The sequence below is a fragment of the Waterburya agarophytonicola KI4 genome (assembly GCF_020640915.1).
GTDB classification, from domain to species: domain Bacteria; phylum Cyanobacteriota; class Cyanobacteriia; order Cyanobacteriales; family Xenococcaceae; genus Waterburya; species Waterburya agarophytonicola.
On the sequence record NZ_JADWDC010000037.1, the window covers coordinates 1 to 45,553 of the forward strand.

39 protein-coding genes, 1 other RNA gene and 1 riboswitch are annotated in these 45,553 nt (G+C 38.3%); of the genes, 23 read left to right on the plus strand and 17 right to left on the minus strand.

Features of this window, described 5'->3' with window-relative positions; all coding sequences use genetic code 11:
- Positions 1-203 precede the first annotated feature (203 nt).
- The 4 genes from I4641_RS14445 to I4641_RS14460 form a co-directional block, all read right to left on the minus strand.
- Positions 204-452 carry a hypothetical protein gene (locus I4641_RS14445; protein ID WP_229641246.1) on the minus strand — a complete coding sequence of 83 codons (249 nt, stop codon included), beginning with the start codon at positions 450-452 and terminating at the stop codon, positions 204-206.
- Between the two features lie 568 nt (positions 453-1,020).
- Positions 1,021-2,256, minus strand: a complete 1,236-nt coding sequence (locus I4641_RS14450) for a hypothetical protein (protein ID WP_229641247.1) — start codon at positions 2,254-2,256, stop codon at positions 1,021-1,023.
- Positions 2,257-2,485: 229 nt separating this feature from the next.
- Positions 2,486-4,216 carry an ABC transporter ATP-binding protein gene (locus tag I4641_RS14455; RefSeq protein WP_229641248.1) on the minus strand — a complete coding sequence of 577 codons (1,731 nt, stop codon included), beginning with the start codon at positions 4,214-4,216 and terminating at the stop codon, positions 2,486-2,488.
- A 326-nt stretch (positions 4,217-4,542) separates the two neighbouring features.
- A complete protein-coding gene (locus I4641_RS14460) occupies positions 4,543-6,522 on the minus strand; it encodes an NAD(P)/FAD-dependent oxidoreductase (RefSeq protein WP_229641249.1) in 1,980 nt (659 codons plus the stop codon).
- Between the two features lie 177 nt (positions 6,523-6,699).
- On the opposite strand from I4641_RS14460, the gene I4641_RS14465 reads away from it, so the two are divergent.
- The 11 genes from I4641_RS14465 (at position 6,700) to I4641_RS14515 (ending at position 18,794) form a co-directional block, all read left to right on the plus strand.
- On the plus strand, positions 6,700-6,945 hold the full coding sequence (locus I4641_RS14465; RefSeq protein WP_229641250.1) for a hypothetical protein: 246 nt from the start codon (positions 6,700-6,702) through the stop codon (positions 6,943-6,945).
- A 56-nt stretch (positions 6,946-7,001) separates the two neighbouring features.
- Positions 7,002-7,706 (plus strand): response regulator, encoded by a 705-nt coding sequence (locus I4641_RS14470; protein WP_229641251.1) that lies wholly within the window; start codon positions 7,002-7,004, stop codon positions 7,704-7,706.
- Between the two features lie 5 nt (positions 7,707-7,711).
- Positions 7,712-8,815, plus strand: coding sequence for a sensor histidine kinase (locus I4641_RS14475; protein WP_229641252.1), 1,104 nt, complete (start codon positions 7,712-7,714; stop codon positions 8,813-8,815).
- Between the two features lie 149 nt (positions 8,816-8,964).
- Entirely contained in the window at positions 8,965-9,783 is an 819-nt protein-coding gene (locus I4641_RS14480; RefSeq protein ID WP_229641253.1) for a 2OG-Fe(II) oxygenase, read from the plus strand.
- 253 nt (positions 9,784-10,036) lie between these two features.
- Positions 10,037-11,305 (plus strand): glycosyltransferase, encoded by a 1,269-nt coding sequence (locus tag I4641_RS14485; protein WP_229641254.1) that lies wholly within the window; start codon positions 10,037-10,039, stop codon positions 11,303-11,305.
- Between the two features lie 82 nt (positions 11,306-11,387).
- Complete coding sequence (locus I4641_RS14490) at positions 11,388-11,966, plus strand: Crp/Fnr family transcriptional regulator (protein WP_229641255.1); 579 nt, start codon at positions 11,388-11,390, stop codon at positions 11,964-11,966.
- A 184-nt stretch (positions 11,967-12,150) separates the two neighbouring features.
- The gene (locus I4641_RS14495) at positions 12,151-13,941 is read left to right on the plus strand and encodes an SLC13 family permease (RefSeq protein WP_229641256.1); all 1,791 of its coding nucleotides are present in this window, start codon (positions 12,151-12,153) and stop codon (positions 13,939-13,941) included.
- A 57-nt stretch (positions 13,942-13,998) separates the two neighbouring features.
- On the plus strand, positions 13,999-14,811 hold the full coding sequence (locus I4641_RS14500; protein WP_229641257.1) for a GGDEF domain-containing protein: 813 nt from the start codon (positions 13,999-14,001) through the stop codon (positions 14,809-14,811).
- A gap of 178 nt (positions 14,812-14,989) precedes the next feature.
- Positions 14,990-15,895 (plus strand): 30S ribosomal protein S6--L-glutamate ligase, encoded by a 906-nt coding sequence (gene rimK, locus I4641_RS14505; RefSeq protein WP_229641258.1) that lies wholly within the window; start codon positions 14,990-14,992, stop codon positions 15,893-15,895.
- Positions 15,896-16,021: 126 nt separating this feature from the next.
- Positions 16,022-16,161, plus strand: a riboswitch (cyclic di-AMP (ydaO/yuaA leader).
- A gap of 99 nt (positions 16,162-16,260) precedes the next feature.
- Positions 16,261-16,494, plus strand: coding sequence for a hypothetical protein (locus I4641_RS14510; protein WP_229641259.1), 234 nt, complete (start codon positions 16,261-16,263; stop codon positions 16,492-16,494).
- A gap of 248 nt (positions 16,495-16,742) precedes the next feature.
- Positions 16,743-18,794, plus strand: coding sequence for a cation:proton antiporter domain-containing protein (locus I4641_RS14515; protein WP_229641260.1), 2,052 nt, complete (start codon positions 16,743-16,745; stop codon positions 18,792-18,794).
- Between the two features lie 18 nt (positions 18,795-18,812).
- Here I4641_RS14515 and I4641_RS14520 read toward each other — a convergent pair whose 3' ends face one another.
- Together I4641_RS14520 and I4641_RS14525 are read right to left on the minus strand one after the other, a co-directional pair.
- A complete protein-coding gene (locus I4641_RS14520; protein WP_229641261.1) occupies positions 18,813-20,144 on the minus strand; it encodes a deoxyguanosinetriphosphate triphosphohydrolase family protein in 1,332 nt (443 codons plus the stop codon).
- Between the two features lie 84 nt (positions 20,145-20,228).
- Entirely contained in the window at positions 20,229-20,444 is a 216-nt protein-coding gene (locus I4641_RS14525; RefSeq protein ID WP_229641262.1) for a hypothetical protein, read from the minus strand.
- A 301-nt stretch (positions 20,445-20,745) separates the two neighbouring features.
- Between I4641_RS14525 and I4641_RS14530 the strand changes: the two genes are divergently transcribed.
- Entirely contained in the window at positions 20,746-22,596 is a 1,851-nt protein-coding gene (locus I4641_RS14530; RefSeq protein WP_229641263.1) for a bifunctional serine/threonine-protein kinase/formylglycine-generating enzyme family protein, read from the plus strand.
- A gap of 566 nt (positions 22,597-23,162) precedes the next feature.
- Here the strand turns inward: I4641_RS14530 and I4641_RS14535 are convergent.
- From I4641_RS14535 to lspA, 4 genes are all read right to left on the minus strand, one after another.
- Positions 23,163-24,437, minus strand: coding sequence for a M16 family metallopeptidase (locus I4641_RS14535; RefSeq protein WP_229641264.1), 1,275 nt, complete (start codon positions 24,435-24,437; stop codon positions 23,163-23,165).
- A 117-nt stretch (positions 24,438-24,554) separates the two neighbouring features.
- Positions 24,555-24,738: non-coding RNA, 6S RNA (gene ssrS / locus I4641_RS14540), on the minus strand.
- A gap of 146 nt (positions 24,739-24,884) precedes the next feature.
- Positions 24,885-25,964: a class II fructose-bisphosphate aldolase gene (gene fba / locus I4641_RS14545; RefSeq protein ID WP_229641265.1), complete on the minus strand. Its 1,080-nt coding sequence runs from the start codon at positions 25,962-25,964 to the stop codon at positions 24,885-24,887.
- Between the two features lie 154 nt (positions 25,965-26,118).
- Positions 26,119-26,571, minus strand: coding sequence for a signal peptidase II (lspA, locus tag I4641_RS14550; protein ID WP_369426798.1), 453 nt, complete (start codon positions 26,569-26,571; stop codon positions 26,119-26,121).
- Positions 26,572-26,674: 103 nt separating this feature from the next.
- Between lspA and typA the strand changes: the two genes are divergently transcribed.
- Complete coding sequence (typA, locus tag I4641_RS14555; protein ID WP_229641267.1) at positions 26,675-28,465, plus strand: translational GTPase TypA; 1,791 nt, start codon at positions 26,675-26,677, stop codon at positions 28,463-28,465.
- A gap of 110 nt (positions 28,466-28,575) precedes the next feature.
- Here the strand turns inward: typA and I4641_RS14560 are convergent, their stop codons facing one another.
- A complete protein-coding gene (locus tag I4641_RS14560; RefSeq protein ID WP_229641268.1) occupies positions 28,576-29,163 on the minus strand; it encodes a hypothetical protein in 588 nt (195 codons plus the stop codon).
- Between the two features lie 373 nt (positions 29,164-29,536).
- Between I4641_RS14560 and I4641_RS14565 the strand changes: the two genes are divergently transcribed.
- A complete protein-coding gene (locus I4641_RS14565; RefSeq protein ID WP_229641269.1) occupies positions 29,537-29,842 on the plus strand; it encodes a hypothetical protein in 306 nt (101 codons plus the stop codon).
- A 109-nt stretch (positions 29,843-29,951) separates the two neighbouring features.
- On the opposite strand, the gene I4641_RS14570 is transcribed toward I4641_RS14565, so the two are convergent.
- Positions 29,952-30,428, minus strand: coding sequence for a DUF4079 domain-containing protein (locus I4641_RS14570; RefSeq protein WP_229641270.1), 477 nt, complete (start codon positions 30,426-30,428; stop codon positions 29,952-29,954).
- A gap of 73 nt (positions 30,429-30,501) precedes the next feature.
- On the opposite strand from I4641_RS14570, the gene I4641_RS14575 reads away from it, so the two are divergent.
- Positions 30,502-31,395, plus strand: coding sequence for a S66 peptidase family protein (locus I4641_RS14575; protein WP_229641271.1), 894 nt, complete (start codon positions 30,502-30,504; stop codon positions 31,393-31,395).
- Between the two features lie 215 nt (positions 31,396-31,610).
- Here I4641_RS14575 and I4641_RS14580 read toward each other — a convergent pair whose 3' ends face one another.
- Positions 31,611-32,807 carry an aminotransferase class V-fold PLP-dependent enzyme gene (locus I4641_RS14580; RefSeq protein ID WP_229641272.1) on the minus strand — a complete coding sequence of 399 codons (1,197 nt, stop codon included), beginning with the start codon at positions 32,805-32,807 and terminating at the stop codon, positions 31,611-31,613.
- A 175-nt stretch (positions 32,808-32,982) separates the two neighbouring features.
- Between I4641_RS14580 and I4641_RS14585 the strand changes: the two genes are divergently transcribed.
- The 3 genes from I4641_RS14585 to bioF all read left to right on the plus strand — a co-directional run bounded on the left by I4641_RS14585 (position 32,983) and on the right by bioF (position 36,202).
- Positions 32,983-34,548 carry a TM0106 family RecB-like putative nuclease gene (locus I4641_RS14585; protein ID WP_229641273.1) on the plus strand — a complete coding sequence of 522 codons (1,566 nt, stop codon included), beginning with the start codon at positions 32,983-32,985 and terminating at the stop codon, positions 34,546-34,548.
- Positions 34,549-34,812: 264 nt separating this feature from the next.
- Positions 34,813-35,034 carry a hypothetical protein gene (locus I4641_RS14590; protein ID WP_229641274.1) on the plus strand — a complete coding sequence of 74 codons (222 nt, stop codon included), beginning with the start codon at positions 34,813-34,815 and terminating at the stop codon, positions 35,032-35,034.
- Between the two features lie 28 nt (positions 35,035-35,062).
- A complete protein-coding gene (gene bioF, locus I4641_RS14595; protein ID WP_229641275.1) occupies positions 35,063-36,202 on the plus strand; it encodes an 8-amino-7-oxononanoate synthase in 1,140 nt (379 codons plus the stop codon).
- Here bioF and I4641_RS14600 read toward each other — a convergent pair.
- Both I4641_RS14600 and I4641_RS14605 read right to left on the minus strand, forming a co-directional pair.
- The gene (locus I4641_RS14600) at positions 36,185-36,631 is read right to left on the minus strand and encodes a DUF309 domain-containing protein (RefSeq protein WP_229641276.1); all 447 of its coding nucleotides are present in this window, start codon (positions 36,629-36,631) and stop codon (positions 36,185-36,187) included. The two genes, bioF and I4641_RS14600, sit on opposite strands and share 18 nt — an antisense overlap.
- Positions 36,632-36,651: 20 nt before the next feature.
- The gene (locus tag I4641_RS14605; protein WP_229641277.1) at positions 36,652-37,020 is read right to left on the minus strand and encodes a ferredoxin-thioredoxin reductase catalytic domain-containing protein; all 369 of its coding nucleotides are present in this window, start codon (positions 37,018-37,020) and stop codon (positions 36,652-36,654) included.
- Positions 37,021-37,426: 406 nt separating this feature from the next.
- On the opposite strand from I4641_RS14605, the gene I4641_RS14610 reads away from it, so the two are divergent.
- Positions 37,427-39,673, plus strand: a complete 2,247-nt coding sequence (locus I4641_RS14610; protein ID WP_229641278.1) for a response regulator — start codon at positions 37,427-37,429, stop codon at positions 39,671-39,673.
- A 216-nt stretch (positions 39,674-39,889) separates the two neighbouring features.
- Here I4641_RS14610 and rpmB read toward each other — a convergent pair whose 3' ends face one another.
- On the minus strand, positions 39,890-40,126 hold the full coding sequence (rpmB, locus tag I4641_RS14615; RefSeq protein ID WP_229641279.1) for a 50S ribosomal protein L28: 237 nt from the start codon (positions 40,124-40,126) through the stop codon (positions 39,890-39,892).
- 227 nt (positions 40,127-40,353) lie between these two features.
- Here rpmB and ndhC point away from each other — a divergent pair, with 227 nt between their 5' ends.
- Genes ndhC through I4641_RS14630 form a run of 3 tightly spaced genes read left to right on the plus strand, consistent with a single transcriptional unit; the run spans position 40,354 to position 41,967 of the window.
- Positions 40,354-40,716 carry a photosynthetic/respiratory NAD(P)H-quinone oxidoreductase subunit C gene (gene ndhC / locus I4641_RS14620; protein WP_229641280.1) on the plus strand — a complete coding sequence of 121 codons (363 nt, stop codon included), beginning with the start codon at positions 40,354-40,356 and terminating at the stop codon, positions 40,714-40,716.
- Positions 40,713-41,447 carry a photosynthetic/respiratory NAD(P)H-quinone oxidoreductase subunit K gene (gene ndhK / locus I4641_RS14625; protein WP_229641281.1) on the plus strand — a complete coding sequence of 245 codons (735 nt, stop codon included), beginning with the start codon at positions 40,713-40,715 and terminating at the stop codon, positions 41,445-41,447. The genes ndhC and ndhK overlap by 4 nt, the downstream gene beginning before the upstream one ends.
- Positions 41,434-41,967, plus strand: a complete 534-nt coding sequence (locus I4641_RS14630; RefSeq protein ID WP_229641282.1) for an NAD(P)H-quinone oxidoreductase subunit J — start codon at positions 41,434-41,436, stop codon at positions 41,965-41,967. Before ndhK ends, I4641_RS14630 begins: the two co-directional genes overlap by 14 nt.
- Before the next feature lie 138 nt (positions 41,968-42,105).
- On the opposite strand, the gene I4641_RS14635 is transcribed toward I4641_RS14630, so the two are convergent.
- Positions 42,106-43,080, minus strand: a complete 975-nt coding sequence (locus I4641_RS14635; RefSeq protein WP_229641283.1) for a DMT family transporter — start codon at positions 43,078-43,080, stop codon at positions 42,106-42,108.
- A gap of 141 nt (positions 43,081-43,221) precedes the next feature.
- Here I4641_RS14635 and I4641_RS14640 point away from each other — a divergent pair, with 141 nt between their 5' ends.
- Complete coding sequence (locus I4641_RS14640; RefSeq protein ID WP_229641284.1) at positions 43,222-45,483, plus strand: two-partner secretion domain-containing protein; 2,262 nt, start codon at positions 43,222-43,224, stop codon at positions 45,481-45,483.
- Positions 45,484-45,553: the final 70 nt, after the last annotated feature.

Sequence of the window (45,553 nt, forward strand, 5' to 3'; positions counted from 1 at the left end):
ATCATTAGCTATGATTCATATTTGGATTAATAAATTATTAGTGGGATAGGTTCAAAGCAACTCCTTTGCCATAATAAGCTAGATGAACAAACTCTGGATTTAGTTCAATCGCGCGATCAAATGCTTCTACAGATCGATCATATTGTTTCAATCGCCAAAGTATATTTTCTCTTTCCAGCCAGCCTTCAGTAGTAGTATTGCCTTCAGATATTTTCGCTCCTAAAGACGAGATATTTATTTTCTTGCTTGCCAATTAATACCCCCGAACCTTTGCCCTTATTATTGTTAGAAATTTTGACTGATATAGATTTGGCGTATGCTTTTAAACCTGGATCTAGTTGAGCAACTGTTGTAATAGTTTTATTATCTTCTGAATCTAAATTGGGTTGCGCTTGTACTATCTGTGGTTTCTCGGTTAATAATGCTTGAGCGACAAAAGGAAGTTGATGCAAGCATACAACGCGGGCTTCCCTAGACTCGCAACTAGGTATTTCTGCGTTGCACTTATCTAGACCTCGAACAAGTTCAAGGTCCCTGACAGTAAGCAGTCAGCAGACAGTTTCCATTCCCCAGCGTCCCTGGGTACAGTTTTCAAAATGATCCTTCTTACGGCAAACATTTTACGCAGCTACCGAGTTCCTAATTGGAACTATTTCTTAGCTGCAACCATATATGTTTGATTTTCAAGGTGCTTGCTAGCTTTAGTTTTTTGATTATCCGATCTTCGGTAACTAGCGACCCATTGATACGCTCGAAAGTATTATACAATGCCTGAACCCCTTGACATTTGAAGATTATATGAATACTGAAAATTCGCTAACAATTTTCATATAGAGAAATCTACGCTCTCGATCAAGCAAAATAATTGAGCATATTTTGACTTGTGAATGAATCAGACCAAAAATTTAATAACGGAAAAATATGACTTTGGAGATCAACTTTTAAAGCCAAAACTTTTTTTCTAATTGACTCGTCTTGCATCGTTTTGGTACTGCTAGAGATATCTCTGTGTTCTTTAATCTATTTTTGCTTTAAGAGATTTTTACCCGTACTTAATAAATTGCCATCAAAAAAAGTGCGATCAAATCGTTTAATTAAACCTTTGAGATCTTTTTCATGATATCTTCTGATAACAAAATTTATACCATCAACTAAATCTTGACGACCTAATTTAGTTAGAGGTTCGATTAATTCTAAATAAGTACTCTCGCCATAAGCATCGCTGAGATAGCAATTACTAATTAATAGTTCTTTAGAAACATCTTGTTCGGTAAAAGTAGCAGTATTTTTTAATAAATCTAATGCAACCAAGGCAGTCATAGTCTTAACACACTTATCGCACTTGCCACAATTATAATTACCTTGGCTATAGCTAGACTTTTCATTACATACTCTAAGATGTTTTAAAGCTACATCCCATTCTCCCACTAATTTAGTTTTTTCTAGTCTAGATAATGCTGCATTTTCATGACGAATTTGTAATCCTGTATTGCTATATAAAGGATCGATTAAGGGATGAGAACCCCAAGGATCTAAATTAGCATAATCGTAGGTGGAAGCAATGGAAACAGTGGTAAATCTAGGAGCAAAAGTATGGGCGATCGCAGCTAAAAAAGAACCAATATATTCTAACCGCCAAAACTTAAACTCAGGATCTAAATCTCGAAAACTAGCATAGACATTGGTAGAGACTTGAATCAAGCCAATTCCCGCATCTTTTGCCATTGCGGAAACTGCATTAATTACATTTTGAAAACTAGGATCGGTATTACTTTCACCCTCCAAAATTCCGTAAACCAAAATACCATCTTGTATATGACGGGGATGATCTTGGGGAAAACGAAGATGATTGTCCCGTAACATTGCTAAAGCATCAATTCCTCCCGAAAATAATGCTCCTGCTTTGGGGGGTTTGTCAGGAAATAAAACCTTTGTTTGGACGGGTGCTTCAATAGTAATTACTTGACGATCTCCTCCATGCCAATTAATTAAACATTTCATGGCATTAATTAAGCCGTCTTTAACTTCCGAACAAATGGGTTCGGATAAAGCAATTCGTTGCTCTCCATAGCGCATTGCAGGAAGAGTACAGGCTAATAAGAAAGTATTGGGATTGAGATAAAAATCATCTGCGAATTCAGTAGTAGTTTCAAAATAAATATCTTGATTGGGGCGATCACAATTTTCCCAAATCATTTCAGCAATTATTTTAACTTTATCTCCTTGAGTTTCTTTTCTAATATTTTCAATTTTCATAATTTATTTTCTAGATATTCGTTCGTATTAATTTATCTGTAAAAACCCATACGAGTAATTACTTATATTACAGCAAATATTAACACGAAAAAATGGGATAAGTTAGTCTAGAACTTATTTTTTGATTACTGAAAATCAATTTCAATAATTACTATCGAGAATTACTATCAGTAATTAATTATTAAAAAGATAGTCATCCCAATTCAAACCTAAAACTTTTGTTACCAAGTTAATTTGCTTGAAACTGCCTGGCATAAAAACTGGCATATATGCCATGTTTATTTAATAGTTCTTGATGATTGCCAGATTCGACTATTTGACCTTTCTCTAATACCAAAATACGGTCGGCTCGACGAACTGTAGCTAAACGATGAGCAATGACAAATACAGTACGCTCTTGCATAATTCTTTCTAAAGCTTCTTGTACCAAATCTTCTGATTCGGAGTCTAAGGCTGAAGTTGCTTCGTCCAAAATTAGAATGGGAGGATTTAATAAGATAGCGCGAGCAATAGTAATTCTTTGTCTTTGTCCCCCCGATAGATTTACGCCTCTTTCTCCTACATAAGTAAAATAACCTTGAGATAATTCGCTAATAAACTGATGAGCATTAGCAATTTTAGCTGCTTTCTCTATACCTTGTAGATCCAAATCGGTCTTGCCAAAGGCAATATTTTGGGCAATCGTGCCAGAGAATAAAGTTGTTTCTTGAGGTACAATTCCTATTTGCTGTCTCAAGCTTTTGAGGGTAACATTCTTAATATTTACTCCATCAATTAAAATATCTCCTTGATCAACATTGTAGAAACGAGGTAAAAGATTAACTAAAGTTGATTTGCCCGCACCAGAAGATCCTACTAAAGCAATGGTTTCTCCAGGGCTAGCAGTTAGACTCAGATTATTAATTACTGGAGTCTGGGGAACATAAGCAAAACTGACAGAATTATATTCAACTTTACCCGTAACAACCTGTAAAGCGATCGCATTTTTTGGCTCAGTTACACTCGGCTCGATTGCTAACAATTCAAAAATTTTGTCAGCAGATGCTTGTCCTTCTTTGAAGCTATTGTAGTTATTAGTAGTGTGAGTAATCGGATCGATTAATAAAGCGACTCCAGCCAAATAACTGACAAATTCTTTTCCTGTCAGATTGTTCTGAGAAATTTGCCAACCACCCAAGAAAAAAATAGCAACCACACTCATCAAAGTCAGGAAACCAACTACAACAATTTGGAATGCTTTGGCTTTTTCTGCTTGATATTTCGCTTGACAATTACCTTCCGCTTCTTGGGCAAAACGAGACAATTCATAATCTTCTGCTGCAAAAGCTTGGACTAAACGAATCCCGCCTAAAACTTCAGTTAATAATGCCGATAAATTAGAAATTCTGTTTTGACTGCGCCGAAAATACTGTAGAAGCCTTTCGCCAAATGCGCCAATTATTATTGCCATTAAAGGTGCTAAAACCAAGGTTGCCATCGTCAATTGCCAGTTGAGCCACAGCATATATCCCAACACCACAATTAACTGTAAAATACAAGGAACAAAATCATGAAAAAACTGATTGACTACTTCCCCAATGCGATCGATATCTTCTGTTAGGCGATAAGTGAGATCTCCTGTTTTAGCTACTTCAAAATAATTGAGACTCAGCTTTTGTAAATGACTATAAACAACTTTGCGCAAGTTTAAAGCAATAGTCAAAGCAGCCTTTGCCATCAAAGAATCTTGTCCGTACTGCACAATACCTTTGACAATAAAAACAACTGCGGTTAATCCTGCCAATCTAGCAATACTATTGGTATCTCCTCGACCAATATATTCAGTCATTTCTCCTGCCAACCATGCCTGAATTGGCCAGAGAGTGGTAAACAAAAGAGTACAAATAAAAGCCAGGGTTATCGTCGTACTTTGGGGAAGAATAAAAGGAATAAGCTGTAAATAGCTAGAGCGATTCTTCAAAATTCATCTTGGGGGATAGATATTCGTCCTCAGTCTACACTAGAGTTTATCTATTTTGATTGCCTTATTTCCTTGAGTCAATTTAGTTATTAATTAATATATCTAAAAATATATCTAAAAAAAATTGACAAAAAAAAAGTGCGTCATGTACGAGCGCACCCTTCAAGATTGGTAAATAATAATGAATATCTAGTCTTAAATTTATTATTCCACAATTTACTAAATATTTCGATTTGTTCATAAAAGCTTGTCCTAAAATCGTTTATCTTCATCTCTGCTTTAAAAAACTCTGGATTTTAGGGCGATGTTAGTTTTAAATTGGGGATTCACCTTAATTGATAATTTAAACTTAATAACTTCAGCCACAAGCCTGAATTGTGTTTTTCTAACCAAGGCTGCAACAATTTCAGCCAGCCAGGAAACCAACGACTCAAAAGTAAATTTCGCAAAGCATCTTTATTGAAAGAGGAATACGAACCCAGCCAACGAATCATATCTTTGCTTCCTGCCATCTGCCAGATCCACACTAAGAGTGCGGGGTTTTTGCGGGCTGCAATTAGGGCTAGTCTAGTAAAAGTAAGCCAGTCGGTACGATCTTTGATGAAAGTATCTGCTACTTCAGGAGGTTCGTCTGCCAGTAGTCCAAAAAAAGTATTTAACATGGAGTTAATTCGCTGGGGAGGTAAGGTTTTCCCCGTTGGTACCATCATGCCCTTGGAAAATAACCAAGTTACTGAAATATTGCTTTGATAGGCTCTAATTTGGTTCAAGTGCTTAGCAGCAAGTAAGTCATGCTGTAATGCCGTATTTAGAAGATTAGTCAATCTTTCCAAATTACGAACTAACGAACCAAAACCAGTAAAGATCAAAGGAGATTGTAAAGAAGCCGCATCACCAATTGCCAGCAAGCGATCGAAGGCTACAGTGCGATCGCTGTCACTAGTACTAAAATGTCCGGGGATATAGCCAAAAGTAGGCTTTTTCCAAACTAGTTTCTCCATGTCGCAACGGCGATACTCAGGAAGGATAGTAAAGAAATCTTCATACATTTCTAGTAAAGATCCTGGGTTTTCTGGATCTACCTGATGATAATGGAAGAGATAAAAAGTTAATTCTCCATTTCCCCCAGGAAATAATTCCCAAATAAGTTGTCTTCCCCTAGATATATCTCCGTGAGAATTTAAAACATCGCCATAATCTCGATCCCATACTTCATCGGCAAATCCGCTTTCAATTACCGCCCCCACCGTAGGACATACACTATCAAAAGTACGCCCCCCGTTTAGTTGCCAAGCAATGGGGGAAGCTGTACCCATTGCATCGATTAATAGTCTTCCTGTGGCTTGTTTGCTGCTTTGGGTGGGTAGATGAGTTAATTTGACTGTAACTTCTTGAGGGTTAATATCAGCACGAACAAATTCTGTTTCATCCCAAATATCTCCTCCTGCTTGGCATAGTTTATCGCCACAAAAACGGAGCAGTTTTTCGGCATCGATCGCCACATTTAAAACTGTAGGGGTGTGCAATACTTTAGCTTTAAGATGAGGTGGGTTATAAGCATCAAAAAACTTACTAAAACCATCTATATATTCTGCTGCAATGACTGATTCAAATTCATCGGGAGTAAACAAACCCAGATTTATCAAGCTTTGAAATTCGTCGCGGGATATATTCCACTCTCGATTCATTCTACCGAAGGGTAATCTTTCAATTAAGAGTACTCGATAGCCTTTTTGCGCCATTACCGCAGCATGAATGACTCCTAAGGCACCACCCACATAGATAAGATCGTAATCATATTCTACTTCTCGATCTACGGTGCGATCGCTTTTGAAAATTACTTGCTGTGGTTTCTGAGGATTATTTACACCATCGCGCCAACGTTTTTCCCACCAATAAACTCGATTGAGATCGTACTCTCCCTTGGGCATTTTCTGAAAATATTTTACTGTTTTGGGATAAGCTTGCGCCAAAGCTTCAAAAATATTCTGTTGCGATAAATCTATTTCTGGAGGAATGGGATATTTTTGGGGGAATGCTTGACGTATTTCTGTCAATAAATGTTGCTCAATTTGCTTAGCTTGAGCGATCGCTTTTTTTCCCCACTGAAAGATTTTGAGATAAGTTGTGCGTTGTAGTTGCCAGACGAAGATTGATAATTCGCTATCGGTGACATCAAACTGGAGAAGAATGCCATCTTGAGTAGTAGTTTTTTTTCCCTGGTGGGGTTGCCAGGTATTTTGTAACCAATTCCGAACTCCTTCAATGTCAGGAGTAGGTATTTCTGTGTATAGTAATTCTTGCATCTAAAAATATTATTAATTTATATTATTAATTTATCGTTAAGAAGTCTCAAAACCAAAGTTAAATCAATCCCTCGTGGGTTAGACTTACGGGGTTATTTATTTTTGCAACTAAACTCAGACAAAAATAAACATTGATACATAGCTAGTAACTAGTCTCAACACAACATAACCCTATCTATGGATTATCCCATCCCAGCTAGCACAGAGGAAATATTGGCACTAAGAAATAATTCCGTCAATGAAGAAGTTATTGCCACAGCGATCGCGGGTGTCGTAAATATAGCCCGTCAACAAGGTCAATCTTTGGAAGATTTGACTAGGGGTGTTTTGCAAGACGATTGTCTTTTAGACCTCGATCGCCGAAAATGGTTATCCGAATTGGTAGCTCAAGCTTGGGTGATGTTACCCTCCTTAAAGGATTAGAGCTGAAAATTAGTTTTATGTCTAGGTCTGTCCGTTACTCTACAATAATTATTACAATGAAAATTTTAATTGTTGAAGATGAACTAGAAATAGCCGAAATCATCCAAGAATGTCTAGAGGCAGAAGGATTTGACTGTTCTGTCTGCCATGACGGTAATTCTGCTCTCAGACTATATAGCGAACAACAGCCAGACTTAGTGATTCTTGATATCCGACTGCCAGGAATAGATGGATTAGAAGTATGCAATCAAATCCGCTCCAAGCCAGTGACGAACGATCCTTACATTTTGATGCTGACTTCTCGGGGAGAAGAAATAGATCGCATTATTGGTTTATCTACAGGAGCAGATGATTATTATATTAAACCTTTTAGTCCCAGAGAATTAGTCGCTAGGGTACGAGCTTTGCTACGTCGCCGTTTGAGAGATTCTAGTGATTACTCCAAATTAATTAGGACAAATTCTTTTACCATTGATTTAGAACAACACTGTATCAGTCGTCATATTGATACTGATATAGCTGAACAGCTAGACTTATCTTCTTCAGAGTTTAAGCTCATGGTTTTATTTCTCAAACACCCTAGCAGGGTATGGGAACGAGGACAACTAATTGAAAAACTATGGGGGGATGATTTCTTTGGTGAAGAACGAGTAATTGATACTCACATTGCTAGATTACGCAAAAAAGTTGAACCAGAAGCAGGTAAGCCCAGATTTATTCAAACCGTTGTTGGTGTTGGCTACAAATTTGAAGATTTTTAACAGCAATGGTCAAACTAAACTTACAAGCCCGACTCTTTTTTTCCCATATTTTAGTCACGATTGTTGGAGTAACGGCTTCTTCTGTCGTTGGTAATTTCTTTTCCCCTCGCTTTTTTCAAATCCATGTCAGAGCTTTAGAAGGAAAAGGCTTGAATATTCGTACCGCCCATGCTCAACTATTAGCAGTGTTTGAAACGGCTTGGGCAAGAGGTAATTTCTGGTCTTTTTTAATCGGTACATTAGCAGCAGCAATGCTTAGTTATTGGCTGGCGAAAAGAATAGTTCAACCGTTAAATGAAATGGAAACTATTGTCGAGCAATTTGCTAATGGGAAACTAGATGAAAGAATGTCTCATCTGGAAATACCAGAATTAGATCGTCTGGCAATGGGATTTAATCGCATGGCAACTAGCCTTGAGGAAGTAGAAGAAAGACGAAGGGAAATTATCGACGATCTTACCCATGAGTTGCGAACGCCATTAACGATTATTCGGGGACGACTAGAAGAAATAGCGGATGGTATTATTGTTGCTAACGATCGCGTATATTCACGTTTGATCCGTGAAACCAAGCGTTTACAACGTTTACTCAACGATCTACAGGAATTATCCCAGGCAGAATCAGGCAACCTCTCTTTAAATTTAAAACCAACTAATTTACGCCAGATTCTTGAACCACTAACAGAAAGGTTTAGCGAGCAATTACTTGATAGCGATCGCGCTTTAATTTTAGACTGTCCGAACAATTTGCCCTATATCATCGCTGACAGCGATCGCCTGGAGCAAGTTTTAGTTAATTTACTCAGCAATGCTATTCGTCATACTCCTGAAGGTTTGATTACTATTAAAGCTTGGAGTGTAAACAATCGAGTTTGGATATCCGTTAGCGATACAGGTTCGGGGATTGCCGAAGAAGAATTGGGTCATGTATTTCGGCGGTTTTGGCGATCGCAATCATCCCGAACCCAAAGATATGGCGGGACTGGGATCGGGTTGGCAATTTGTAAGCGTTTGGTAGAACTACATCAAGGAGAAATATTTGTTGACAGTCAGCCCAATGTAGGCAGTACTTTCAAGTTTTTCTTACCCATCTTAAGATGGATCGAATAGATGGTCTAGCAAATTCTCAGCGAGCAGAACCAATCTAATCTAGATTTTCACTACTTTGTCAAAATTGACATCAACTTGGCATAACAATGCAACGCTAATTTGGTAAGTTACCAAAAATTAAATGCTAAATTTTCACTGGATGTGTAATTATGACTGCTGCGTTGACCGATCTTGATCTAAACAATAACTATGAAAACAACTGTCTAGATTTAGGTGCTTTTTCCCAGGCACTGAATAAATTACAAAATAGATCGGCATCATTGCGTCAGTCTTATAAATCAGCAAAACCTTATCCCCACGTTGTCATAGACAATCTTTTTGCCCCCGAACTTTTAGATCGTTTAGTTGCGGATTTTCCTAAGCAAGAAAATAGAAACTGGCTCGTTTGGGATACCAAGCACGAACTAAAGACTACATCGAAAGGTATAAATGGATTGTCTTTATTTACTCAGATGTTTTGCCTCTGGCTCAATTCTCAAGACGTAATTAGCACCATAGAGTCAATCGTCGATATTGATAACCTAGTTGGAGATCCCCTGTTTCATGGTGCGGGTTTACACGAAATGTATCGGGATGGCTGGTTGGAGATGCACGCGGACTATACCAAACACTTTAGTTTGCCTTTGATGCGACGAATTAATATCTTGATCTATCTCAATCGAGATTGGGATACTAGTTGGGGTGGCGAGTTAAAGCTGCAAAATCCTGAAAATAAGCAAGATAGCATAAGTTATCCGCCCAACTTCAACCGCACTATCATTTTCCCGACTACCGCTAAAACTTTACATGGTGTACCCAATCATCTTGCTTGCCCTCTAAATTGTAGTCGTAAGTTACTGTCAATTTACTATTGGACTCCAGTTCCTATGCCCTTGTGGTCAAAAATGGGAACTCCTTTACTTTGGGCATCAGATTCTAAGAAAAACTTGAAAAATTGGTTTGTCAATAAAATAGTCAGTAATTCTTGATTAGAGAATGAAGAGTTGTGTCAAGATTAACATCTGTCTGACATAGCAATGAAAGAACCGCTTGTTAACTTAACAATATAAATCAACTTATAAATCAACTTATAAATCAATTATTTACTTGCTTCAAGTAGGTTTTCACTACTGGAGGAAAAACTATGACCAGTTGCCCTTTCTGCTCCCAAAATTTACTTTCCCATCTACGTTCCCACGATCGCTATTAGTATTGTCAACATTTTTGGAATATTTTAGAATTATGCAACCACTTCAGACTATCGCTTTAATCTCAGTCCATAGTGACCCTGCTAATGAAACTGGTAGACAAAATATATATGTGCGTCAAGTAGGGGAAGCATTGTCTCGTATGGGTTGGCAGGTTGATATGTTTACCCGCAAAACTGAGATTAACCAAGAAGAAATAGTACAACATAATCCTTTATGTCGAACTATTCGCCTTACTGCGGGGGCAAAACAGTTTATTCGTCAAGAAAAATTGATTGGTTGTCTACCACAGTTTTTACAACAACTATTAAAATTTCAAGCAGAGAATAATCTTCAATATCGCTTAATTCATACCAATTACTGGCTTTCTGCATGGGTGGGTATGGAACTCAAAAAAATTCAATCCTTAAAACATATTCATACCTATCATTCATTAGGGGCAGTTAAATATATTGGAGAGCAGCAGCTTGACAATCTAGCAAAGAGTCGTCTGGAAATTGAAAAAACTTGTCTAGAAACAGCAGATCTCAATATTGCTACCTGTCCCCAACAAAGAGATTATCTTAGAGATTTGGTTTCAGATCGGGGGAATATAGAAATTATTCCTGGCGGCACAGACATCGATTTATTCGGCTCGATATCTCAAATTAAAGCAAGGCAAAAACTAGAAATTGAACCAGATCAATTTAACATACTCTATGTAGGTGGATTCGATCGCGATCGGGGAGTTGAAACCCTAGTCAAAGCTATTAGTAAACCTCAATTACATAGCAAGGCCAATATTCGTCTAACGTTGATTAATGACTCTTGCAAGATCAACATTATAGAACAAAAACGAATTGAGAAACTAGTTTGGGACGCGGGGCTTGATAACATCACTACTTTTGTCTCAAGATTTAGCCGATCGCAATTAGCTGTCTATCATGCTGCTGCCGATGTCTGCGTTGTTCCCAGCCATTATAATCCTTCAGGAATGGTAGCTATGGATGCGATGGCAAGCGGTACCCCTGTAATTGCTTCTAATTTAGGTGGCTTAAAATATGTAATCGAAGATCAAAAAAATGGTCTATTGTTTCCCTCTCAAAATTCATTTTTGTTAGCTAGAGCTATTTTTCACCTACTTACCAAACCACAATTGCGCTTGAGAATGAGTGTTATGGCTAGAGAAAGAGTATTTGAACTATTTACTTGGGATGGTGTGGCACAACAGCTTAATGAAATTTATCTAGAGCAAATAGGACGACAAAATCTTGAGTTACTAGATAAGTCATTGAGTTATTCAATTCAGGCGATTAAAGCATAAATTTAGTTTCAAGATATCCTAATTTTCAAACTAACGCCAAAATTATTATCTAAGAAATCAAAGGAGAATTAATAGATTATTGATGTTAGAAAGTACTAAATGTAAATGGCTGGTAAAAACCTTCGAGGGTGGAGAGAAAGTTAGGATTGACCCCGATACTCTATATTTAATCAAACAAGGGGCAGTTAAAATTAGTACTTACGACTTATCAGGCAAAACAATAATTTTAGGATATTGGGGTAAGGGAGATGTCGTTGGTCAATCTTTAACTAAGATCGACCCTTATGAAATAAAATGTCTAATTTCTACAGAAGTAGACTGTGTACCTTACCCAGATTGGCATCAAGTAGCCAAAGAAATACGTAGTTGTTATCAAGATGCTGAAAAACTGCTCTATATTTTGGGTCAAAATGGCGTAGAAGAAAAATTGCTAGAACTTCTAATTTATCTTGGCAATAAATTTGGCTCTATTCAAGCTAATGGTAAAGCAATTTTATTACCTTTGAGTCATAGAGAATTAGCTGAATTCTTAGGAGCTACTAGAGTAAGTATTACCAGATCGATGAACAAATTACAAAGTAAAAAGCTAATTGAATATCCTAAAAGAGGAACAATTATTTTACATACATCTCAAATTTCCAGACTAAATTATAAAATTTAATTATTCAGTTTTGAAAGGAGTCCTTGATCATGATTATAGGTTTATTATTCCAGCTACTTGTTTTCTTTTTTATTGCTTTTAATATATTACTACTCACCAAGCTTTTTCCTGTGGAACAAAAGCGTAAAAGAAAAGTAACAACCAGAAAAGCCTAAATTCATTTAATTTATAAATTAAATACTAGATGACTATATTCTTAACTTTGGGTGTAGTAATTGTTGCCCTAATCTGTTTTATTACAGAATGGTTGCCTGTAGATATTACGGCTCTTTGTGTGGCGGTAGTTTTAGTTCTATTAGGATTAGTTACTCCCGATGAAGGTATAGCGGGGTTTGGTAATTCTGCCACCATTACCGTGATGGCGATGTTTATTCTTAGTGCGGGAATTACTCGTACTGGAGTAATCCAAATCTTTCGCGATTTATTACTGAGGTGGGGAGGCAAAAGTATTACCCGTCAGATATTGGTAATGGGTTTGCTCGTCGGGCCAATTTCAGGATTTATTAACAATACCGCAGTAGTGGCTATATTTCTACCAATTATCGAAGACTGGTGTAAAAAAAGAGGTATATCTCCCTCTAAGCTGCTGATGCCTCTATCTTTCGTGACTATTTTGGGAGGCATGATTACCTTAATTGGTACTTCGACTAACATTTTGGCGAGCGGTATCGCTAAAGATTTGGGCTACCAAGAATTTAGTCTGTTTCAGTTCACTAAATTGGGTATTGTGACTTTTTTAGTTGGTTTAGCATATCTTGCTTTTGTAGCCCCTCGCCTGTTACCCAATCGTAAAGACTTAAATAGCGATCGCGTTAGTGAAGACTATGGTTTAGAAGATTATGTGACTGAAGTAATTGTTAAACCTGGTTCTAAATTAATTGGTAAAACATTGCGATCGTCTAAGTTGAGACAAAATTCTGCTGTCGATATCCTAGAAATTATTCGCAATGGCGAAAGATTACCTCAGCCCGTAGCCAATCAAACCATTTATGCCAACGATCTGTTGATGGTGCGAGGTAAAACTGAAGATGTTTTGCAGATTCGTACCGAACAGGGTATAGATATATTGCCAGACATCAAATTCAATCAACAAAATCTAGAAACTGAACTAAGTTCGGCAAATGAAGGTATTGCTGAAGTATTGATCTTATCTAACTCTCGTTTAATCGGCACAACTCTAAAAGATTTAAGATTTCGCCAACGCTATAACTTAACGGTGTTAGCCATTCGGCGCGGAGAGGAATTAATTAGAGACAGGTTGGGTAGAGTCAGCTTAAAATTCGGTGATCTACTGTTGGTGCAGGGTGCAAAACAAAGCTTGCTCGGTTTACAAACTACCAGAGAGTTACTGGTAATCGAGCAAAAAGAGCCAGAATTTATCCGTCGCAACAAAGCCTGGTTGGCGGTAGGGATTGTTTTGGGAGTTATCTTACTCGCTGCTTTTGATATCCTACCGATTTTGGTCAGTGCTTTGGCTGGTGTCGTGCTGATGATTGTTACTGGCTGTCTTAAACCTGGAGAAATCTACGGTGCGGTAAGATGGGACGTAATTTTTCTTTTGGCGGGGTTAATCCCTTTAGGTACGGCAATGGAAAACTCTGGGGCGACTAAATGGCTGGCAGATAATCTGATGGTAGTAGGTGGCAATTTTAGCGGTTATTGGATTTTGTTGTTCTTCTTTGTGATTACTTCTCTACTGACAGAGATCCTTTCTAATAACGCTTCAGTAGTTTTACTAATTCCCATTGCAGCCAAAGTAGCTGAGTCTCTCAATCTCAATCCAGTGGCGATGATGTTTGCCGTCACCTTTGCAGCATCTAATAGCTTTATGACTCCCATTGGCTATCAAACAAATACTATGGTGTATAGCCCAGGAGGGTATAAATTTAGCGACTTTTTCCGCGTTGGCGCACCTTTAAATTTGATTATGGCGATCGTAACACCCTTGCTAATTATGAAATTCTACGGATTGTAATTTGCTTTACATGAGCTATCTTAGCGTTACCACCAATTCCAAGATAAGTCAGTATTAATGTCTAAGCACTATGTCAGATTAGTAGGATTAATTGCAGTTTTATTGATTAGTGTTTTAGACTATTTCATTGTCGTTGATATTTCTCTGTCTATTCTCTATTTACTGCCTATTGTCTTCACTAGTTGGCATGGTACGAGGCGGTTTTCAAGTCTTTTGGTGTTCGTTAGCAGTGTTGGCTGGTTTTTGGCAGAGTTTTCAGCTAAAGAAAATCTAAATTTTGCTATTCTGCTTTGGAATACGGCAGTTAGATTAATTGTCTTTTTGACTATAGCTCATCTTTTATCTAGCCTAAAATTAGCCTATGAACGAGAAAAAACCCTGTCCCAAACCGATGGATTGACGAAAATAGTTAATCGGAGATTTTTTTTAGAAATATTAGACACAGAGTACCAGCGATCGCTACGTTATGACTGTTGTTTTACCTTGGCTTATTTGGATTTGGATAACTTCAAACAGATTAACGATCGCTTTGGACACCAGACAGGAGACGATCTGTTAAAGCTGGTGGCACAAACCCTGCAAAAAAATATCCGTGAAATTGATACGGTAGCCCGCTTGGGGGGAGACGAATTTGCCTTACTTTTACCCGAAACAAACTATCAAAATGGCAAGCTTGTTTTAAACCGTCTTCAACAACAGTTAATGACAGAGATTACAGCTTATTCTCCCCCAGTCAGCACAAGTATTGGAACAATTACATTTTTGAATGTACCCGAATCGGTGGATAAAATACTAGAATCTGTAGATAATCTGATGTATAAAGTTAAAAAAAGTGGCAAAAACGGAATTGAACATCAGCTATTTCCATAAGTCTAATCATCAGAAATCCTTAAAGATTGTAAATTTATCAAAATTGACATCGAAAAGACATCTAATTGATAGATAGTTTGTTTATCTTAGACAGGCTCAAAAACTGTTAATATCCTCTTTCTGGGCTTAATAAAGCAGTCACCCTTTTATATCGCTAAAACTTTGTTCCAAAACACAAATGAAAATTGCTATTCTATCTCAAGATTCCTCTTTATACTCCACCAGAAGACTTAAAGAAGCGGGGGAAGAACGAGAGCATCAAATACGGGTGATTCCTTATTTGCGCTGCTATATGAATATTACTTCTCGTCGTCCCAGCATCATATTTAATGGTACTCCCTTAGAAAACTTTGATGCTGTGATCCCTCGAATTGGTGCATCGAGAACATTTTACGGTACAGCAGTTGTACGTCAATTTGAAGTCATGGGAGTGTTTAGTGCTAACGAATCTCAAGCTATTTCCCGCAGTCGCGACAAACTACGCTGTATGCAAATCCTGGCTAGAGAAGGAGTAGGTTTGCCAGTAACTGGTTTTGCTCATGCTACCCAAGACATTGACGGTTTGATTGAAACCGTGGGAGGCGCACCTTTAGTGATCAAGCTTTTGGAAGGAACTCAGGGAATTGGCGTAGTTCTAGCTGAAACCTATCAGGCTGCCAAATCAGTAATTGAAGCATTTAGAGGTTTAGATGCCAATATTTTGGTGCAAGAATATATCAAAGAAGCAGGAGGCGCAGACATACGCTGTTTTGTTGTAGGGGGAGAAGTAATTGCAGCGATGAAGCGTCAGGGAGCAAAAGGGGAATTTCGTTCTAATTTACATCGAGGTGGTAATGCTGAGAAAATCGATCTTTCTGTGGAAGAGAGAACCACCGCAATTAAAGCAGCCAAAGCGATGGGCTTGAATGTAGCGGGGGTTGATTTACTTCGTTCTAACCATGGTCCTGTAATTATGGAAGTCAATTCCTCTCCTGGATTAGAGGGAATTGAGAAAGCGACGGAAATGGATGTGGCGGGAAAAATTATTGAATATGTGGTTCAAAATGCAGAGCCTAATAATGTCAAAGACTCAATCAAATATTAAAACTAAAACTCCCTTTTTATTTAGGATCGATAAAATTCAGTATTTGACAAAACTGACATAAGAAAAACACACTCTAGAAACATTGGTTGATTAATATGCAAATTACAAATTAAATAAGCACAAAAAGAGTTCAGTCAGCCTAGTTCTATAGTCAGATATAGAAGCGGGGGAACCAATACAGGGGGCGTATTTCTACTATAGGTAGTCAGGGACATCTCTCAGTCCTAGCCCGTCAGCTAACCTCGTCGGCATTGAGAGGAGATTGAAGAAACAGTATTTTTATATTGTTTTCATCACGATCCTTAGTTACTAACTGCTCTCTACAACTAGCTATTTTGCTTTAGTTACCAAGGAGATTTAGATTTATGTTTAAAATTGGCGATCGTGTCCAGCATCAAACAACAGGGATTACTGGCAAGGTAATTGGCTATGGATATCGACAAGTCAACGACCGCTACTATAAAACTACTATCAAGGTAGAATTGCTCTCCTATTTTCCGATTAAGCCAATAGCAGAAGATTTAGCAGATCGATGGATCAGACAGGACGCGAAAATACTAACTCTTTCTTTGCCTAAATTAAAATTGTTGTCTCATTGAGATAAATTGCGACACATCTACATTTTTTTTCTAACTTGCCAATTAGCAATATTTGTTTAATTGGCAGGTCATACCTCACTTATATTTAAGACAGCCAGGTTTTATCTGACTGGCTTTTTTTTGAACCTATCATTTAGCAGAATTACTCCTATTAGTCTTAATCTCAGAAGCAAGATCGATCGGATTGGTATCGACCGACAAAGTAATTGTCAAGATTGAAACTTCTAGCATCACGCCCCAAAACCAATATGGAATTAATCTCAGCCACGATACGCGAACCTATTTTCACCTTTGCCCTACTACTAGGAATTATTTTTATAGTTCCACCGATCTTTGAAAAATTAAAGTTGCCAGGCTTGGTAGGACTCTTAATAGCAGGGGTAATCTTTGGCAGCAGTGGCTTGAGTTTACTAGATAGTAAGTCAGAGACCATGGTTCTTTTGGCAGATATTGGCAAAATCTATCTGATGTTTGTGGCAGGATTAGAAATTGACATGGAGCAGTTTCGTCGTACTAGAAATCGTTCGATGGGATTTGGTTTTGCTACTTTTGCCGTTCCCTTAATTGCTGGAATTTTGGTCGGAAAAGCATTCGGTTTTGGCTGGAATACAGCGGTTTTAATTGGCTCTCTCTTAGCTTCCCATACCCTGCTGGCGTATCCCATCGTCAAACGATTAGGGGTAGTCAATGACGAAGCAGTCACGGTCACGATTGGGGCAACTATATTTACTGATATTGGTTCTTTGCTGGTATTGGCAATATGTTTAGGGGTAAACCAGGGAGATTTTACCGCGATCGATTTGGGTATATTATTAGGCTCTTTGATTATTTATACCTTAGTGGTGCTGTTGGGCTTAGATCGTTTGGGTAAATCCTTTTTCCGCCGTTCTAAAAACGACCAGGGCAATCAATTTCTGTTTATACTCTTGGCATTGTTTGTTGCTTCAGTGGGGGCGCAGGCAATTGGCATTGAAAAAATTGTCGGGGCTTTTTTAACGGGATTGGCGGTTAATGATGTTATCGGTGATGGGCCAGTTAAAGAAAAAGTAGAATTTATCGGTTCGGTCTTGTTTATTCCTATTTTCTTTGTGGATATGGGCTTGCTGATTGACTTGGACGCTTTTCAGGATGTTTTTCGCTCTGTGGGTATTCCGCTCTCCATTGTCGGAGCATTAATTTTAAGCAAGTTTATTGCAGCTTGGATCGCCAAAATAGCCTATCGCTATAGCTGGCAACAAACTATAACCATGTGGTCGCTATCGTTACCCCAGGTGGCAGCAACTCTGGCTGCTGCTTTGATTGGTTTTCAGGCACAGATTATTAACGAGCGGGTCTTTAACAGCGTTATCTTATTAATGTTGGTAACTTCGATCGCCGGCCCTTTAATTACCTCTCGTGCTGCTGCTCAGTTGAATAGTCAAGATTCACCTGAAAGGGAAAGGGATCGAGAATTTACTAGTGATGCTCCTGTGGCGAAAGGTTTACGAGTGGTCGTTCCCGTATATAATCCCCAAACAGAACGTTATTTATTGCAGTTAGCTTCTTTGTTGACCCGTAAAGATGAGGGAGAAATTATCCCTTTGGCGATCGCTAAAGCTGAATCCCGCTTAGATTCTCCTCAACTAAATGTAGATGTAGAACGGTGTCAAAAATTGCTCGCTCAAGCTCAATCCATAGGCGAAGAATTAGGCATAGTGGCTCAACCAGAGTTAAGAATTGCCTATGATATTGCTCAAGGTATTAGTCATGCCAGTCGAGAAGTCAATGCTGATTTAATTGTCTTAGGATTTGATAATTTAAGGAGCTTTCGCTCTCTTTTATTTAGCTCTGTTACCGATAGTGTACTTTGGTCGGCACACTGTTCGGTAGTCATGGCTAGTATGCATGATTCTCCTCTAAAAATTAGACGTATTTTAGTACCAGTAGAAAGCTTCTATCCTGTTGGGTTGCGTCCGATTCGTTTTGCTCAAAACTTAATTACTGAAGGCACGGAAATTACCTTGCTCCATGTCTGCCCCTATGGGAGTTCTCAAGAACGTAAAACCCATCTACACAATAAATTAGAAACTATCGGCAAACATTTTTTACCTGATACTAGGCTAGATATTCAGGTAACGGCTCAAAACAATTTTGTACGGGAAATTTTAAACGCCAGCAAAACTCATGAGCTAGTAATCTTGCGATCGCAACGTCAGCGCGTCGGCGTAGATAGTTTGGCTCTGGGTGCTACTACCAAGCCTTTAATTCAGAATTTGAACTGTTCGATTATTTTACTCGGAGAATTATCAAGCTTTGACTAACCAACTAGACTTTGAATATTAATGCCAATTATCCAAAAAAGAGCCTTGGCTAATTCCAATTAAACGGCGGTACTGCACCACTGCTTCGGTTTCACTTAACCCTGCAATAATATCTACTGCCATCCGAATCTTTTCCAAACACATCTCGGTTTTATTGCCAGTATGCTCCTCAATTTCCAAGAATTCCCTGACAAAGCGAGGGGGAATAAAACTTAAATCGCGATCGCGAATTGCTTCTAAATAAATTTCAAATAGAGTCTTGATAATTCTTTTTTGTCCATATCTTTGGGTAGCTAAACGAGGAGCGGAAATAACATAAGACCAAACAATACGCTGTAAAAATCTCAACTCTTCTTCTCGATTGCGATTGTATTTTAAATAACCGCGATCGCCATATTCTGTAGTCAATTCTACAGAATGAATATAAGTTTGAATTAGCTGGGAACTAATACGCTTAATCTGAGCTTTTTGCTCGAACGAACCTGGAGGATATTGTCCTTTGAGGTTATAAGTAGCATTGAGAAAATTTTGAAATCGGTGAGGATTGGCTTTGACTACTTTAGCCACCCAATTGTGAGGAGATTCCCTCAGCCATTTATTAATAAAACGATCCAATTCATCCCAATCTGTAGCCAACAACTCCAGAGGAATTAAACCAGCCAAATAAAAATCTTCCAAATCATGAACGCTATAGGTAATATCATCGGCAAAATCCATAATACTAGCTTCAATGGATTGAGTATCACTACCCTCTGGTTTGGCAAATTCAAACCCTTGACGATCTAAGTCATAAATAGAATATTTGCGATGCCTTTTACTAGTAGGATCGGCAGATCTCAACCAAGGATACTTCAAGACAGCATTAAGAGTAGCTTTAGTTAAATTTAGACCATAATAATCAATACGGTGAATTGCCAATCGCGTCAAAATGCGAAACGATTGAGCATTCCCCTCAAAACCGTCCGATAAACCAGCCTTAACCGCACAATTATCTAATTCTTCCTCCGCAGTATGACCGAAGGGAGGATGTCCCAAATCGTGGGCTAAAGCAGCAGATTCTACTACATCTGGATCGATTCCCCCAATAGCTGCTGCGACATCAGGCTGTTCCTCCACCAATCTTTCTGCTAATCTACGAGCTACCTGTGCTACCTTTAAAGAATGAGTTAGACGATTGTGAAAGACATGGCCTTCTTGCGCCGTGACTACTTGAGTAATCTGGGCTAAACGTCGAAATGCCGAAGAATACAAAATGCGATCGCGATCGACTTGAAATGATTTGCGACTGTCTCCTGGTTTATCTCCTTTATTTCCAAACGGCTTGTGTTGTCTTTGTTGTCTTTCCAACATAAACCCTCAATCTTCAAAAAAGACGTACTCTCATCTCGATAGTACGCCTTAACCAAATTTTTAGCCGTAGTTTGAACGGGAAAATTACAAAATTTCTAAATCCCAGGTAGAATTAAACTTTACTTTTCCTTCTTCCACTAAACCCCAAGCAGCTTCTTTGAGAGTGCGATGAGACAAGTTTGCTTCTACTCCCAAGTTCAGTCCCAGTTGTTGCAAGCTCATAGGGGTTTGATGCTCTTGTAGTTCGGCTAATAGTAAATCCCTAGTCTGTTCTACTTGTTCGACAGCAGATAGTTTCATGTACTTGTACTGATTAAAATTAAAACATAGCAGCTTAATACTATATATAGAGTTTTATGAGATACTTTTTCATTTTAAACTCTACCTATAGTGCCGTCTCTTATTATGCAACAAGATCGGCAAGTGGGATAAAAGTTTTTTGCTTGTTGGGATTACCTTCTAACTTTTAAAAATTAAATAAAATTACGTAGAAAATTAAGCTAAAAATATAATTATTCAAATAAAGACTGAAGATTAACTGAGGCTCGATCGCTATTTTCCTGTTTATAATCAAAGGCGAATATTCGGTTGTATCGATAGTATGATTACTCAGTGCCTTAACCCTAACTGTCTTCACGTTAATCTTACAGATACAAAGTTATGCCAGCAATGTAATTCTACTTTGCTTTTGATGGATAGATATCGAGCTGTTAGTCTTTTAGGTCAAGGGGGTTTTGGTCGAACTTTTTTAGCAATTGATGAATTTAAACCATCTCAGCCACGTTGCGTGATCAAACAGTTTTTACCTGAAGTAAAAGGAAAAAAAGCCCTCAAAAAAGCAACTGAATTATTTGAAAGAGAAGCTGCTCGGCTCGATGAATTGGGCAAACATCAGCAAATTCCTGAGTTGTTGGCGTTTTTTAATCAAGAAGAACGTAAATATTTGGTTCAAGAATTTATTGATGGCGAAGATCTATCAAAAGAATTAAAAAATCAAGGTGTGTTCGATAGCAAAAAAATCAAAGAATTACTATTAGACTTATTATCAGTTTTAGATTTTGTGCATAATAACAATGTGATTCATCGCGATATTAAACCAGAAAATATTATTAGAAGAAAAAAAGATAACAAACTAGTTTTAGTCGATTTTGGTGCAGCTAAAGAAACTATGGGAGAAAATACTTCAGCGGTGGGAACAATTATTGGTTCTGCTGCTTATATTGCTCCCGAACAAGCAGTAGGAAAAGCTAAGTTTGCCAGCGATCTTTATAGTCTGGGTGCAACCTGCCTTCACTTATTAACCAATATCGAACCTACAGAACTTTTCGATGTTGCAGAAGGAGAATGGATCTGGCGCGACTATCTTCAAGATAATGAAATTGATTACGAACTCAGTCGCGTTTTAGATAAACTAGTAGAAGGCGCGACTAAACGACGTTTTCAATCGGTAAGTGAAGTATTAGCAGCATTGAGTGGCAATACAAATCCAAATTCTACCTATTCTTCTCGATCCGATCTTATTAAAGCTCAATATAGCAATCCCTCATCACATAAAAATCAAATTCCATCCACTAGAGTAAAAAAGCAAATTCAAAAACTAGAATTAAAAATCTTTGAATATGATTGGCAAACTATTGCTGACAATTCTGGTTTGATTATAGGTAAAAAATCTCACTTACAAACTTACCTCCATCATGGAAAAGCTAAGTACATAACTATTAATTTAGCTAAAGATATTACTTTAGATTTGATTGGTATCCCTGGAGGAAAATTTCTCATGGGTTCCCCTAACAATGAATTAGAAAGAGAAAAAGAAGAAAGCCCCCAGCACCAAGTTTCTGTTCGTCCTTTTCTATTTGGAAAATATCCTATTACTCAAGCTCAATGGCAAGCCATAATGGGTAATAATCCTGCTAAGTTTGTCGATTCAGATGTATCTTTAAGCAAAAAACCTGTAGAACGAGTATCTTGGTTTGATTGCAATTTATTTTGCGAAAAATTATCTCAAAAGATCGGTAGAGAAATTAGATTACCCACTGAAGCAGAATGGGAATATGCTTGCAGAGGAAAAACTACAACTCCCTTTCATTATGGCTCGACTATTGGTGCAGAATTAGCTAATTATAATGGCGAAGATGTTTATGGATCTGGCTTTGAAGGAGAAAATCGTCGCGAAACTACAGATGTCGATCGCTTTTCTCCCAATAGATTTGGTTTGTACGATCTTCATGGTAATGTAGCAGAATGGTGTGCTGACAGTTGGCACGATAACTATCATAATGCTCCTACAGATGGAAGTGCGTGGACTAATAATAATCCCAAGGATAGTCGCATTCTTCGAGGGGGTTCTTGGCTGCATTTACCAGGATCTTGTCGTTCTGCTCAAAGAATTAAATCCGATCCTAAAAGTAAATCTGATGCTTTTGGTTTTCGGATTGCTGCAAGTATTTAATTCCTCAAACTAAGATGAAAATTTTGATTACTTAAAGGCTTACGTTAGTTATAATAATCTCAGAAAAAGCTAGCTAAAATATTTAGTAAAAGTTAGCTAGCCAAATATCAATTTAATCTCGTTGAAAAACTATTAAACTGCCAGGCTTAATAGTTTTTTTCATTGGCAAAATAAGCGATAGTTCCTAATCCTACCCCCATAATATATCCAGCCGTAATTACAACAACTAGCGCGATCTCATAGGAAGATAATATCATCACCAAACCTCTTGATAATTTACACACACAATCTAGCAATTAAGTCAATAAATATCAATAAATATTAACGATCCCTGGCAATTGTTACATATAGCAATAAATAATTAATCAATCAGATTAATTATGAAGACACTATGGAAAAGTGCTATTCTTCGTCTGAAGATACCTTGAAGTGTTTTATAAAATCTAGCTGATTGCAGGATTAAGATGAGAATTCTCGACTAAAATATTTCAATTATGAGAGAAATTTACAGCTAAAAGTCGATTGAAAGCGATCGCTAAAGATCCCCATCATGATTATTACTGTGATTATGCAGGTTTTAAAATCGTGATTGCGTAACATTCGGGAGATAAATAATTACTAGCGATCGCTTGAAGTTCTTCTGACTGTAGCTTACTGACAATCTGGGGATATCGTGCAGAATCGGCAGCAGTAGCTACTATATTATAAAAACCATAAATACTGGCTAGCTGACTGGGAGTTTCAGTAGAAAAAATATAGTCGTTGATTAGTTGTCTTTTAGCGCGAAGAATTTCAGTTTCAGGAATCGGATCTTTTTGCAGTCGTTCTAAGCGATCGCTAATAATATTTTCCACCATCTCCAAATTTGCTGTTTCCAACCAAGCTGCGATCGTAAACATACTAGAATCTTTTTGCAGAGATAAATTACAATCAATATCCATCACCAATTGTCTTTCTTCTCGCAATTCTCTGACTAACCCCGAACTACGCCCACCAGATAAAATTAGAGCAATTAAATCTAGGGCGATCGCTTGAGTTAAATTTTGCGCTCCAGGACATACCCAAGCCATCAAAAGACGAGCTTGTTCGATGCGAGGAAGATGTAATTCCTGACGGCGAACGGCGATAGCTGCTGGTTCGGCTTCCACTATTACGGGAGGACATTCAGAACGGACGCTAAAATCGCTAAAATTTTCATTAACCAACGCCAAGGCTCGTTCTTGTTCGACACCACCAACAATGACTACTGTCATATTTTCTGGCTGATAGTGAGTGCGGTGAAAACAGCGCATCTGATTGGGAGTATGCTCTAACAACAATTCTTCATCTCCTAATATCGAGCGTCGGTAGGGATGACACTGATAGGTATTCTGACATAAAGCTTGAAATCCCAAAAAATCAGGATCGTCATTACTAGAATAAATCTCTTCGATAACAACCTCTCGTTCGCGAACAAATTCCTCATCGGCAATATTAGCGCGCAATAAAATATCTGCTAAAGCTGGTAGAGTTTTTTCTAAATGAGGTGCAGCAGTAGTTAAATAAAAATGGGCATAATCATAGCTAGTAGCTGCGTTGGCTATTCCTCCCGTATTTTCGATGAGCCAATCAAATTCACCTACCATTACATTAGGAGAACCTTTAAAAATCATATGCTCCAAAAAGTGTGCCATTCCCGACCATTTTGTCGGTTCGGCGATCGCACCTGCTTGCACCCAAATATCAGCTACTACTACAGAAGTCGCTGGTAAGTATTGATGAATAATGGTCAATCCATTACTTAACTCAAATGTTTTGGCGTTAAATGGAGCGTTATAGACAGATTGCGATAATATTGGCATCAAATAACTAGAGGAGCGTTAATTTAGCTAATCATATCTTTTCTATAATGCTGTTCTTGTTACATTTGTGACAAAATAATTTTACAATTTCAAGTTTTGTAGAGATCGAATGTAAGATAGCCCACCGCCACGCCGTTTTACCTAAGTTTATGACCTGGAAGTCCAGGGTGGGAATTGGCTGCCTTTATATCCATTTCCGAGTACATGCTCGGTATACTTCCATAAAAACTATTGCTACTCCCTCATAAATCAAGCATAGATCAATAAACTTGGAAGGTAGTCACCAACGCGGTAGTGGTACTTTATACATGATAATCAGTTTTTCAAATTTAGCAAGAAAATTAGTCGTAAATTTGATAATAAATAAAAATGAGTAGTTATGATAACCACTCATTTCTAATTATTTGTTCGACTTATATCCCGAACATCAATTTCAAAACTTGCTTTCTATACGGAAACAGTTGTTTTGTTACCAGTAGACAATTCGCCTTTAGCGTATTTAGCAGCATAATCGTCTAAAGAAACTTGTTTGATTTTGCTTGCATTACCAGCAGTACCAAAAGCTTCATAACGTCTAAGACATACAGTTTTCATGTATGCGATCGAAGGCTTGAGGAAATGACGGGGGTCAAAGTTAGAAGGATCTTTGAAAGCTGCTTCACGGATAGCAGCAGTGATAGCCAAACGGTTATCAGTATCGATGTTAACCTTGCGAACACCACTCTTGATACCTTTTTGAATTTCTTCTACAGGTACACCATAAGTTTCAGGAATTTTACCACCATTAGCATTAATGATGTCGATCCACTCTTGAGGTACGGAGGAAGAACCGTGCATTACCAAGTGTACGTTGGGTAGACGACGGTGAATTTCTTCAATTCTGCTGATAGCTAGAATTTCGCCAGTAGGTTTGCGAGTGAATTTATAAGCACCATGACTAGTACCAATAGCAACAGCTAGAGCATCTACTTGAGTGCGCTCAACGAATTCTACCGCTTCATCGGGATCGGTCAAAAGTTGTTCTTTGCTCAACGTTCCTTCAAAACCGTGACCGTCTTCTGCTTCGCCTTGACCAGTTTCTAATGAACCCAAGCAACCAAGTTCGCCCTCAACACTAGCACCAACAGAGTGAGCCACTTTAACTACTTCTGCGGTTACGTTTACATTGTATTCAAAACTAGCAGGAGTCTTAGCATCAGCTTCTAAAGAGCCGTCCATCATGACGCTAGTAAAACCATTGCGAATCGCAGAATAGCAAGTGGCAGGGCTGTTTCCATGATCTTGGTGCATGGCGATCGGAAGGTGAGGATAGCTTTCCGCTGCCGCTAGTACTAGGTGACGTAGGAAATTTTCTCCAGCATATTTACGTGCGCCACGAGAAGCTTGTAAGATTACTGGGCTGTCAGCTTCGTTGGCAGCTTCCATAATGGAGATAATTTGCTCCATGTTATTAACGTTATAAGCAGGAATACCATAACTGTTTTCAGCAGCGTGTTCTAAAAGCAAACGCATTGGGACGAGCGCCATATATATTCTCCCTAATTTATATCTTTGTCAAATAGTTAAGTTTTTAAGAAATTTTAACTTCTTACTTGTCAATCTTAAGATATTTTTTACATCTAGACTAATTTAATTTGTTAGTTCATCGAAAAATTGTTGCGTCTTATTGAATTTTTAAAATTTATGACTTACTAAAAGTAGCCAGTAAGAGTAAGACTACTCCAACATTGATCGATACATCCGCTATATTGAAAACAGGAAAATTGATTAAGCGAAAATCTAAAAAATCTACTACATAACCAAATAAAAAGCGATCAATCCCGTTACCTACAGCCCCTGCCAAAACAAATCCATATCCTAATTGTTCTAGCAGAATCATCCTGGGACTGTACCAAACAAAAATAATCAACAATAAACTAACGATCAAAGAAACCCAGCGCAAGATCTCGACTTGTCCGCTAAATACGCTAAAAGCAGCACCCGTATTAATTACATAAGTTAGATGAAATACTCCTTCCCACAGGGGAAAAGTATTGTTGACTGTGGCAAATTCCCTGACAATTGAGTATTTTGTTAGTTGATCGAAAATAATCCCGATAATAGTAACCAGCCAAAAAATTCGTTTGCGCTTCATTAATCTATTTCTCATAGCATTCAAATATCAATAAAAACAGAACTGAGTTATAATTGTTAAGAAATTTTGAGCTAACGACACAAAAGTCTATAGACCAATCCTTATGTCTCTTCCTATTCGCAACATTGCAATCATTGCTCACGTCGATCACGGTAAAACAACTCTTGTAGACGCGCTACTCAAACAATCGGGTATTTTCCGCGAAGGCGAAGACGTACCAGATTGTGTCATGGACTCTAATGACCTCGAACGAGAACGAGGAATCACTATTTTGTCCAAGAATACAGCAGTTAGCTATCAAGACACCTTAATTAATATTGTTGATACTCCTGGACACGCAGATTTCGGTGGAGAAGTAGAGCGCGTTTTGGGTATGGTGGACGGTTGCGTATTGATCGTTGATGCTAACGAAGGACCTATGCCACAAACCCGCTTCGTACTCAAGAAAGCTTTAGAAAAAGGCTTACGTCCTATTGTTGTAGTTAATAAAATTGATCGTCCCCGCGCTCATCCTGATGGTGCAGTAGATAAAGTGTTCGATTTGTTTGTAGAATTGGGTGCAGATGACGACCAGTGTGACTTTACTACTCTTTATGCTTCTGGTTTAGAAGGCTATGTTAAAGAAGCATTAGAAGAAGAAGGGGTAGATATGCAGCCTTTGTTTGAAGCAATTCTCAACCATGTCCCGCCACCAGCAGGAGATGTGGACAAACCTTTACAGTTGCAGGTAACTACTCTAGATTATTCTGATTATTTAGGTCGCATTGTGATTGGTAGAATCCACAATGGAGTTTTGAAAGCTGGGCAACAAGCAGCATTAATCAAAGAAGATGGCAAAGTTGTCAAAGCTAAAATCTCTAAGCTTATGGGCTTTAAAGGATTAGCTAGAGTTGAACTACCAGAAGCAGGTGCGGGTAATATTGTGGCAGTCTCTGGTTTTGCTGACGCCAATATTGGGGAGACTATCACTTGTCCTAACGAACCTCAAGCTTTGCCTTTAATTAAGGTAGACGAACCAACTTTACAAATGACTTTCTCGGTTAATAATTCTCCATTTGCAGGACAAGAAGGTGATTTTGTAACTTCTAGACAAATTCGCGATCGCTTGATGCGAGAATTGGAAACTAATGTGGCTCTCCGTGTGGAAGATGGAGATTCGGCAGAGAAATTCTTGGTTTCTGGTAGAGGAGAATTGCACTTAGGGATTTTAATTGAAACGATGCGTCGTGAAGGCTATGAGTTTCAAGTATCCCAACCACAAGTAATTTATCGCGAAATTAAAGGCAAACCTTGCGAGCCTTTTGAATATTTAGTATTGGATGTTCCTGAAGCTGCTGTAGGAAGCTGTATCGAACGTCTCGGACAGCGCAAAGGCGAGATGAAAGATATGCAGAATAATGGCGGACGCACTCAGCTAGAATTTGTCATTCCTGCTAGAGGTTTGATTGGTTTCCGTGGTGATTTTGTCAGAATTACTCGCGGAGAAGGGATTATGAATCATAGTTTCTTAGAGTATCGTGGTTTCTCTGGCGAATTAGAAACTCGTTACAATGGGGTGATTACTGCTTTTGAGGAAGGTGTAGCGACATTTTATGCCCTTAAAAATGCTGAAGATCGAGGAGTATTCTTCATCACTCCAGGGACTAAGGTTTACAAGGGTATGATTGTTGGGGAACACAATCGCCCTCAAGACCTTGAATTAAACGTTTGTAAAGCCAAGCAATTGACTAACCACCGCGCTGCTAGTGGAGATGAATTGGTACAGCTACAAGCACCTACAGAAATAAGTCTGGAAAGAGCTTTGGAATATATTGGTGCTGATGAATTGGTGGAAGTTACCCCTGAATCTATTCGTTTGCGCAAGCTAAATACTAAGAAATTAGCTAAAAGATAGATTAAATTCCTCGTAGTTGAGTTAATTTGTCTAGAAGTTTCAGTAAATCATAAAAATATATTAAGGGTAGTTATTAATAACTACCTTTTTTCTTTAGATATAATTGTTAATTACTCATAGTTGAAATCATCTTGAATATTTTCCTGGAATTCTAATTCCAAACTATCTCTCCCAAACGTTTCTAAATATAGTTCCCATTTTGGAGGATTGCTGACAGAATTGTATTTATAAGTTGCCAAACATTGTTTTTTTTGGTTGAAAATATTGAGACTATAGCCGTGTTTTCTAACTACTGTGCCGAATTGATTTACAAATCGATATCGTCCAAAATAATCTAAAAGCGTCCATAATTGCCAATTAACAGTTAAGTTTATTTGCTGTTTTTGAGGATAAGTCAGCCAATTTTGAATCAAATTACCGTCAAAAGGATCGAACTGCTCTGCTGCCCACCAAATGCTTTCTTGAGGAATATCTGCATTCGTATTTCTTCGGTTGATTGCTTTAAGATCTTTTTCTATTTTGGTTCGATCTTTAGAATCATTGATAAATGGTAAGGATGAATGAATCACACCGTCGCAACTGGCGATCGCTTTTATTCCAGGTTCGGAGAAAGTATTCAAAGCGATCGCCGATTTGGTGATTAATAAAACCGATAGTCCTATTAAGTTAATTAATAGTAATAGATAGTATCTATTCATAAAAGATTTAATAGACAATAGTTATCAGTTAATTGCATCAAAAATTCTTACTTTTAAATAAGTAAGTAAGTAATAAAACCAAAGTTAGGTATTCAATTATAATTAAATATTTGATGAATTTAAAAGCCTATAAATCTTCAAACTATTGTTGGTCAACACTTTGAGCCAATAAAGTAAAATATTTGCTACTTGATGTGATTTTTTTGATCGACTACTAGGGGTGTGCGATCAAATGAATATAATAATTACAACTTTTGTCTTGTAATGAAATTTTGACTACTTGATTGAATATTCTGTAGTTATTATTATCTAAACGCGCAAAGTATTCTAAAAAGCCAACTTCATAGATTTTATTCGTTCTGTCTTTAGTAATATGCCACAAGAAAAACCCAATGTACCAAAACAACTACGTTTAGGGAGGACTAGAAATTCTATCGAAAGAAAACCGCCTGAAGCTAGTGGGGGGTCTGGATCTATTCGGACTAATTTTCAGGAAATTAATTGGACTCCCAGCAAATTAACCATTACTATAATTCTTCTGTGTATTCCTTATATTGTAGCGATTATTGTATCTTTAGCAGTTAAAAATTATTTGATTGCTGGAGTATTTGTGGGTATAGGATTTTTGGTCGTAGGAATGTACTTTCTTCTCCGCTATTTGGAAAGATCGGATTTTTGAAAGGTCGACTTTTTTTTGATTAATCAGAAAAGACTTGTCTGAATTTACAGACAAGTCCTGATCGGTTTATTCCAAAATAATATAGATAATACTTGTCGGTTTTAAAAGCTCAAGACATCATGCGATCGAGAATTTTTTGCACGATCTGCATTCCAGTAAGAGCTTGCCAACCAAACAACCCTAAAAGCACAATATTCAAGGAAACATGAGTATTACGAGCTAAGTCATTACCCTTTTGCATATAGGGTACTAAAGATGCAGAAATAGCGATTAGACAAGTCATTCCCAAACCTGCTAGTAGATGAGGTCCGACAAATAGCTTACCGTTATTAATATAGGTAACTGCCATACCACCAATATTTCCTACTACCATCAAGGCTAACAAAATTGACCCCATTTTGTGGTGTCTTTGACTAAAATTCTGTTTAATTAATTCTTTTCTGGTTTCTTTGTCTGCACTACGAACTTTAGAACTTTTAACTCCGAGATACAAAGCATAAATAGTAATGCCAAACAGTGTCCACATTAAAATTGGATGACCAAATTGCGACCAGGTTTTTATTCCTTCAGGAATTTCCAATGCCATGATGTTCTCCTCTCTAACTTGTATAATCTAAAGACTTTATAAAAATTAACTTAACATATATTGATATTTCTAAATGATTAAACCCTATCAATTGCCTCCTTTGCTTAAACCTGGAGATTTAGTTATGGCGATCGCTCCTAGCGGATCGCTTAAAACAACTGATGCTTTGGAAAAAGGAATTGCTATTTGGCAGGAGAGGGGTTATAGAGTAGAACTAGGTAAAAATTATCAGTCTTGTTATGGTTATCTGGCAGGAAGAGATCGCAATCGTCGGGAAGATATGACCACAGCTTGGCAAAACCCAGAATGTAAGGCAATTATTGCTATTCGTGGTGGTTATGGAGGAGCAAGATTACTAGAAGACTGGAGTTGGTCGACTAACAAGAGAAAATGGATTATCGGATTTTCTGACATTACTAGTTTGTTGTGGAGTTTGGCAACAGTAAATATTTCTAGCCTTCACGCGCCCGTATTAACCACCCTTGCATCCGAACCCCCGTGGGCGATCGACCGAATGTTTGATTATTTAGAAACTGGCAAAATAAAACCTCTACAAGGCAAACCAGGAAAAGGAGGAGAAACTACAGGAATATTATTACCCGCCAATTTGACTGTAGGTATTCACCTTTTAAACACGCCCCTTCAGCCAAGTTTTAAGGGGGCGATCATCGCTCTGGAAGATGTTACCGAGTATCCCTATCGTATTGATCGAATGTTGACCCAGTGGCGCATGATGGGGGTCTTTAAAGAGATAAAAGGAATTGCTCTCGGTCGCTTCAGTCGCTGTGAACCGTATCCAGGTACTAAAAGCTGGACAATTGCCGAAGTTTTACGAGATCGCCTTGAAGATCTAAATATTCCTCTTGTTTACGACTTGCCCTTCGGACACGATGGAGTCAATGCAGCCTTGCCAGTAGGACAAGTAGTTACTCTCAATGGAAATACGGGTATTTTGAGTTGGGAATAAAAAATAACGAAAGATCGATCAATTGAAATAATTCCTGGAATAAAAGCCGAACCGCTTTTGCTGCTATTCTCATACGCGCTAAACGGATAGGTTTACCCGTCGCCTTTTCGCGATCGCAAAAATCAACAATCAATCCTCAAAAAAATAAGTCACAATACTTAATTGGATAATTTCGCGTACAATCTTTACGAACAATGCTAAGTACTTAGGCAAAATTAATTATCAGTTAATAATTGTTTGTCGATCGCCGATACAAGGCGATCGCATTCTTCTTTTAAAGTGAGATAATGAACGCAAGCGCGAATACAGTCTGGATCGGCTATTGTTCTTAAAAGAAAGCCTTGTTTTTCTAGATCGTCGACCATTTTTGCGTGTTCTATGTCCGCTACAGTAAAGGAAATTAATCCAGCTTCGGGAGGAGTATTTTTCAGACAGCTAAGGCGATTTATTGTTTGCAGTTGCGCCCAAAGATATTTACTAATTTCACAAATTCTTTGATATCTTTGTTTGGAAGTACCCCAAGATTGATGTAAAGCGATCGCATTTCTCAAGCCTTCGTATTCGGGGTATGCTGAAGTAGCTACTTCGTATTTTGTACCGTCTTGCTTCCAGGCAATAGGTTTGCCCTTCCCATCCATTTTTACCCCACGCCAGCCGATAAAGGTCGGATTTAAGTGCCCAAAAGCCTCTTTACTAATATACAATCCGCCGACCCCCGCAGGACCACAAAGCCATTTATGTCCTGTAAAAGCATAGTAGTCTACTTCTAATTCTGGTAAGTTAAGATCTAATGAACCGACTGACTGTGCAGCATCTACCATCAACCTAACGGTATGTTTGGCTGGATAGTTGTGACAAGTTTGGGCTATTTCTTTGAGGGGTAATACTTGTCCTGTATTCCAGAGTAAATGACTCAAAACTACCAGGCGCGTATTCTCTGTCAGATGAGCGCGAATTATCTCTACAGGATCGCTATCATTTAGACTATCCATAATCGGACATATTGTTACTTCTACCCCGAAACGTCGGGTTATCTCTTCAACCGTAGCAATGATACCTGGGTGTTCGCAGTCGCTCATCAAAATGCGATCGCCGTTTTGCCAGTCTACCCCCCACAGGGCGATATTACATCCTGCGGTAACATTTTCAGTAATGGTAATGGTTTGGGCTGTTGTATTAAGTTCTGTTGCGATCGCTTCTCGTAAAGCATTAATTTTGTCAGTCAGCCAACTGTTTATTTGACCAGAAAAAGGTCCTACTTGTTGGATATATTTATGGGTATCAATAATGGCGTTTAATGCAGCATCGGGCATCGTACCTTGACCACCAAAGTTAAAATAGGTTTTGTTAACTAATCCTGGGAATTTTTGGCGATGTTCTTGGAGATCGTTTGACGATAAACTATTATTCATAAATAATATCTTGCTCTGTGGCGAACCTTTGTTAGTATATCGATATTTCTCCGTTAATATTCAGCAACTCAATTTTTGGGGAAGCAAAACTGCTATCTGGCAAAAAAAACAGGAATTTATCCTTTCCTTAATTGATGACACGCTTTACTTATTTCTTTTGCTTCCCTGGTTATAAATGCTAATTACCGACCATCTTTTACTAAACTATAAACGCTGTAACCGTCGTACCTTTCTCGAAATTTATGGCGATGTTCAACAAAGAAATACTGAAAAAGATTTTATCATCAAACTAAAAAGAGAAAATCAAACTCATATTACTAATACGATCCGAAATCGATGGATTGATACTCAAGATGGCGATATATTCAATTTTCAACAACCCCAAGCTTCAAGGAGGGATTGGCAACTAAATGCAGCTCAGACAATAGAACTGATGGCAGATGGTGCTGAATACATTATTCGAGGTACTTTAAGTGTTACTTTACCTCAATGGCAAACATTATTTGATAATAATTTTGTTGAAAGTAATTTGGCATTCCAGCAGCAAGAATTTTTCCAAAAAGTTACTTTTACTGCTGCCCCAACTTTATTAATTAAACAACCTGGAAGTTCTAGGTTTGGAGACTGGGAATATATCCCCGTTAATATCAAACTCGGTCGTCGCTCTAAACCCGAATATAAATTAGTTTCTGCCTTTCACAGTCAGCTTTTAGGTATTATTCAAGAACGCATTCCAGAGCGTTCGCAATTAATTTTAAAAGATGAAAATGATTACTTTATTAATCTGGATATTTGGCTGATAAAAATGCAGGAAGTTATAGTTGAATGTCTGGCAATGTTAGCCCAGAAAAACGAGCCTGAAGTATTTATTTCTCGGCAAAGATGCAGTCTTTGTAGTTGGTATAATTATTGTTATCAAATAGCAAAATCAGCCAATCATTTATCTTTAGTACCAGGAGTCACTCCCAAACGCTATGAATATATGCAAAATATTGGAGTTGACAATTTTGAATCTTTAGTAAATGTATCTGAAACAAAATTAGCCCAAATGTTTGACGATAATATTGCTCGTCAACTGAAACAACAGACTATGGCAATTAAAAGCGATCGCCCTCTAGTACGTTCTGATTTTGATTTAATTAATACCCAACCCATCCCTACAGGAGTATTTGAAATCTATTTTGATATAGAAGCAGAACCCGAAAGAAAAATCGATTATTTGCTTGGGGTTCTATTAATAGATCGCTCTAATAATACAGAAAAATTTTATGCTTTTGTCGCCGAAAAACCAGAAGATGAAGGTGAAATGTGGCAAGATTTTTTAGATTTTATGGCTCTTTATCCCGACGCACCAATCTTTCACTATTCAGAATATGAAATAGATACGATCAAGCGTCTTAGCAGTCTTTATCATACCCCTCAAGCTATTACTAAAGAGCTAATATCTCGTTTAGTAGATTTACATTTATGGGTGATAGAATCGACTATTTTTCCTGTGGAAAGCTATTCCCTCAAAGCATTAGCCAACTGGATTGGTTTTTATTGGCGAGAAACCACAGGAAGTGGCGATCAATCTGTCTGTTGGTACGATCGTTGGTTGGCTACTGGCGATCGAGCTTTGTTAGAATTAATTCTAAGTTATAATGAAGATGACTGTCGTGCAACTCGTCATTTAAAAGACTGGTTATTAGATTTTTTAGAATATCAAAGAACTCAGTTAATTGTTAATAGGATATTTTAGTTATAAATACTTAGTTTAAATACTTGGTAAATATCGAAAACTAAAGTTGTATTAAGAAAATTTACAATATTCATAATTAGCTCAGAAATGACCGATTTTTTCGGGAATCCCACGCTAAATTAGAAGAGTAAATGATAAACACAAGTTATGAAACTAATAAGTAAAGTTTATCTACATAGCTGGCAAGGTTAAGAGAAAACAAATTCAAAAGCTACCCTTTTCCCTCAAAGCACACCAATAATTAACCCTCACCCCACGATCCCTATGTTTCCTATACTATTATTCGTCACTGCTATAGCTAATATTGTTATTTATCTCCGCACTTCTAACGATATATTTGCCCTGCTTGGTGTTGGGATGTCGGTTGTTTGTTTAATTTGGGGTCTAGTTATCGCGCACTGGTCGATCCATATTTTAGCTTTGGTCGCACTATTCTTTTTTGTCAAACCAGTATCCGTAGCTACGGTTAGTTCTCGCTATAAATAATGTTCGTAGCTGTTAAAAAGATAATGTTTTGGTAAATCCTTATAGTTGGCTAGACAAATCTTTAGAGACGATACATCGTGCTAATTGGTATCGTTCGGTAAAAGCGATCGCGGGGAAGCCAGGAGCAATTGTAGAACTAGCAGGGAAACCTGTAGTTAATTTTGCCAGCAATGATTATCTGGGATTAGCAGGAGACGAAAGATTAATACAAGCTGCGGTTGATGCGACACAAGCTTATGGTACGGGTAGTACGGGATCTCCGTTGACCAGTGGACACAAAGACTTACATCGCGACTTAGAAAAAGCGATCGCATCTTTAAAACAAACTGAAGACGCCCTTGTATTTAGTTCTGGTTATTTAGCCAACTTGGGGGCGGTATCTGCTTTAGTCGGACAAAGAGATTTAATTTTAGGGGATCTATACAATCACTCCAGTCTAAAAAAAGGAGCAATTCTCAGCGGTGCGACGGCAATTGATTATCAGCATAACGATATTGCCGATCTGCGCTATAAATTAATCGAGCATCGCAGTTTATATCGTCGTTGCTTGATTGCGACTGATAGCGTCTTTAGTATGGATGGGGATCTATGCCCTTTGCCCGAATTAATTGCGATCGCCGAAGACTTTCAATCTATGCTATTGGTAGATGAAGCCCACGCCACGGGAGTTATGGGAAAAACGGGAGGGGGTTGTGTCGAACACTTCAACTGTACTGGTACAGAATTAATTCAAATCGGTACTCTCAGCAAAGCTTTAGGAAGCTTGGGGGGATATGTTGCGGGTAGCGCAGTTTTAATTGATTTCTTACGCAACCGCGCAGCAAGCTGGATCTATACTACTGGCTTATCTCCCGCAGATACCGCAGCAGCCACCAAAGCCATTGAAATAATCAAACAAGAACCCCAGAGAAGAGAACAACTTTGGCAAAACATTAATTATCTCAAGCAGAAATTATCCTCTCAGGATCTTCTACCCTCGGAGTCGCCGATCCTCTGCCTCAATTTAAATACCCCAAAAGCAGCTTTAAACAAATCTCAACAACTAACCCAAGCTGGCATATTTGCCCCTGCAATTCGCCCACCTACAGTGCCTACCAGTCGTATTAGATTATCATTAATGGCTACTCACCAGCGATCGCATTTAGATCGTTTAATTAGTAGTTATTGAAATATAAGGAATCTGACAACTAGCAAACAGATTATTTAATAAATCGTCATCCAACGGTGAAACATCCTTTCCTGACTGTTTTTTTTGTAACTGCTGAAAAAACTCCGTAGTTTTTCCTGGTGGTAGCTGCTGCAAAGCTTGTAACAATTGACTGGCTTGTTCTAACAACAGTTCGACGTTAACCCCTTCGTAATCTGGTTGATAATCGCACAACCGTCTAACAGCTTCCCCCAAAAGAATAATCGCCCCCCGTAGATTATCATTACTCAGGTGGTAGCAACCCACCGCTACCTGTAAAATCCCTTGATAAAACCTTTTATCAACTTCTTCTGCATCTACCCATATAGCTTCTAGGGTATCGTGACAAGCATAAAACTCTTGTTGATTAAATTCAGCAATTCCTCGCTTAAATTCTCGTGACTTTACCATATTATTATTGTTATTATTTACTACATCTGCTGGCAGAGTTCGTTAATTTGTTCTGTAGTAATCTCTTGAGTATCCCCTGCAAAAGCATTATCGGGAGTTAGAAATAACATGCAGTGACATTTTTTTTCTTCCCGCATTGGCACACAAGGACAATTCCAGTAAGCCTTTTTAACTTCTGCTGCTTTATCTTCATAATGACGACAAGGACACAAAGGCGAACCCAATTCTTCCTTATGTTGGGCTAATCCCTTAATTACCGCAGCAGTTACCGCTAAATTGCTACAAAAATAAGTATCAGTGCGACTGGCATACTTTTCGGCAAATTTCCTCATCGACTCTAGATTTTTGCCTTGACTTTGACCTGTAGGGGTTGATTTTGGCGTAGTCATAATTTTCCCAGATTGAGATTAAATATTTTTGAGTCTTATATTTTGTCAGGTTGTGTGGAATCGAGCAAACACTATCCTTGACTATTCAGGATTACACAGTATTTCTCAAAATCTGAGAATATTTATGAAAAATTATTAATCTAATATTCAGGGAGTTCTATATGTCGGAAATGTAAAATGTTAGTTATAAAGGACTAGTTATGTTAAAAATTTGAGTTATTTTGGTGTGTTTAATGCAGAATTGCGTAGAAACTTTATTCAAGAAAGTATCGATCTCAATTTTCAACATTAGAGTTTAAGTGCTTACCAACAGTTTTTGTGACCTACTCAACATTACTTGTATTGTTTCTTTTAGAAGCTAGCCCACAGCCAAATATTTTAGATAAGTTACTAATCATCTTTCATTATGAACTCATCCAGCAATGGTAAAAGTGATCGCCCTAATAATGGTGAAAATTCCAATCTTCCCGATAAGATTGCGGTGTTGATCGTAGACGATCAGAAAATGATTAGGGAAGGATTAAAAGCCCTAGTTAAAACTGAAGAAGATATTGAAATAGTTGGTGTTGCCGAAAATGGCGAACACGCCGTCAAACAAGTAGAATCCCTCAAACCAGATGTTGTCTTAATGGACATGGAAATGCCTGGTATGAATGGGATGGAAGCTACAAAACTAATTTGCCAGCGTTTCCCCGATGTCAAAGTATTAGTTCTCAGTACCTTCGATACTCAAGAATATGTTTCTCGTTCTCTCAGTTCTGGCGCAATGGGTTACTTGCTGAAAGGAACTCCCGCCAAAGAATTAACTGACGCGATTAGATCGGTTCATCGCGGTTACGCTCAAATTGGGCCAGGAATCTATCGCAACCTATCATCCCTGCCTCAAATAGAAGAAGCTCAAAAACTTCCTGCAATGTCTTCTATTAGTCTGACACCTCCCGAAGAAAAGAGTCGTCCAGAACGTTCTTATCCCAAGGGAGAATTGGTTACGACAAATTCCGCTAAAGAATTGGATGCTTTAGTTAAGCGTAATCCTGCTTCTGCTAAAACCCGTAAGTTCGAGCAAACAGTAATTTTACGCCGTTCCCCTAAATGGTCTAGATATACTATTTGGGGAATTATGGGAGTCAGCGCATTTGCGGTTATTTGGTCTTATTTTGCCAAAATAGAACAGGTAATTCCCGCCCAAGGACAAATACAACCTTCAGGAAAAGTACAGGAAATACAAGTCCCCACCAACGGGGTAGTACAGGAAGTCAAAGTAGAAGAAGGGCAAAGAGTCGAAAAAGGTGATGTCCTACTACTTTTAGATGCAACAACTTCTCAGGCGCAAGTTGACTCTCTCAATCAAGTCCGCAAATCTTTGGTTCAAGAAAATAAATTTTATCGAGCTTTGTTGGCAGGAGATATTGATGCGAGTAATATAGATGGCGCGATCGCATCTTTAGAAATACCTAGAGAAATTGCCTACCTGACCCGCAATAGAGCCGAGCTCAAAGACGAAAACGAACTGTTTCAAAATCTTTTGGGTAATTCTAATAGAGCCATGAGTCCCGAGCAACAGGCTAGATTGGAAACTTCTCAAGCAGATATCAGCGAAAGAACAACTTCTGCTAGGTTGGAAGTCGAACAGCTAGAAAAACAGCTAGAGCAAAATAAAATTCAGGTAGAAGATACTAGAGCGCAGCTAGCCACAGGAAAGCAGAACCTTAAAGAAATCAAAGAGCGTAACACGGAAGCCATGACTCAAGCCAAAGAAAGCTTGGCAATTGAAGAACAAACTCTCAAGGCTATTTTGCCCGTATTTAAAGAGGGCGGACTTTCTAAAATTCAAGTCGATCAACAGCAACAAAGAATCAACGATCGCAAAGCTGCCATCAATGACGCTCTTAAAGAGGGTAACTTAGAACGCGATCGCCAGCAACAGCAAGTAACAACCCTGCAAGCAGAAATTCAACGTCTGCTCCAAGAAGAACAAAGATTAACTCTCGATATTTCCCAAGCTAGACAGCAGTTAAATAACACTACTACCCTATCTAAAAAAGATTTATTAGATCAAATTGCGGCTAACCGCAAACGACTTTCAGAGATTGATAGTCAACTCAACAAAACTATTGTTGAAAACGACAAACGTATTGCTGAAATTAACAGCCAAGTTAGTAGTGCCGCGATGAATCTCAAGTATCAAACCATTACAGCCCCCGTCACTGGAGATGTGTTTGACCTAAGAGCCTATTCTGGCTACGTTCCCCCTTCTGGTCAAAATGCCCCACCAGTATTAAAAATTGTTCCGACGGAAAATTTGGTTGCGGAGATATTTATCAGCCCTAAAGACATTGGCTTTGTCAAAAAAGGTATGGACACTGACGTGCGTATTAGTGCTTTCAACTATAGCGACTATGGCGATATTGACGGCAAGGTGAAGTTTATCAGTGCTAGTGCCTTAGAACCCGAACCACCCTATGATTTTTTCCGTTATGTGGCTAAAGTCGATTTGGAACAAGACTATTTAATAATTAATGGTGAGAAACAATATATCCAGCCTGGAATGGAAGTTCAAGCCAATGTGAGAATTAATAAGGATCGTACTGTCTTCCAGTTATTTACCAGTAAATATAAAGGTGGAATTGATAAATTCCAAGAAGTAGAATAACCAACTCCAATTATTTTGTATATTTTTACCAAGGCGTTCGATCTCGAACGTCTTTTTTAAATTCAAATAAAAATTCTCTAACAAAATTGCAGCCATCATACAATAATCGAGATCGTTTTGACTGCTTCAAACAGAAAATAGAATCTAAAAATTAAAGATGAAGACTGCGAGTGTTTTAATATAAAGCTGTTTCTTTACCAATTGCCAAAATCAAACTTAGTGCTTATTAAGATTAATACCAGCTTCTTTAGCCATTGCACCAATACCTTTTTTTTCTAAAGTTTTGATTGCTTTAGTCGATAAACGCAGTCTAACCCAGCGATTACCTTCTGCCCACCAAACTCTTTTCCACTGCAAATTTACGCCCTGTAATTTTTTAGTACGACGGTGAGAGTGAGAAACCGCCATTGCGTTGTTGGCTTTTTTGCCTGTTATTTGACACCTGCGAGCCATGATTAGCCTCCGATTATATTCCACGATCCATCATTATAGCCAAGATCGGACTATGACTCTAGTTTTATTACTATATTATCTGTAACCTATTTCAAAAAGGCGTACCGAAGGAAAGCTTAGCTTATCGCTCTTTCGTTTCTCCTTTCCTAACATCCATTACAATTATTAAAAGTTAACCAGTATAGTAAAAACATACACAATCCACAATAGGGAGTGAGAGATAAAAATTGTTTGTTCTCAACGGTTATGAATATTTTCTAGGCTTCTTGCTAATCTGTAGTGCAGTTCCAGCACTCGCTCTAACTGCCTCTAAATTATTAAGACCTAGCAACGGCGGGCCAGAACGTCAAACAACCTATGAATCTGGGATGGAACCCCTCGGTGGAGCCTGGATTCAATTTAATATCCGCTATTATATGTTTGCTTTGGTATTCGTCGTCTTTGATGTAGAAACAGTATTTTTATATCCCTGGGCAGTAGCTTTTAGTCGTTTAGGGTTGCTAGCCTTTGTAGAAGCCCTCATTTTTATTGCCATTTTGGTAATTGCTTTGGTTTATGCGTGGAGGAAAGGAGCTTTAGAGTGGTCATGAATTCCCCAATATTTGAACAAAATCAGCAAGAAAAAATTCTCAATCCAATTAGTTCCAGTGCGGTAACTCAGGATTTATCAGAAAACGTAATTTTAACTACAGTAGATGACCTTTATAACTGGGCAAAGCTATCTAGTTTGTGGCCCATGCTATACGGTACGGCTTGCTGTTTTATTGAATTTGCAGCCCTGATTGGCTCTAGATTCGATTTTGACCGCTATGGTCTAGTACCTCGTTCTAGCCCCCGTCAAGCGGATTTAATTATCACCGCAGGCACAGTTACCATGAAGATGGCCCCCGCATTGGTTCGTCTTTATGAAGAAATGCCCGAACCCAAATATGTGATTGCAATGGGTGCTTGTACGATCACGGGAGGAATGTTTAGCAGTGACTCTACCACTGCCGTTAGAGGGGTAGATAAACTAATTCCTGTAGACGTTTATATTCCTGGTTGTCCTCCTCGCCCTGAAGCTATTTTTGATGCCATTATTAAATTACGCAAAAAAGTTTCCAACGAATCTATCCAAGAGCGTGCGACTGTTTTAGAACAGACTCATCGTTATTACAGCACCAGACATAACATGAAGATGGTCGAGCCAATTTTGACTGGTAAATATATTCAGTCAGAAACTCGCCAAGCACCACCAAGAGAACTAGCCGAGGCAATGGGAATGCCCCTACAAGCGATCGAATCAGCAGAAACAGAGGAGGCAAAACGTGGCGGAAAATAAGAAGGAAAATCAAAATCCTGAAGAAACAGGAGCAGATTTAGTAGTTGCCGGTCAGACTTCCACTTGGCTGACAGAAAATGGTTTTGATAATGAAGCCCTTTCTCCTGATGTTTCTAATGTGGAAATGATTAAGGTAGATGCAGAGTTATTATTGCCCATAGCTACCGCTTTGTATGCTTATGGTTATAATTATCTCCAGTGTCAGGGTGCTTACGACCTCGGTCCAGGAAAAGAGCTAGTCAGCTTTTATCATTTGGTTAAAGTTGCTGATGATGTGGAAGAGATCGAAGAAGTTCGATTGAAAGTTTTTCTTCCCAGAGAAAATCCTTCTGTTCCTTCTGTGTATTGGATCTGGAAAGCAGCAGATTGGCAAGAGCGTGAAAGCTATGATATGTACGGCATTGTTTATGAAGGACATCCTAACCTCAAGCGCATTCTGATGAATGAGGATTGGATCGGTTGGCCTTTACGCAAAGATTATGTATCTCCTGATTTTTACGAACTACAGGATGCTTATTGATTGGCGAACAATTGACAAATAATAACAAATAATAATTGTCTTGATGTCGTAACTAGCTTTTGAAAATTATTGAGTGTAGAGATTGAAAATGATATCTCTACACTTTTTTTGTTTTCGATCGCAAGAAAAGAAAAGATATTAAATACTTTCACCCTTAACTGCCTTAAACTTAGCAGCGATCGCATCTCTTTGATTGATTAAATAAATACTAACTACAGTTAACAAGACTCCTACAGATTGGAGGGGACTTAAGACTTCGGCAAGAATAATCGTGCCAAACAATAAAGCAAAAATAGGAGTCAAGAAAGTTAAAGCACTCAAACTAGTCAGATTTCCTTTGGAAGCCAGATAAAAGAAAATCCCATAAGCGATCGCACTACCAAAAACCGTCGCATATCCTAAGGCTAACCAATTCTCGATCGAAAGGTTGTTCCATTGCTCTGTTTCTCCCAGCCAAGATAAGCCAAACAAAGGTAGTCCGCCCAAAATCATATGCCAACCCGTAGCTACGACAGGATCGCTATGACGACTAATATAAGGAATCATTACCGTTCCCACCGCCATGGATAAGGAAGCCAACAACATCAACCATTCACCATTATCAAACAATCCCAGCCAATTGATATTTACTGCCTCTAAATCCCCCGCAAAAACGCTGTAGATCCAACGATCTGGCAAGCCAATTAGACTAATTCCCAATACCCCAATACCCAGCCCCAACCAACCCCAGAAGCCAATAATTTCGCCAAACAATAAACTAGATAATAAAGCCACTGCCAAAGGTTGGGAATCAATCATCACCGAACCCAAACCAGCACCAGTTTTGACAATTCCTTGGGCTAAAAAACCTTGAAACATCGCTCCATCCACTAAAGCAAAAGCCAAAATCCACAGCCAAGCGGTAATAGTTTTCGGCTGGGGTAGTTTTAAAATAGCTGCTACCAACAACACCAAAAACCCTGCGGGAACAAGTCGCACTCCCGCTATGAAAAAAGGTGTCGTATTAGGAATAACACTCTTCATTGCTACCATTGCCGTTCCCCAAAGGAAAAAAGGGGCAATTAAAAGCAAAGCTCTGGGAAATGATGAAGTTGAATTGGAACTGAGTTGCATTCTTGATTTGAGATTAGATACTGCCTGTATATGAGTTTACTTAATTCTCAGCAAGTTTGTACTTTTGTTAAGCAAATTCCTCTTGCCAATTAATCCATTACTTAAGTTAATATTGCGTAAGGTCTTTTTAGGATTGTTACCATGCTGCCTACTAATTTTGCTAGTTGTGAATTTAAAGTTAGTACTACCATCGTGGTAACTTTAGGCTTTTTTTTGCATTGTAACGATGTGCGATCGCAGGTAATTAGCGACCAAACAGCCAATACTCAAGTTAAGGTAATCGATAATACCGCCCATATTATTGGAGGTACGCAAGCTGGAGACAATCTTTTTCATAGCTTTAAGCAATTTTCTTTAGAGACAAATGGAATTGCTAGTTTTGACCATAGTGCGGATATTAATAATATATTTACCCGCATTACGGGGGGGAATATTTCGGAAATTGATGGTTTAATTCGGACTCAAAATGACGCTAATTTGTTTTTGATTAACCCAGCGGGAATTATTTTTGGTGCAAATGCCCAGCTAGATGTGGGAGGATCTTTTATCGCTACCACAGCAGAGAAAACGATCTTTGAAGATGGTCAAGAATTTAGTGCGGTTGCTCCCACAGAACCACCTATTTTAACTATTAGTTCTCCTATTGGATTGCAGTATGGTGTGAATGGAGAAATTGCAGTATTGCCCAATGCCAATCGAGGAGGTAACAATCCTACTGCTGGCTTGAGCGTGAAATCGGGAAATACTTTGGCATTATTAGGAGGGGATATTACGATTAATCGTAATAATCTTAATGCGATCGCTAGTAATGTTGAAATTAGCAGTGTTAGAAGTGGCAAAATCGATCTACTACAAAACGATCGCGATTGGCAGTTTGGTTACGATCGCGCTTTAGAGTACGGCAGAATTGATTTTGATAATAGAGCGTTGATTGATAGTAGTGGAGTTGTCAATTTTCGGGGAAAAACGATTAATTTTACGGCTAGTTCGGGAATACGTAACTTTACCGATCTTAGTGGTAATGGAGGAATTATTAAGCTAGAGGCTACCGAATCAGTAAATTTGGATAGTAGCTTTCTCTTTACTCAAGTAGGGCAACTAGGCTCGAATTTAGAACAAGCGATCGCAGGTATGGGGGGTGATATCTTTATTGAAGCGGTCAATATTTCTCTTGCTAATGGTTCGATTATTTCTGCTGGTACATTAAGCGAAGGTGCAGGGGGGAATATCACCCTAGAAGCTTTAGAGACTATAGAATTATCGAGTATCTTGGACCGTAATCCATCTATTGTGAGTACCTCTACTCAGGGAATGGGAGATGGAGGACAAATAGAAGTGAACGCGGGTAAATTGATTATTGGCGATGGCAGTCAAATTCAAGCCCTAGCAGGGGGTGGTGCGGGGGGAACAATTACGGTCAATGCCACCGAATCTATCGATATATCGGGAACGGGAATTTTGCGATCACAAGATAGGTCGGGCAATTTGACGGAAACTCTCTTAAATAGTGGTTTTGCTGCTTCTTCGGGAATTGAAAATCTACCATTAGAACAACAACCCCCAGGAGAAAGCGGAAGTTTAATTATGAATACCCCAGATTTAACCATAGAAGATTCGGCGCGGATTTCTGTAAGTAATTATGGTCTGGCTAATGCAGGAGATATTAAGCTAAATATTGGTAGCTTGAGCTTAGATACCGCAGGAGAAATTATCGCCAACACTGCATCGGGGGAAGGAGGTTCAATTAATATTGTGGCTGAAAATGCGATTACTTTAGAAAATAACAGTTCTGTCTCTACTACCGCAGAACAAGATGGTAATGGGGGCAATATTTTTATCGAAGCAGATAATTTACTTTTATTAGAATCCGATCGCCTGAGTGCGGATGCTCAACAGGGAAGCGGAGGTAATATTAGCATTGATACTCAAGGTTTTTTTATCGATCCTAACAGTACTATTACCGCTAGTTCCGCAGTTGAAACCCAAGAAGGCACGATTAAAATAATTACTTTAGACCTGAATTCTAGACTATTTATGGGGTTTGAAGAATATTCGCCTCTAGTAGCAGAAGATTATATTCGTACGGGCTGTGGCGCGGGGGAAGATTTGGCTAAAAATAGCTTTCGTAATATTGGACGGGGTGGTATTCCTTATAACCCTACCCAAGAAATGGCAAATTTGGATACCTTAAAGGATTTTGGCAAGGCTAACAAAAGTTCAAAATCGTTTCCAACTAAGATTAAAAATACTTTTGAGCATTCTCCATCAAGCGATCGCTCTATAATATCTGAAGCTAATGCTTGGAAAGTAAATTCCCAGGGAAAAATAGAATTAGTTGCCCAACAAAATATCAATACGTTTAATTATTTATCTAATTATTTATCTGTTTGTCGAACTAATTAATCGGCTCTACTGAAGCTAAGCTTAGACGCACCTAGTTTAGGTTATAATCAGGGAAAAAAAAGAGCGATCG

Bases quoted from the DNA above. Each gene is read 5' to 3' on its own strand.
- I4641_RS14450 (WP_229641247.1), bottom strand. From the start codon at position 2,256: ATGAAAATTGAAAATATTAGAAAAGAAACTCAAGGAGATAAAGTTAAA.
- I4641_RS14460 (WP_229641249.1), bottom strand. From the start codon at position 6,522: ATGCAAGAATTACTATACACAGAAATACCTACTCCTGACATTGAAGGA.
- I4641_RS14465 (WP_229641250.1), top strand. From the start codon at position 6,700: ATGGATTATCCCATCCCAGCTAGCACAGAGGAAATATTGGCACTAAGA.
- I4641_RS14470 (WP_229641251.1), top strand. From the start codon at position 7,002: ATGAAAATTTTAATTGTTGAAGATGAACTAGAAATAGCCGAAATCATC.
- I4641_RS14475 (WP_229641252.1), top strand. From the start codon at position 7,712: ATGGTCAAACTAAACTTACAAGCCCGACTCTTTTTTTCCCATATTTTA.
- I4641_RS14480 (WP_229641253.1), top strand. From the start codon at position 8,965: ATGACTGCTGCGTTGACCGATCTTGATCTAAACAATAACTATGAAAAC.
- I4641_RS14485 (WP_229641254.1), top strand. From the start codon at position 10,037: ATGCAACCACTTCAGACTATCGCTTTAATCTCAGTCCATAGTGACCCT.
- I4641_RS14490 (WP_229641255.1), top strand. From the start codon at position 11,388: ATGTTAGAAAGTACTAAATGTAAATGGCTGGTAAAAACCTTCGAGGGT.
- I4641_RS14495 (WP_229641256.1), top strand. From the start codon at position 12,151: ATGACTATATTCTTAACTTTGGGTGTAGTAATTGTTGCCCTAATCTGT.
- I4641_RS14500 (WP_229641257.1), top strand. From the start codon at position 13,999: ATGTCTAAGCACTATGTCAGATTAGTAGGATTAATTGCAGTTTTATTG.
- rimK (WP_229641258.1), top strand. From the start codon at position 14,990: ATGAAAATTGCTATTCTATCTCAAGATTCCTCTTTATACTCCACCAGA.
- I4641_RS14510 (WP_229641259.1), top strand. From the start codon at position 16,261: ATGTTTAAAATTGGCGATCGTGTCCAGCATCAAACAACAGGGATTACT.
- I4641_RS14515 (WP_229641260.1), top strand. From the start codon at position 16,743: ATGGAATTAATCTCAGCCACGATACGCGAACCTATTTTCACCTTTGCC.
- I4641_RS14520 (WP_229641261.1), bottom strand. From the start codon at position 20,144: ATGTTGGAAAGACAACAAAGACAACACAAGCCGTTTGGAAATAAAGGA.
- I4641_RS14525 (WP_229641262.1), bottom strand. From the start codon at position 20,444: ATGAAACTATCTGCTGTCGAACAAGTAGAACAGACTAGGGATTTACTA.
- I4641_RS14530 (WP_229641263.1), top strand. From the start codon at position 20,746: ATGATTACTCAGTGCCTTAACCCTAACTGTCTTCACGTTAATCTTACA.
- I4641_RS14535 (WP_229641264.1), bottom strand. From the start codon at position 24,437: ATGCCAATATTATCGCAATCTGTCTATAACGCTCCATTTAACGCCAAA.
- fba (WP_229641265.1), bottom strand. From the start codon at position 25,964: ATGGCGCTCGTCCCAATGCGTTTGCTTTTAGAACACGCTGCTGAAAAC.
- lspA (WP_369426798.1), bottom strand. From the start codon at position 26,571: ATGAAGCGCAAACGAATTTTTTGGCTGGTTACTATTATCGGGATTATT.
- typA (WP_229641267.1), top strand. From the start codon at position 26,675: ATGTCTCTTCCTATTCGCAACATTGCAATCATTGCTCACGTCGATCAC.
- I4641_RS14560 (WP_229641268.1), bottom strand. From the start codon at position 29,163: ATGAATAGATACTATCTATTACTATTAATTAACTTAATAGGACTATCG.
- I4641_RS14565 (WP_229641269.1), top strand. From the start codon at position 29,537: ATGCCACAAGAAAAACCCAATGTACCAAAACAACTACGTTTAGGGAGG.
- I4641_RS14570 (WP_229641270.1), bottom strand. From the start codon at position 30,428: ATGGCATTGGAAATTCCTGAAGGAATAAAAACCTGGTCGCAATTTGGT.
- I4641_RS14575 (WP_229641271.1), top strand. From the start codon at position 30,502: ATGATTAAACCCTATCAATTGCCTCCTTTGCTTAAACCTGGAGATTTA.
- I4641_RS14580 (WP_229641272.1), bottom strand. From the start codon at position 32,807: ATGAATAATAGTTTATCGTCAAACGATCTCCAAGAACATCGCCAAAAA.
- I4641_RS14585 (WP_229641273.1), top strand. From the start codon at position 32,983: ATGCTAATTACCGACCATCTTTTACTAAACTATAAACGCTGTAACCGT.
- I4641_RS14590 (WP_229641274.1), top strand. From the start codon at position 34,813: ATGTTTCCTATACTATTATTCGTCACTGCTATAGCTAATATTGTTATT.
- I4641_RS14600 (WP_229641276.1), bottom strand. From the start codon at position 36,631: ATGGTAAAGTCACGAGAATTTAAGCGAGGAATTGCTGAATTTAATCAA.
- I4641_RS14605 (WP_229641277.1), bottom strand. From the start codon at position 37,020: ATGACTACGCCAAAATCAACCCCTACAGGTCAAAGTCAAGGCAAAAAT.
- I4641_RS14610 (WP_229641278.1), top strand. From the start codon at position 37,427: ATGAACTCATCCAGCAATGGTAAAAGTGATCGCCCTAATAATGGTGAA.
- rpmB (WP_229641279.1), bottom strand. From the start codon at position 40,126: ATGGCTCGCAGGTGTCAAATAACAGGCAAAAAAGCCAACAACGCAATG.
- ndhK (WP_229641281.1), top strand. From the start codon at position 40,713: ATGAATTCCCCAATATTTGAACAAAATCAGCAAGAAAAAATTCTCAAT.
- I4641_RS14635 (WP_229641283.1), bottom strand. From the start codon at position 43,080: ATGCAACTCAGTTCCAATTCAACTTCATCATTTCCCAGAGCTTTGCTT.
- I4641_RS14640 (WP_229641284.1), top strand. From the start codon at position 43,222: ATGCTGCCTACTAATTTTGCTAGTTGTGAATTTAAAGTTAGTACTACC.